The organism is Pseudomonas alcaligenes, assembly GCF_014490745.1.
Classification (GTDB): Bacteria; Pseudomonadota; Gammaproteobacteria; order Pseudomonadales; family Pseudomonadaceae; genus Aquipseudomonas; species Aquipseudomonas alcaligenes_C.
Window position 1 is genome coordinate 4778458 of record NZ_LZEU01000001.1, and the last position, 57218, is coordinate 4835675.

The window sequence follows — 57218 nt, forward strand, 5'->3', positions numbered from 1 at the left end:
CCAGGATCTCCTGGGACTGGAGCAATCATCCATGGCCAGCGCCGCACAAACCCCACCGAATCTTCCCGCCAGCATTTTCCGCGCCTACGACATCCGTGGCGTGGTCGGCGACACCCTGACCACCGAAGCCGCCTACTGGATCGGCCGCGCCATCGGCTCGGAGAGCCTGGCCAAGGGCGAACCGAATGTCGCCGTCGGCCGTGACGGCCGCCTGTCCGGCCCGCAGCTGGTACAACAGCTGATCCAGGGCCTGCTCGACTGCGGCTGCCATGTCACCGATGTCGGCATGGTACCGACTCCGGCGCTGTACTTCGCCACTCACGTGCTCAAGGGCAAGTCTGGCGTGATGCTCACCGGCAGCCACAACCCGCCGGACTACAACGGTTTCAAGATCGTCATCGCCGGCGACACCCAGGCCAATGAGCAGATCCAGGCGCTGAAGGCCCGCATCGACAACAACGATCTGGCCAGCGGAGTCGGCAGCGTCGAGCAGGTCGACATCCTCGAGCCCTACTTCAAGCAGATCGTCGGCGATATCGCTCTGGCCAAACCGCTCAAGGTGGTGGTCGACTGCGGTAACGGCGTGGCCGGGGTGATCGCCCCGCGCCTGATCGAGGCCCTGGGCTGCAGCGTGATCCCGCTGTACTGCGAAGTCGACGGCAACTTCCCCAACCACCACCCGGATCCGGGCAAGCCGGAGAACCTGGTCGACCTGATCGCCCGGGTCAAGGCCGAAGGCGCCGACCTGGGCCTGGCCTTCGACGGCGACGGCGACCGCGTCGGCGTGGTGACCAACGACGGCAACATGGTCTTCCCGGATCGCCTGATGATGCTGTTCTCCAAGGACGTGGTGTCGCGCAACCCGGGCGCGGACATCATCTACGACGTCAAATGCACCCGCCGCCTGGGCGCGCTGATCAGCGGCTATGGCGGTCGCCCGGTGATGTGGAAGACCGGCCACTCGCTGATCAAGAAGAAGATGAAGGAAACCGGCGCCCTGCTGGCCGGCGAGATGAGCGGGCACATCTTCTTCAAGGAGCGCTGGTTCGGCTTCGACGACGGCATCTACAGCGCCGCGCGCCTGCTGGAAATCCTCAGCCAGGACAAGCGCGATGCCGAACACGTGTTCTCGGCCTTCCCGGCGGACATTTCCACCCCGGAAATCAATATCACCGTCACCGACGAGAGCAAGTTCCGCCTGATCGATCGCCTGCAGCGCGATGGCGTATGGGGCGAGGCCAACCTGACCACCCTCGACGGCGTACGCGTCGACTACCCGAAAGGCTGGGGCCTGGTGCGCGCCTCCAACACCACACCGGTGCTGGTGCTGCGCTTCGAGGCGGAAAGCGAAGCGGAGCTGACGCGCATCCAGGAAGTGTTCCGCGCCCAGCTCTACAGCGTCGCCCCTGACCTCAACCTGCCGTTCTGATCTACCCCGGAGTCCGTTGTCCAATGACCCTCGATCGTGATGCCGCCACCAATGTCGCCAAGGTTCTGTCCGAGGCACTGCCCTATATCCGCCGCTTCGTCGGCAAGACCCTGGTGATCAAGTACGGCGGCAACGCCATGGAGAGCGACGAGCTCAAGGAAGGTTTCGCCCGCGACATCGTGCTGATGAAGGCAGTTGGCATCAACCCGGTGGTGGTACATGGCGGCGGCCCGCAGATCGGCGATCTGCTCAAGCGCCTGTCGATCGAGAGCCACTTCATCGATGGTATGCGCGTCACCGACGCGCAGACCATGGACGTGGTGGAGATGGTGCTCGGCGGCCAGGTCAACAAGGACATCGTCAACCTGATCAACCGCCATGGCGGCAGCGCCATCGGCCTGACCGGCAAGGATGCCGAGCTGATTCGCGCGAAGAAGCTCACCGTGACCCGCCAGACCCCGGAGATGACCCAGCCGGAAATCATCGATATCGGTCATGTCGGCGAAGTGGTCGGGGTCAACACCGACCTGCTGAACATGCTGGTGCAGGGCGACTTCATCCCGGTGATCGCGCCGATTGGCGTGGGCGCCGGTGGCGAGTCGTACAACATCAACGCCGACCTGGTGGCCGGCAAGGTGGCCGAAGCACTGAAGGCCGAGAAGCTGATGCTGCTGACCAACATCGCCGGGCTGATGAACAAGCAGGGTGAAGTGCTGACCGGGCTGACCACCGAACAGGTGGACGGCCTGATCGCCGACGGCACCATCTACGGCGGCATGCTGCCGAAGATCCGCTGCGCCCTGGAAGCCGTGCAGGGTGGGGTGACCAGCGCGCACATCATCGATGGTCGCGTGCCCAATGCCGTACTGCTGGAAATCTTCACCGACAGCGGTGTCGGCACCCTGATCAGCAACCGCAAACGCCACCACTGAGTGACGCCATGCTGGCCGGCCTTGCGCCGGCCAGAACTCAGTGCCCGACCAGCACCTCGAGACGTGCACGGTCGGCAGCGAAGCTGGCCTCGGCATCCTCGCGGTTTTTCTGGTAACGCAAGATGTCCTTGCTCAGCCCTTCCTGCTCGATGCGCAGGTTGTCGATCTGCACCAGCAGATGCTCCGGCACCGGCCGCCCGCTGCGCTCCACTTCAGCCGCCTTGGACTGCAGGTTGGCCTGCTGGGTACGCAGCGACCCCAGGTTGCTCTGCGCCACGCTGATCACCCCGTCCAGCTCGGCCAGCTTGCGATCACGGGCCCGATCCACATCAGCCACTTCGGTATAGATACGCAGCAGTTGCGCGTCGGACTTGGCCTGCGCCTTGTCCGCCAGAATGCGCTTACGCTCGGCCATGCTCGGCGCCGGAGGCACCACACGCAGCACACGACCCTGCTCGTTGACCACCTCGTAACCCTTCTCGATGAACTCCGGCGGTACGCCGAGGCGATCAATCACGGTCACGCCCTTGTCGTTGACATAGCGGTAGTATTCGGTCACCGGAGCCTCAACAACCTTGGGCTTCCCGGCCGCCGCGGCAAAGTCCAGTCCTGCCATCAGGATCAAACAGAATGCCACCGGTCTGAGCATGGAGCTTTCCTTGTTATGGTTAGATGCCGTACTGCGCGCGGTAGGCTTCCACCGCCGGCAGGTGCTTCTTCAGCTCGGCATCGCCAGCCAGATAATCCAGCACCTGCTCCAGGGACACAATACTGACCACCGGCATGCCGTAGTCGCGCTCCACTTCCTGGATCGCCGACAGCTCGCCCTGGCCACGCTCCTGGCGGTTCAGCGCGATCAGCACGCCAGCCGCCTGGGCGTTCTGCGCCTGGATGATCTGCATCACCTCGCGGATCGCGGTACCGGCGGTGATCACGTCGTCGACGATCATCACCCGCCCGGCCAGCGGGGCACCGACCAGGGTGCCGCCCTCGCCATGATCCTTGGCTTCCTTGCGGTTGAAGCACCAGGGCAGGTCGCGCTCGTGATGCTCAGCCAGGGACACTGCCGTAGCAGCCGCCAGGGGAATGCCCTTGTAGGCCGGGCCGAACAGCACATCGAAATCGATGCCGCTTTCCATCAGCGCGGCGGCGTAGAAACGCCCCAGCTTGGCCAGGGCCAGACCGCTGCTGAACAGACCGGCATTGAAGAAGTAAGGGCTGGTACGCCCCGACTTGAGAGTGAACTCACCGAAGCGCAGAACCCCGCGTTCGATGGCGAAACGAATGAATTCGCGTTGATACGCCTGCATGAAAAGCCCCGTACGGCACGGATTTAGCTATGAATTTAGCTAATGGGAATGAGCTCGGGTATCATACACCGAGGTGTTTTTGGGGGCCATTTATGCGGATCATCAGTGTGAACGTGAATGGTATTCAGGGCGCGGCCGAGCGTGGATTGCTCAGTTGGCTGCAAGCCCAGAATGCCGACGTGATCTGCCTGCAAGATACTCGCGCCTCTTCCTTCGAACTCGATGACCCGGCCTTCCAGCTGGATGGCTATTTCCTCTATGCCGTCGACGCCGAGGTGCCCGAACAGGGCGGCGTGGCTCTGTACTCCCGACTGCAACCCAAGGCGGTGATCCACGGCCTGGGCTTCGAGTCGGCCGATCGGTACGGGCGCTATCTACAGGCGGATTTCGATAAAGTCAGTATCGCCACCCTGCTGCTGCCATCCGGCCAGGGCGGGGACGAGAACCTGAATCAGAAATTCAAATTCATCGACGACTTCACCGGCTACCTGGACAAGCAACGGCGCAAGCGCCGCGAGTACATCTACTGCGGCTCGCTGTTCGTTGCCCACCAGAAGCTGGACGTGAAGAACTGGCGCGACTGCCAGCAGTTGCCCGGCTTCCTCGCGCCCGAGCGGGCCTGGCTGGATGAAGTGATCGGCACCATGGGCTATGTCGATGCCCTGCGCGAAGTCAGCCGCGAAGGCGAGCAGTACAGCTGGTGGCCGGACAGCGAGCAGGCCGAGATGCTCAACCTCGGCTGGCGCATGGACTACCAGCTGCTCACCCCCGGCATGCGCCGCTCGGTGCGCAACGCCAAGCTGCCGCGCCAGCCGCGCTTCTCCCAGCACGCGCCGCTGATCGTCGACTACGACTGGCTGCTCAGCGTCTGACCCGGCAAGCGGCCAACCTCAGTTGGCCGCATTCCCGCGCAATGCACCCCAGATTCGCCCCGCCACACTGACCGCAGCCAGCACCAGCGCGCCGGCGACAATGCCGAACAGCGCATCGAACAGCGTCGGCATCAGCAGGGCCAGCACCCCACCCAGTGCCGGCAGCGGCGCCACAGCCCCGACCAGGTGCTCGACCAGGCCATGGGCGAACGGTAGGCCGTGGGTCAGGATGCCGCCGCCGACCATGAACATGGCCGCCGTGCCCACCACCGACAAGGCCTTCATCAGCCAGGGCGCCGCGCGCAGGATGCCGCGACCCAGCGCCTGTGCCGCAGCACTGGCGCGGCGACTGAGGTACAGACCGAGATCATCCAGTTTGACGATGCCGGCCACCAGTCCGTAGACCCCGACCGTCATCACCAGGGCAATCCCCGCCAGCACGCCGAGCTGCTGCAGGAACGGCTGGCTGGCCACCACCCCCAGGGTGATGGCGATGATTTCCGCCGACAGCACGAAGTCGGTACGGATCGCCCCCTTGATCTTGTCCTGCTCGTAGGCCTGCATGTCCACCGCCGGATCGGCCAGCGCCTCAACATGCGCGGCATGCTGCGCCTCGTCCTCGGCGGCGCTATGGAGGAACTTGTGCGCCAGCTTCTCGAAGCCCTCGAAGCACAGGAAGGCGCCGCCGATCATCAGCAGCGGCGTCACCGCCCAGGGCGCGAAGGCGCTGATCAGCAACGCCGCCGGCACCAGGATCGCCTTGTTCAGCAGCGAGCCCTTGGCCACTGCCCAGACCACCGGCAGCTCGCGCTCGGCGCTGACCCCGGTGACCTGCTGGGCATTCAGCGCCAGGTCGTCGCCCAGCACGCCCGCGGTTTTCTTCGCCGCCACCTTGGTCATCACCGACATGTCGTCGAGCACGGTGGCAATGTCATCGATCAGGGCTAACAGGTTGGCTCCAGCCACTACACAAATCCTTATTGGCGCAGGTTGAAACGAAACGGCCCCGTAATCGGGGCCGGTGCATGCCGTGCAGCGCTTACTTGATCAGGCGCCAGCACAGCGGATAACGGTAATTCAGGCCCTCGTTGGCCTTGATCCCGCCGATGATGGTCAGCACCAGGGCGGCCAGACCCAGCAGCGGCAACAGCAACGCGCCGATCACCACCAGGGTCAGCAACAGACAGACCAGCGCGGCAATCGACACGGTGATCTGGAAGTTCAGCGCTTCCTTGCCCTGGTCGTCGACCAGCGGATCGAGCTCGCGCTTGATCTGCCAGACAATCAGCGGCCCGATCAGGTTGCCGAACGGAATCAGCAAACCGATGAAGGCCGCCAGGTGGCAGAACATCGCCCATTGACGGGCTTCCTGGCTCGGCGTCGGGGAGGGGTTCTGCTCATCCATGGTGGCGCTCCGTGCTTGTGGGGAAGGGAATCAGTCGGCCAGGGCCGCGCGCTGCAGCTCGAACAGCTCGCGCATGCCCTGCTGGGCCAGCGCCAGCATGGCATTCAGTTCTTCCGGCTGGAAGGGGGCGCCTTCGGCGGTGCCCTGCACTTCGATGAAGCCGCCGGCGTCGGTCATCACCACGTTGAGATCGGTCTCGGCGGCGGAGTCTTCCAGGTAGTCCAGATCCAGCACCGTCTCGCCCTGGTAGATGCCCACGGACACCGCGGCAACCATCTGCTTGAGCGGCTCGCCCTTCAGCGCGCCGCGCTTCTTCAGCACTTTCAGGGCATCGGCCAGGGCCACCATGGCGCCGGTGATGGAGGCGGTGCGGGTGCCGCCGTCGGCCTGGATCACATCGCAGTCGATGTAGATGGTGTTCTCGCCCAGCTTGCTCATGTCCAGCGCGGCGCGCAGCGAGCGACCGATCAGGCGCTGGATCTCCAGGGTGCGGCCGCCCTGCTTGCCACGGCTGGCCTCGCGGCCGTTACGCTCGCCGGTGGCGCGCGGCAGCATGCCGTACTCGGCGGTCAGCCAGCCCTGGCCCTGGCCCTTGAGGAAGCGCGGCACGCCGGCTTCGACGCTGGCGGTGCAGATGACCTTGGTGTCGCCGAACTCGACCAGCACCGAACCCTCGGCGTGCTTGGTGTAGTTGCGGGTAATGCGTACGGAGCGCAACTGGGTGGAGGCACGGCCGCTGGGACGTTTCATCTGCTAAATACCTGTAGAGAGCATGGAGTCTGCCGGCATTATAGGGCCGCCATCCCCGGTGCGACACGCCAGATTGGGCCGTCCGACGCACTGCGCTACAATCCGCCGCTTCAATCGTCCACTCCAGGAGAGTCACCCCATGGTGCACAGCATGACCGCCTTCGCCCGCGTCGAAGGAGCCGGCGCCCACGGCACCCTGAGCTGGGAGCTGCGCTCGGTCAATCACCGCTACCTGGAGCCGCACCTGCGCCTGCCGGACGCCTTCCGCGACCTCGAAGGCGCGGTGCGCGAAGCCCTGCGCCAGGGCCTGTCGCGCGGCAAGGTGGAGTGCACCCTGCGCTTCGCCGAGGAAAACGCCGGCAAGAGCCTGCAGGTCGACAGCCAGCGCGCCCGCCAGCTGATCGCCGCCGCCGAGGAAGTGGCCGCCCTGATCCAGCAGCCGGCGCCGCTCAATCCCCTGGAGGTACTGGCCTGGCCCGGCGTGCTGGTGGCCGACGCCGCCGACCCGCAGGCGCTCAACGCCGCCGCCCTGGCCCTGTTCGAGCAGGCCCTGAGTGAACTGAAGAACGGCCGCAGCCGCGAAGGCGCCGAACTGGCCAAGCTGCTCAATGAGCGCCTGGACGGCATCAGCGCGGAAGTCGCCGCCCTGCGCGAACTGGTGCCGCAGATGCTCGCCGGCCAGCGCCAGAAGATCGAAACGCGCTTCGCCGAGATGCAGGCCGAGCTCGACCCGCAACGCCTGGAGCAGGAGCTGGTGCTGCTGGCGCAGAAGAGCGACGTGGCCGAAGAACTCGACCGCCTGAACACCCACGTCGGCGAAGTACGCCGTGTGCTCAAGGCCGGCGGCGCCGCCGGGCGGCGCCTGGACTTCCTCATGCAGGAACTCAACCGCGAGGCCAACACCCTCGGCTCCAAGGCCTTCGACCCGCGCAGCACCCAGGCGGCGGTCAATCTCAAAGTGCTGATCGAGCAGATGCGCGAGCAGGTACAGAACATCGAATAAGCCGCTGCTAGGCTTCGAACAACGTTTCCAGGATGCATTCATGACCGTTACCACCGGCACCCTCTACATCGTTTCCGCGCCCTCCGGCGCCGGCAAGACCAGCCTGGTCAAGGCCCTGCTCGATAGCGAGACGCAGATCCGCGTCTCCGTCTCGCACACCACCCGAGCCATGCGCCCGGGCGAGGCCGACGGGGTCAACTACCACTTCGTCAGCCGCGAGCAGTTCACCAGCATGCTCGAGCACAACGACTTTCTCGAGCACGCCCAGGTCTTCGACAACCTCTACGGCACCTCGCAGAAGTGGGTCGAGCAGACCCTCGCCGACGGTTACGACCTGATCCTTGAGATCGACTGGCAGGGCGCCCAGCAGGTACGCCGGCTGATGCCCAAGGCCAAGTCGATCTTCATCCTGCCGCCGACCCAGGAGGCCCTGCGCCATCGCCTGACCAACCGCGGCCAGGACAGCGGCGAGATCATCGAGCGGCGCATGCGCGACGCGGTCAGCGAGATGAGCCACTATGTGGAGTACGACTACCTGGTGATCAACGACGATTTCGCCCACGCGCTGAGCGACCTCAAGGCGATCTTCCGGGCCAACCAGCTACTGCAGGAGCCTCAGCAACAGCGCCATGCCGGCCTGCTCGGCGAACTGCTGGTCTGATCGGGGCTTCCCTAAACGCTGGTGATTTTTTAGACTATTCAGTCCGCTCGCCCATCCGGGCCCTGCTTTTCTGCTATTTGCCACGAGGTACACCATGGCCCGCGTTACCGTTGAAGACTGCCTGGACAACGTCGATAACCGCTTCGAGCTGGTCATGCTGGCCACCAAGCGTTCCCGCCAACTGGCCACCGGCGGCAAAGAGCCCAAGGTAGCCTGGGAAAACGACAAGCCGACCGTGGTTGCCCTGCGTGAAATCGCTGCCGGCCTGGTCGACTACGACGTGATTGCCCAGGACGACCTGGTCGAAGAAGAACCGCTGTTCGCTGGTTTCGAGGACGAGGCCAACGAGCCTCTGTAAGCCCATGCCTGGTCGAAGTCACGCGGCACCGGGTCAACAGCCAGCACGGCAGGGGGTAATCCCGTGCCGAGCATAGACACCCTCGCCGACCGACTTTCGACCTACCTGGCCGCGGATCAGGTCAACCTGGTTCGCCGCGCCTACTTCTACGCCGAGCAGGCCCACGACGGCCAGCGCCGCCGCAGCGGCGAAGCCTACGTCACCCACCCGCTCGCCGTCGCCAACATCCTCGCCGACATGCACATGGATCATCAGAGCCTGATGGCCGCCATGCTGCACGACGTGATCGAGGACACCGGCATCGCCAAGGAAGCCCTGCACGCGCAGTTCGGCGAGACCGTGGCCGAGCTGGTCGACGGGGTCAGCAAGCTGACCCAGATGGATTTCCAGTCCAAGGCCGAGGCCCAGGCCGAGAACTTCCAGAAGATGGCCATGGCCATGGCCCGCGATATCCGCGTGATTCTGGTCAAGCTGGCCGACCGCCTGCACAACATGCGCACCCTGGAAGTGCTGTCCGGCGAGAAGCGCCGGCGCATCGCCAAGGAAACCCTGGAAATCTACGCGCCCATCGCCAACCGCCTGGGCATGCACAGCATGCGCGTGGAGTTCGAGGATCTCGGCTTCAAGGCCATGCACCCGATGCGTTCCGAGCGCATCCGCACCGCGGTCAAACGCGCGCGCGGCAACCGCAAGGAAATCGTCAACAAGATCGAGGAATCGATCACCGCCTGCCTGCAGCGCGAAGGCATGGAAGGCGCCGTGATCGGCCGCGAGAAGCACCTCTACAGCATCTACCAGAAGATGCGTGGCAAGCGCCGGGCGTTCAACGAGATCATGGACGTCTACGCCTTCCGCATCATCGTCGACAAGGTCGACACCTGCTACCGCGTGCTCGGCGCCGTGCACAACCTGTACAAACCCCTGCCCGGGCGCTTCAAGGACTACATCGCGATCCCCAAGGCCAACGGCTACCAGTCACTGCACACCACCCTGTTCGGCATGCACGGCGTCCCCATCGAGATCCAGATCCGCACCCGCGAGATGGAAGAGCTGGCCAACAACGGCATCGCCGCCCACTGGCTGTACAAGTCCAGCGAGGACGAGGCGCCCAAGGGCAGCCACGCCCGCGCGCGGCAATGGGTCAAGGGCATCCTCGAGCTGCAGCAACGCGCCGGCAACTCGCTGGAATTCATCGAGAGCGTGAAGATCGACCTGTTCCCCGACGAGGTCTACGTGTTCACGCCCAAGGGCCGCATCATGGAGCTGCCGAAAGGCTCCACCGCGGTCGACTTCGCCTATGCGGTGCACACCGACGTCGGCAACAGCTGCATCGCCTGCCGCATCAACCGCCGCCTGGCACCGCTGTCGCAGGCCCTGGAAAGCGGCTCGACGGTGGAAATCGTCACCGCCCCGGGCGCCCGCCCGAACCCGGCCTGGCTCAACTTCGTGGTCACCGGCAAGGCGCGCACGCACATCCGCCACGCGCTCAAGCTGCAGCGCCGCTCGGAGTCGATCAACCTCGGCGAGCGCCTGCTGAACAAGGTGCTCACCGGCTTCGACAGCCACCTGGAGAAACTCTCCGCCGAGCGCATCCGCGCCGTGCTCGACGAGTACCGCCTGGAAGTCATCGAGGATCTGCTGGAAGACATCGGCCTGGGCAACCGCATGGCCTACGTGGTGGCGCGCCGCCTGCTGGCCAGCGAAGGCGAGGAACTGCCGAGCGCCCAGGGCCCGCTGGCCATCCGCGGCACCGAAGGCCTGGTGCTGAGCTACGCCAAGTGCTGCACGCCGATCCCCGGCGACCCGATCGTCGGCCACCTGTCCGCCGGCAAGGGCATGGTCGTGCACCTGGACAGCTGCCGTAACATCAGCGAAATCCGCCACAACCCGGAAAAATGCATCCAGCTCAACTGGGCCAAGGATGTCACCGGCGAATTCAACGTCGAACTGCGCGTCGAGCTGGAGCACCAGCGCGGCCTGATCGCCCTGCTGGCCAGCAGCGTCAACGCCGCCGACGGTAACATCGAGAAGATCAGCATGGACGAACGCGATGGCCGCATCAGCGTGGTCCAGCTGGTGGTCAGCGTACACGACCGCGTGCACCTGGCCCGCGTGATCAAGAAACTGCGCGCCCTCGCCGGGGTGATCCGCATCACCCGCATGCGCGCCTGAAACCTTTGCGTCGCGGCCGCCCGGCCGCAGCCACCGATCAATAACAAGGAGCTCACCATGAGCAAGAGCGTCATCAGCAGCGACAAAGCCCCCGCCGCCATCGGCACCTACTCCCAGGCGATCAAGGCCGGCAACACCGTGTACCTGTCCGGGCAGATCCCCCTGGATCCCAAGACCATGGAACTGGTGCAGGGCTTCGAAGAGCAGACCGTGCAGGTGTTCGAGAACCTCAAGGCCGTGATCGAAGCAGCCGGCGGCACCTTCCAGGACGTGGTCAAGCTGAACATCTTCCTCACCGACCTCAGCCACTTCGCCAAGGTCAACGAAGTCATGGGCCGCTACTTCCAGCAGCCCTACCCGGCCCGCGCCGCCATTGGCGTAGCCGCTCTGCCGCGCGGCGCGCAGGTGGAAATGGACGGCATCCTGGTACTCGGCTGAGCCCCCGCGAGGAACCCGCCATGCGCCAGCTTGCCTGCCTCGCCCTCCTCGGCGCCCTGCTTAGCGGCTGCGCCGGCCAGCCGGCCAGCCCGGATGGCGTGTGGATCAACCAGCCGATCATCGAGGCCGCCCGCCAGGGCGGTTCGTTGCGCGAGGCGCTGCTGGCCTACGGCCCCAATCTGGAATGGCAGGTCGACAGCCAGCGCGGCCTGGCCACCTACAGCAACGGTTTCGAGCTTGGCGAAGGTCAGCTGGTGGCGCTCGAGCCGGGGCACTGGCGGGTCGACTACCACGGCGACTTCCACGAGCTGCTCAGCCTGAGCGGCGAGCAGTTGCACCAGCAGGCCAGCGACAACGGCCCCGAACAACACTTCAGCCACCCCGCGCAGCCAGCGGCGGCCGATGCCCCGCCCGGCAGCAGCTTCGAGTGGGCGCTGTACGACGCCTACCTGGGCGGCACCTGGAAGATCCGCGAAGGCGTCGGCCAGGGCGGCCTGGTGCTGTTCCACCCGGACGGCAGTCTGGAGGGTTTCCCCGGTGCCGAGCGCTACGCCCTGTGCCTGGCCGGCGACTGCGCGGCCATGAGCGGCGAGCACGACAGCCTGTGGCTGCAGCTCGGCCAGCAGGGCAACACCTGGATCTTCGAGCGCGACGGCGACCAGCTGCTTATCCGCGAAGCGCTCAACCGCGCGCAACCGGACGAAATGCCCGACTTCCAGCCCGGCCGGCAGGTGTGGTTGCTGGAGCGCGATTAAGCCCTGTTGACGCCTTCACAGGCTCTAACTCCAGAGCAGGCAGACGCCCAGCACCAGCAACAGCGCCCCGCAGAGCCGATCCAGCCGGCTGACGTGGCGACCTAGCCAGTCCCGCCAGCGCCCCCGGGCGAGCAGACGGATCAGCAGCAGATCCCAGATCAGCACCACCAGGCTCATCCAGGCCACGCACAGGGCCAGCGCCCAGCCCGGCATGGCCGCCTCCCGCAACAGACCGAACAGCCCGGCGTAGAAGATCGGCAGCTTGGGATTCAGGCTGCTGGCCAGTAGTCCCTGGCGCATTCCCGCCTGCCATTCCCCCGCCGTCGCCAATCCGCTCGCCTCGGGCAGTGCTAGCTGACGCCGCGCCAGCAACGCCGAAACACCCAGCCAGATGAAGTAACCGCCACCAAGCCATTGCAGCCCCTGCCAGACCCAGCCCTGCTGGCCGGCCAGTGCCTGCAGCGCGACCAGCACCAGCAACATGCTCAGCAGATTGGCCAGGGCGATACCGGCAGCGCAGCCATCGGCCTGGGCCCGCCCCTTGAGCAGGGCGTTGCGCAGCAACAGGAAGAAATCCGGCCCGGGCGACAGCAGGGCGGCGAAATGGGTACTGGCAACCAGCAGGAACAGGGCGAGCATCGAGACACCTCCAGCGAACTGGCCGGCAGTCTCGGCGTCAGGCGGGCGCTGCGTCTTGGAAGAAACTCAGGCGGGCAGGCCGCGCTGGAAACGCCCCGGGGTCACGCCGGTGAAACGGCGAAAGGTGCTGGAGAAATGCGCCTGGTCGTAGAAGCCCAGACCCAGCGCCACCTCAACCAATGGTTCGCCGCCCAGCAAGCGGCGCTTGGCCTCGCGTACCCGGCGCTGCAGCAGGTAGGTGTGCGGCGGCACCCCGTAGCAGCGACGGAAGGCCTCGATCAGGTGGCGCGGATGGCGCTGCAGCAGCACGCCGAGCTGCTCCAGGCTGAGCGCCTCGGCATAGTGCGCCTCCAGGTAGTCGCGCAGGCGTGCGGTCACCCCGCCATCGCGCGGCGCAGTGGCCAGGGCACGCATACCACCATGGCGCACGAATACCAGTTCGAGCAGGGCCAGCAGCTCGCTCTCCAATGCCAGGTAATCGTGCCGCTCGAACTCACCGGCCAGGCGCGCCAGAGCCGCCGCCACGGCTCCATCGTCGCGCGGATTGAGCTCGGCGAAACCGCGCGGCAGACGCTTGCGCCCGAGTAGCGCGGGCAGCCGCTCTTCCTCGATATAGAGCATGCGGTAGACCAGGCGCGCCGACTCGGCGTGGCCGGTGTGCGGCTCCTGCGGATTCATCAGCGACAGATGCCCGGCCGGGATGGCGTGGCGCGCCCCCCGGCACTGGTAGCCACCGACGCCGGAGAGGATCGCGCCAATGGCGAAGGCATCATGGCTGTGACGACCGAAGGGCTGGCCGGAAAAATCCGCATGGAACAGCTCGACGCCCGCCAGCCTGGGGCTGGCCAGCAGGCGATTGGCGTCCATGTTCAGCTGTCCGCCAGGATCGCCGCGTAGCCCTCGCGGTAGCTGGGGTAGTACGGCGCCCAGCCGAGGGCACGGGCGCGGGCGTTGCTGCAGCGCTTGCTGCCGGAACGGCGTACCGCGGACTCCTCGGCCCAGTGGCTGACCCCCAGCTGCTCACGCAACCAGCCGACCACCTCGTGCAAAGCCGCCGGCTCGTCGTCGACGCCGATGTAGCAGTCGTCCAGCGCCACCCCGCGGGCATCGGCCTGCAGCAGAAAAGCCAGCAGCGCCGCGGCATCGTCGGCATGGATGCGGTTGCCGTACAGCGGCGGCTCGCTGACCACGCGGTAGCCCTGGCGCACCTGCTTGAGCAGCCATTCGCGGCCCGGGCCGTAGATCCCGGTCAGGCGCACCACGGTCGCCGGCAGGCCGCTGGCCCAGGCCAGGCGCTCGGCCTCGCGCATGATGCGTCCGGAGTAGCCCTCGGCCTCGGCCGGCGACGTCTCGTCCACCCAGCCGCCATCGGCCTGGGCATACACGCTGCTGCTGGAGACGAACAGCAGCCGGCGCGGACGCTGGCCATGCTGCTGCAGCCAGGCCAGCACATGGCGCAGCCCTTCGACATAGGCCAGGCGGTAGCCAGCCTCGTCATGCTGGCTGGCCGCCACGCAGTACACCAGGTAGTCCAGCGGAGCACTCGGCCAGGCGGCCGGGCATTCGGCCTGCTGCAGGTCGCCGGCCACTGGCTGCACCCCGGCCGGCAGCGCCGCCGTGTTGCGGCGCAGGCCGTATAGCGTCCAGCCGTGCGCCTGCAAACGCTCGGCCAGACGACCACCGATATCGCCGCAACCGGCAAGCATGGCAACAGGCATCAGCTCTACTCCGCGATAAAAGGCGCAGGGTAGCGCCCCGCTCCGACCAGGAAAAGCACGCAAGCCAATCTATAATGCCAATGAGAAATACTTTCATTAGCAGACAATACTTGCGATAATCCACGGCATTCCATCAGCCGGCTCTCGCCGCCGTCGTTATTCCTTGTTCTTTTCAGGTCAGGCCCGCATGAACTCCATCGCCTTCCGCGCCCAGTGCGCCGCAGCCCTGCTCAGCAGCCTGCTGCTGACTTCCAGCGTCCATGCCGACGAAGCCACCGCTCCGGCGCCGGCCAGCCAGGCCGCCGCCAGCGATAACGGCGCAGCCCCTGTCGCCCCCTCGGCTATCGACCCAGGCGCCGCGGCGGACGCCGCCCTGGCCGAAGGCGCCGCAGCGCAGCCGGACGAAGCCGAGGAAGTGGTCAGCGACCTGTCGCCCTGGGGCATGTACCAGCACGCCGACATCGTGGTCAAAGGCGTGATGATCGGCCTGCTGCTGGCTTCGGTACTGACCTGGACGATCTGGATCGCCAAGAGCTTCGAGCTGATCGGCGCCCGCCGTCGCCTGAGCCGCGAGCTGCTCGACCTGAAAGCGGCGCGCAACCTCAACCAGGCCGCCGAGCAGGCCCGCGCCAAGCACAGCTTCAGCGCCCTGCTGATCGACGACGCCCGCGAAGAGCTCAAGCTGTCCGCCGCCAGCAAGGAAAAAGACGGCATCAAGGAACGCGTCAGCTTCCGCCTCGAGCGCCTGGTCGCCGCCTGCGGCCGCAACATGAGCCAGGGCACCGGCGTGCTCGCCACCATCGGCTCCACCGCGCCCTTCGTCGGCCTGTTCGGCACCGTGTGGGGCATCATGAACAGCTTCATCGGCATCGCCAAATCGCAGACCACCAACCTCGCCGTGGTCGCCCCGGGCATCGCCGAAGCCCTGCTGGCCACTGCCCTGGGCCTGGTCGCGGCAATCCCGGCCGTGGTCATCTACAACGTCTTCGCCCGCTCCATCGCCGGCTACAAGGCCCAGGTCGCCGATGCCTCGGCCCAGGTGCTGCTGCTGGTCAGCCGCGACCTCGACCTGCCGCCCGCCAGCACTGGCGAGCGCAGCGCCCAGCCGCACATGGTCAAGGCGGTCTGAGGCATGGGTCTGCACCTCAACGAAGGCGGTGACGATCTCCAGGAAAACCACGAGATCAACGTCACCCCGTTCATCGACGTGATGCTGGTGCTGCTGATCATCTTCATGGTCGCCGCGCCGCTGGCCACGGTGGACGTCAAGATCGACCTGCCGGCCTCCAGCGCCAAGCCGGCGCCGCGCCCGGACAAGCCGATCTACCTGAGCATCAAGGAAGACACCAGCCTGTTCCTCAACGACCAGCCGGTCGATGCCGCCCAGCTCGGCGAGGCGCTGGACAAGCTGACCGCCGCCGACAAGGAAAAGACCATCTTCGTCCGTGGCGACAAGAGCGTCGACTACGCCGACCTGATGGGCGTGATGGACAACCTGCGCGGCGCCGGCTACCTGAAGATCGGCCTGGTCGGCCTGGAAACGGTCGGTACCCCATGACCGCTTCCGCCCGCCTGCCATCCTGGGGCGTCAGCCTGCTGGTGGTCGTCGGCCTGCACGCCGCCGTGCTGTTCTGGGCGCTGTTCTGGCACCCGGTGGCCACCCCGGTGGAGCTGACCCCGGCGGCCATGCTGATCGAGCTGGAACCGCTGGCCCCGCCGCCACCGACGCCGCCGCAGGTACAACCGCCGGAGCCACAGCCGCAGCCCAAGCTGATCGAGGTGGCCAAGCCGAAGATCGTCCTGCAGCAGCCCAAGCCCAAGCCGAAACCCAAGCCGCAGCCGCCCAAGCCCGAGGTCAAGCCGCAGCCGCCGGCGCCCGCCGTTGCCCAGCAGGAGAAATCCGCCGCCCCGGTACAGGCCCCGCCGCAGCAACAGCGCGACACCGGCGAGATCGACCGCGAGCGCGCGCTGTGGCTGAACAAGGTGCACCAGTACCTCAGCCGCCACCTGCACTACCCAGAGCGTGAGCGGCGCTTCGCCAAGGTTGGCAGCACCCAGGCCGTACTGCTCAACTTCACCATCGACACCCGCGGGCGCATCGTCGCCAGCGAGATCAAGCAGTCCGGCGCGCGCGACTCGTTCAACCGTGACATCCAGCGCCAGCTACGCAAGGCCAGCCCGGTTCCGGCACCGCCGAGCAAGGTGCTGAGCAGCGGCACCATGCCCATCAACTACCCGATCAACTTCACCATCACCCGCTGAGTGGCGCGCGCCAACCGGGGCTGCAGTTTTCCGGCAGCCTCGGTTGGTTCCATTGAATGCAACCGCTATGCTTGGGCGCACTTCAATGGAATTTGCCTATGACCCTCACCGAACTGCGCTACATCGTCACCCTCGCCCAGGAGCAGCATTTCGGCCGGGCCGCCGAGCGCTGCCATGTCAGCCAGCCGACCCTGTCGGTGGGGGTCAAGAAGCTCGAGGATGAGCTCGGTGTGCTGATCTTCGAGCGCAGCAAGAGTGCGGTACGCCTGACCCCGGTCGGCGAGGGCATCGTCACCCAGGCGCAGAAGGTGCTGGAGCAGGCCCAGGGCATCCGCGAGCTGGCCCAGGCCGGCAAGAACCAGCTCACCGCGCCGCTGAAGATCGGCGCCATCTACACCGTCGGCCCCTACCTGTTCCCCCACCTGATTCCGCAGCTGCACCGGGTCGCCCCGCAGATGCCGCTGTACATCGAGGAAAACTTCACCCACGTGCTGCGCGACAAGCTGCGCACCGGCGAGCTGGACGCGATCATCATTGCCCTGCCGTTCCAGGAAGCCGACGTGCTGACCAAGCCGCTGTACGACGAGCCGTTCTACGTGCTGATGCCGGCCAACCACCCCTGGACGGCCAAGGAACACATCGACCCGGCCCTGCTCAACGACAAGAGCCTGCTCCTGCTCGGCGAGGGTCACTGCTTCCGCGACCAGGTGCTGGAAGCCTGCCCGGCCACGCGCAAGAGCGAGGAAAACAAGCACACCACGGTGGAATCCAGCTCGCTGGAGACCATCCGCCACATGGTCGCCTCCGGTCTCGGCGTGTCGATCCTGCCGTTCACCGCGGTGGACAGCCACCACTACGCCCCCGGTGTCATTGCCATCCGCCCGCTGACCCCGCCGGCGCCCTACCGCACGGTGGCCATCGCCTGGCGCGCCAGCTTCCCGCGGCCGAAAGCCATCGAGGTGCTGGCCGACTCGATCCGCCTGTGCTCGGTGGCTGCCCGCCCGCAGGATGAAGCCCTGCCGGCATGACCGAACTGGCCCAGGTGCCAGTGACCGCGCTCAAGGGAGTCGGCGCGGCACTGGCGGAAAAGCTCGCCAAGGTCGGCCTGGAAACCCTGCAGGACGTGCTGTTCCACCTGCCCCTGCGTTACCAGGATCGCACCCGCGTGGTACCGATCGGCGCCCTGCGCCCCGGCCAGGACGCGGTGATCGAAGGGGTGGTGGCCGGTGCCGATATCGTCATGGGCAAGCGCCGCAGCCTGCTGGTACGCCTGCAGGACGGCAGCGGCACCCTCAGCCTGCGCTTCTACCACTTCAGCCAGGCCCAGCGTGACGGTCTCAAGCGCGGCACCCAGGTGCGCTGCTACGGTGAGGCGCGCCCCGGCGCCTCCGGCCTGGAGATCTACCACCCGGAATACCGCACCCTCGGCGCCGACGAAGTGGCGCCGGTGGAGCAGACCCTGACGCCGATCTACCCGACCACCGAAGGCCTCACCCAGCAGCGCCTGCGCAGCCTCAGCCAGCTGGCCCTGGCCCGCCTCGGCCCGCACAGCCTGCCGGACTGGCTGCCGGAAGAACTGGCCCGCGATTACCGCCTCGGCGCGCTGGACGAAGCGATCCGCTACCTGCACCGGCCACCGCCGGATGCCGACCTGGAAGAACTGGCCGAAGGCCGCCACTGGGCCCAGCATCGCCTGGCCTTCGAGGAACTGCTGACCCACCAGCTGTCGCTGCAGCGCCTGCGCGAGCAGGTTCGTGCCCAGCAGGCACCGCGCCTGCCGCTGGCCAAGCGCCTGCCGCAGCTGTTCCTGCACAACCTCGGCTTCCAGCCCACCGGCGCGCAGCAGCGGGTCGGCGCCGAGATCGCCTACGACCTCAGCCAGGACGAGCCGATGCTGCGTCTGGTGCAGGGTGACGTCGGCGCCGGCAAGACCGTGGTCGCCGCCCTGGCCGCCCTGCAGGCACTGGAAGCCGGCTACCAGGTGGCGCTGATGGCGCCCACCGAGATCCTCGCCGAGCAGCACTTCCTCAACTTCACTCGCTGGCTGGCGCCGCTCGGCATCGAAGTTGCCTGGCTGGCCGGCAAGCTCAAGGGCAAGGCGCGCGCCGCTGCCCTGGAGCAGATCGCCGGCGGCTGCCCGATGGTGGTCGGCACCCATGCGCTGTTCCAGGACGAAGTGCAATTCCAGCGCCTGGCCCTGGCGATCATCGACGAGCAGCACCGCTTCGGCGTGCAGCAGCGCCTGGCCCTACGGCAGAAAGGCATCAACGGCCGCCTCTGCCCGCACCAGTTGATCATGACCGCCACGCCCATCCCGCGCACCCTGGCGATGAGCGCCTACGCCGACCTCGACACCTCGATCCTCGACGAACTGCCGCCCGGGCGCACCCCGGTGAACACCCTGGTGATCGCCGACAGCCGCCGCCTCGAAGTGGTCGAGCGGGTGCGCGCCGCCTGCCGCGAAGGGCGCCAGGCCTACTGGGTGTGCACCCTGATCGAGGAATCCGAGGAGCTCACTTGCCAGGCTGCCGAGACCAGCTTCGAGGAGCTTTCCGCAGCGCTGGGCGAGCTGCGTGTGGGCCTGATTCACGGGCGCATGAAGCCGGCCGAGAAGGCCGCGGTGATGGACGAGTTCAAGCGCGGCGAGCTGCAGCTGCTGGTCGCCACCACCGTGATCGAGGTCGGTGTCGACGTACCCAACGCCAGCCTGATGATCATCGAGAACCCCGAGCGCCTGGGCCTGGCCCAGCTGCACCAGCTGCGCGGTCGGGTCGGCCGCGGCAGCGCCGCCAGCCACTGCGTGCTGCTCTACCACGCGCCGCTGTCGCAGCTGGGCCGCGAGCGCCTGGCGATCATGCGCGAGACCTGCGACGGCTTTGTCATCGCGGAAAAGGATCTGGAACTGCGCGGCCCCGGCGAAATGCTCGGCACCCGCCAGACCGGTCTGCTGCAGTTCAAGGTCGCCGACCTGATGCGCGACGCCGACCTGCTGCCGGCCGTGCGCGACGCCGCCCAGGCCCTGCTGGAACACTGGCCGCAGCACGTCAGCCCGCTGCTCGAACGCTGGTTGCGCCATGGCCAGCAATATGGCCAAGTGTGAGCCAGCACACAGCGCTCCGCTGGTCACCTGTCCGGCGGTCGCGCCGACTGGGCGGAGCGCTGGTTATACTCCTCGCAGTCGTTTCCTAGCCGGATGCCGTCCATGACTGAAGTCGCCCTCGCCCCCGATTCTGCGCCGCGTCCGCCGGCGGTGATCCTGCAACTGCTGGAAAAGCTCGGCGTGGCCTGCCATATCCGCCACGACCATCCGGCCCTGCCCGCCGCCCGCCGCGTCCAGGTCGCCCTGCTCGACGATGCCGTCGGTGCCCTGCTGGTGCTGTTTCCGCAGAGCCTGCTGCTGGATCTCAACCGTCTGGCCGAGCTGACCGGGCGCAAGCTCGCCGCGGTCAAGCCGGAGCGCATGGAGCGCATGCTCGGCAAGCACAACCTCAGCGTGCTGCCAGGCCTGCCGCCGCTGACCAGCTCGCCCTGCCTGTATGACGAACGCATGCTGCAGGAACCCAGCCTGCTGGTGGAGTCCGGGCAACCCGGCGTGCTGCTGGAAATCGCCAGCGACGCGTTCAAGACCATCCTGCTGAGCAAGGCCAGTGCCGCGCGCTTCGGCGAGCCGGTGCTGGCGATCAAGCCCAACCTCGATCGCCCCGACGACGACCGTGCGGAAATCACCCAGGCGGTGCAGGCCTTCACCGCCCGCCGGATCCAGCAGCGCCTGGAAGAGACCATCGAGATTCCGCCGCTGCCGGAAACCGCGCAGAAGATCATCAAGCTGCGTGTCGACCCGGACGCCACCGTCGATGACATCACCGGTGTGGTCGAGACCGACCCGGCGCTGGCCGCCCAGGTGGTCAGCTGGGCCGCCTCGCCCTACTACGCCGCCCCCGGCAAAATCCGCTCGGTGGAAGACGCCATCGTCCGCGTGCTGGGCTTCGACCTGGTGATCAACCTGGCCCTCGGCCTGGCCCTGGGCAAGACCCTGAGCCTGCCCAAGGATCACCCGCAACAGACCACCCCCTACTGGCAGCAGGCGATCTACAGCGCCGCCGTGATCGAGGGCCTGACCCGCGCCATGCCGCGTGCGCAGCGCCCGGAAGCCGGCCTGACCTACCTCGCCGGGCTGCTGCACAACTTTGGCTATCTGGTGCTGGCGCATGTGTTCCCGCCGCACTTCTCGCTGATCTGCCGGCATCTGGAGGTCAACCCGCACCTGCCGCCGAGCTATATCGAACAGCACCTGCTGGGCATCAGCCGCGAGCAGATCGGCGCCTGGCTGATGCGTTTCTGGGACATGCCGGAAGAGCTGGCCAGCGCCCTGCGCTTCCAGCACGACCCGGACTACGACGGCCCGCACAGCGCCTACTCGAACCTGGTGTGCCTGGCGGTCAGCCTGCTGCGCAACCGCGGCATCGGCAGCGGCCCGCAGGGCGAGATTCCGGACAGCCTGTTCGAACGCCTGGGCATCAGCCGCGACAAGGCCGACGATGCGCTGAACAAGGTGTTGCAGGCGGAAGTGGCGCTGCGCGAACTGGCCTCGCAGTTCAACCACCCGCACTGAGAACCTGTCTCGGATCTCTTGATCGTCGGCCATGCAGCGTTACAACGCAGTAACAGCCGCAGGCTGGTCAATCGAGCTCGGAAAGCCGCTTGCGGCTAACGCGCTTTAGCGTGACCCGAAGGGCGAGTGAAACGAGTACTGCTCATTTACACCTCGTAAACTCCGCGTCCTCGCCCGATTTCGCCTTGCCTGGCTCTAGCTCAAAAGACCCGAAACAGCTTCTGAGAAAAACCGCCCGAGCAACTCGGGCGGGCTTGCCGGCCTACTGGGCCTGCAGCGCTTCGCGGACGAAGTCCAGACGATCCTGACCGAAGAACAGCTCGTTGCCGACGAACATGCTCGGCGCGCCGAACACTCCGCGGCGTACCGCTTCCTCGGTAGTGGCCTTGAGTACGTCCTTCACTTCCTGCTCAGCCGTCAGCGCCAGCAACGCCTGCGGCTCGAAGCCAGCCTCGGCCAGCACCTTGCCCAGCACCGCCAGATCCCCCAGGTTCTGCCCGTCCACCCAGAGGGCACGGAAAATGGTGGTGATGAAGGCCTCGAAACGCTCCGGCATGCGCAGCTGCACGGCCACCGCGCCACGCATCAGGCCCAGGGTGTTGATCGGGAAGTGCGGGTTGAACTGCATCGGCACCCCGTAGCGACGGGCGAAGCGCTGCAGATCCTGGATCATGAAGCGGCCCTTGCTGGGGATGGTGATAGGCGAGGCATTGCCGGTGGCCTGGAACACGCCACCGAGCAGCATCGGCTTGTAGATCAGCGCGGCCCCCTGCTCGGCGCACAGCGCCGGTAGCTGAGTCCAGGCCAGGTAGGTGGCCGGGCTGCCGAAGTCGAAGTAGAACTCGACGGATTTGCTCATAAGGGTTTCTCGCTTTTTGTTGTTTGGGACACTCAGACGCTGCACGACTGAGCGAGCGGCGGGTCAGGCAAGGCGGCCGGCTGGGGAAAAAGCGCAGTTGGCTGTAGCCAATGAGCATTTTTCACCAGCCGGCCAACGCCGCATCACCCCCGCGCAGCCAGTCGTTACCACTTTTCCATCCAGGGGCGCAGATCCAGCTCAAATGTCCAGGCATCACGCGGCTGGGCATGCAGGAACCAGTAACTGTCGGCGATATGCTCGGGGTTGAGGATGCCGTCCTGCTCCTTGCGCGCATACATGTCCGGGAAGGTATCGCGGATAAAGGCGGTGTCGATGGCGCCATCCACCACCACGTGGCCGACATGGATGTTCCGCGGCCCCAGCTCGCGCGCCATGCTCTGCGCCAGGGCGCGGATGCCGTGCTTGGCGCCGGCGAAGGCGGCGAAGTGCGAGGCGCCGCGCAGGCCGGCGGTGGCGCCGGTGAACAGGATGGTGCCGCGTCCGCGGGTGACCATGCGCCGCGCCACCGCCTGAGCGGTGAGGAAGCCGGCGAAGCAGGCCATCTCCCAGATCTTGAAGTACTTGCGCGCGGTCTCCTCGAGGATGCTGCACGGCACGTTGGCGCCGATATTGAAGACGAACGCCTCGATCGGCCCGATGCTGCTCTCGATCTGCTCGACCAGGGCCGCCACCTCCTCTTCCTTGCGCGCGTCGGAGGCGAAACCGTAGGCCTCGCCACCCGCGGCGCGGATCTCGTCGACCAGCGGCTGCAGCTTGTCGGCGCTGCGCCGGGTCACACAGGCGATGTAACCCTCGCGGGCGAAACGCTTGGCGATGGCGCCACCGGTGGCATCGCCGGCGCCGATCACCAGCACCACTTTCTTGTCGTTGCTTTGCGTGCTCATGCTGCTTGCCTCTCTTTACTAAACGGTCGTTAGCTAAACGAACGTTATGCTACGCTCTGCTCATCGTCAAGCGCTGCCATTGCGGAGACCCTATGCGCTACTCGAGCAACCACAAGGCCGAAACCCGCGAACGCCTGCTGCAGAGCAGCGGCGCCATCGCCAAGCATGGCGGTTTCGCCAGCACCGGAGTGGACGGCCTGATGAAGGCCATCGGCCTCAGCGGCGGCGCCTTCTACAGCCACTTCCCGTCCAAGGATGCGCTGTTCGCCGCCATCGTCGAGCGCGAGCTGAGCCACAGCCTGCAACTGCTCGGCGACAACGCGGAGAACAGCCGCGCCAAGCTGCAGCACTGCCTGGACATCTACCTGAGCATGGCCCATGTGCAGCAGCCGGACAGCGGCTGCGCGATTCCCAGCCTGGGCGCCGAGATCGCCCGCGCCGACCTCGCCGTGCGCGAGCAGGCCGAACACTGGCTGGTGCGCCTGCAGCAGGCCTGGAGCGGCGTACTGGGCAGCGCCGACCTGGCCTGGGCGATCCTCGCCCAGTGCGTGGGCGCCCTAGTGGTGGCGCGCATGCTGGCCACGCCGCAGCGCCAGGAAGAAGTACTGGGCGCCAGCAAGGCGCTGCTGGCGGAGTCTCTCGCACGCTGCGATGAAACGCCGAAAGTAGCGAAATAGAGCCTTCCCTATCGCCAACCCTAGCGCCCGCGGGCTAACCTGACGAAGTGCCAGGCCCTTCGTCGGGCCGGCCTGGCCAGACGTCCGGCAATCCGTAGACTGTGCGCCGCCATTTACCCAGCGCCACTATTTCGCCATCACCCAGAGGTTTCCATGTCCGCCCCGGCTGCCGCACCCCAAGTCCTCATAGCCGAGGCCAACCCCTGGATTGCCGATCTGCTGGCCCAGTTGGTGCTCGATGCCCGCAGCGACGCACAGGTGCTCAAGGTCGACGACGGCAGCGCCGCCCTGGCGCGCTGCCGCCGCCAGCTGCCGGATCTGGTGATCGCCGACGGCGAACTGGGCGGGCTCGACGGCATCGAGCTGCTGCGCCAGCTGCGCCGCCATCCGCGCACCCCGGCTCTGCCCTATATCCTGATCAGCAACCGCGTCGACGCCAGCAGTGTGCGTGCGGCATTGCCGCTGGCCCCCACCGCCTACCTGGCCAAGCCGTTCAATGCCGAACACCTGCGCCAACGCCTGCAGACCCTGCTGGGCAACGCCACGGCAGCGCCGGCGTGCCCGCCGCCCCTGCTGGTCGACAGCCTCGAGCATTATCTCGACAGCGTGCGCGAGGAAGGCCAGGGCGCACCGCTGCTGGCCGATGTGCGCAGCGCCGTGAGCCGTAGTCTGCAGGCCAGCGAAACCGACCTGGGCGAGCTGGCCAGCGAGTTCGCCCGCGACCCGCAGATCACCGCGCGCCTGATCGCCGTGGCCAACAGCGCCGGCGAACAGCGCAGCGGCGCCTGCCAGACCCTGTCCCAGGCCCTGCAGCGTCTGGGCGTGGCGCGCAGCCTGAACCTGGTGCTGGGCCTGGCCATCCAGCGCAATGCTCTGCTGCAGGATCCGCGCTTGGCCGAGCTGGCCAGCCACACCGGCGAGCAGGCCCAGCGCAGCGCCGAGCTGGCTCACTGGCTGGCCGCCCAGCTGCGCCTGGACAACGAGCTGTGCTACACCGCCGGCCTGTTGCATAACATCGGCGAGCTGGCCCTGCTACGCAGCCTGCAGGACTGGCAGAACGCCGGTGGTGAGCTGAGCAACGAACAGATCGACAGCACCCTGCGCCGCCGCGCCGCCGGTTTCGGCTCGGCCCTGCGCATCCGCTGGCGCCTGCCGTTCGGCCTGCGCGAACTGATCGCCGCCTACTACGCCTTGGGCAGCGGGGTGTTCTCCCGCGAGGCGCTGGTGCTCAACCTGTGCGCCGAGCTGCTCGCCCTGCCAGCCAATCAAGCCCCGCAGAGCCTGCAGGACTGCCGCAGCGCGCGCCTGCTGCGCCTGCCGCCGAACCTCCTTGAACACCTGCCAGCGCGCCTGCTGCAGCCGGCCTGATCAGTCGAGCATGCCGGCGGCCTGGCGCAACAGCTGCAGGTCTAGGATCTCGATCTCGCCATAGGTCAGGCGCAGGGCGCCACGCGCCTGCAACTCCTTGAGGATCTGGTTGGTGGTCTGCCGCGACAGCGCCAGCATCAGCGCCAGCTGCTCCTGGGCCAGGTGCAGGCTGCGCCGCTCGCCGGTCTCGCCGTAGCCTTCGGCCATCAGCAGCAGGCGCCGGGCCAGGCGCGGCGCGGCCGGCAGCAGGCTCATGTCCTCCAGGGCGATAAACGCCAGGCGCAGCTTCTGGCTCATCAGCAAGGCAAACTCGCGCCAGTAGCGCGGCTCGCGCTCGAGCAGGGCCAGCAGGCTGGTCTGGGGAATCTGCAGCAGCCGGGTGGCGCCCTCGGCATAGGCGTCATGGGTGCGCGGCTGGCCGTCGAACAGGGAAATCTCGCCAAACCAGTACGGCGCCTCGACCAGGGTCAGCAGCGCCTCCTTGCCGTCACGGCTCACCGCGCCCACGCGAATCGCCCCCTCCAGCACCGCATACAGGCCGCAGGGCGGATCGCCGCGGCAGAACAGGCGCTGGCCGGGTTCCAGCTGGCGCTGGCAAGCGCTTTCCAGCAGGGCGTCCTGCAGTGCCGGCGGCAGGTTGCTGAACCAGTGGCCGGTCAGCAGCAGCGCACGCGGGGTCTCGGGGTCGGTCATCGGATCTCCGGGGTTTGTCGCCTAGCTGACAGAGCCTGGCGGATAACTGCAGCCATTATCGACCACATCACCAGAGCCATGAGGAGTAGGCCCGTGAAAACCCTCGTCGATCAACTCAGCCAGTATGCGGAGTACCACCGCGACCGGCGCAATATCTTCAGCCACTTCATCGGTATCCCGCTGATCGTGGTGGCCGTCGCCGTGCTGCTGTCGCGCCCGGGCCTGGAAGTCGCCGGCCTGTGGCTGTCGCCGGCCTTGCTCACCGCGCTGGCTGCCGGGATCTACTACCTGCGCCTGGATCTGCGCTTCGGCCTGCTGATGGCCGCGCTGCTGGCCCTGAGCCTGTGGGCTGGCGCACTGCTGGCGGTCGAGAGCACCCTGGTCTGGTTGAGCAGCGGGCTGGGCCTGTTCGTGGTCGGCTGGATCATCCAGTTCATCGGCCACTACTACGAGGGGCGCAAGCCGGCCTTCGTCGACGACCTGATGGGCCTGGTGATCGGCCCGCTGTTCGTGGTCGCCGAACTGGCCTTCCTCCTTGGCCTGCGCGACGAAGTGCGCGAAGCCGTGGAAAAACGCGCCGGCCCCACCTGTATCCGCGAGAAAAAGGCCCTGGCCTGACCGTTCAGGCAGATTTCGGCTGCGTACACGCAGCCGAAATCCCCCTTGCCCCTCGGCAATCCCGCGGCGCAGAGCGCTGCGCCCCTTCAGTAGTACGTTTCCCGCACTACTACATAACTCCCGTTTATAGCCGCCCATTGCCCTGCGGCTGAGCAAAAACCTCCCGTTCACGCGCCATGGGCGCCCGCCAAACCTCAGCGCAATCGACGAATGGTCATTCAGCAAAGCTATGACTGGCGCGGCCCCGAGCGCCTTTTTCACGGGTCTGGCCCAGCAAATCCGGCGCTTTGCGGCGAAAAACAAAAATCATCGGTCTTGTTGTGACTTGTAGTTATTAATCAGTCTGACTCCAGAACTTCTTGATGGGCTCGTCGTTCGCCTGCAAAATGCCGCGCCCCGCCACTTTTCGTGCGGGATTGTGCTGATCCGCCCTCGCCAGTGCGCCATCCGTAGTGCGCTGGTTCATTAAAAAGATCACGCAGGAGAATTGAAGTGCACATCGGTGTTCCTCTCGAGACCCATGCCGGCGAGACGCGGGTTGCCGCTACTCCCGAAACCATCAAGAAGCTGATCGGCCAAGGCCATCAGGTGACCGTCCAGGCCGGTGCCGGCGTCAGCGCCAGCATCCCGGACAGCGCCTATGTCGCCGTCGGTGCAGCGATTGGCAACGAGGCCGCCGCCTTCGGCGCCGACCTGGTGCTGAAAGTGGTCGCCCCGACCGACGCCGAACTGGCCCACATGAAATCCGGCGCCGTGCTGGTTGGCATGCTCAACCCGTTCAGCAACGAGACCATCGCGCGCATGAACGCTCGCGGCATCACTGCCTTCGCCCTGGAGGCCGCCCCGCGCACCTCCCGCGCGCAGAGCCTGGACGTGCTGTCGTCGCAAGCCAACATCGCCGGCTACAAGGCCGTGATGCTCGCCGCCAACCACTATCCGCGCTTCATGCCCATGCTGATGACCGCTGCCGGTACCGTGAAGGCCGCACGCGTGCTGATCCTCGGTGCTGGCGTTGCCGGCCTGCAGGCCATCGCCACGGCCAAGCGCCTGGGTGCGGTGATCGAGGCCTCGGACGTGCGTCCGGCGGTGAAGGAACAGATCGAGTCGCTCGGCGCCAAGTTCGTCGACGTACCGTTCGAGACCGATGAAGAGCGCGAGTGCGCCCAGGGCGTTGGCGGCTATGCCCGTCCGATGCCGGCCTCGTGGATGGAGCGTCAGGCCAAGGCCGTGCACGAGAAGGCCAAGCAGGCCGATATCGTCATCACCACCGCACTGATCCCGGGCCGCAAGGCGCCGACCCTGCTGCACGAGGCCACCGTTGCCGAGATGAAGCCGGGCTCCGTGGTCATCGACCTGGCTGCAGCGCAAGGCGGCAACTGCCCGCTGACCGAAGCCGACCAGGTGGTAGTCAAGCATGGCGTGACCATCGTCGGCCACAGCAACCTGGCGGCCCTGGTGCCGGCAGACGCTTCGGCCCTGTATGCGCGCAACCTGCTGGACTTCCTCAAGCTGGTGATCGACGCCGAAGGCAAGTTCCACCTCAACCTCGAAGACGACATCGTCGCCGCGTGCCTGATGTGCCGCGACGGTGAAGTCGTGCGCAAGAACGGATAAGGAGCCAGACAATGGAAGACATGCTGATCTCCCACGGCATCTACAACCTGATCATCTTCGTGCTGGCCATCTACGTTGGCTACCACGTGGTGTGGAACGTGACTCCGGCCCTGCACACCCCGCTGATGGCGGTGACCAACGCGATTTCCGCGATCGTCATCGTCGGCGCCATGCTGGCCGCCGCCCTGACCGTGACCCCGCTGGGCAAGTTCATGGGCACCGCGGCCGTGGCCCTGGCCGCGGTCAACGTGTTCGGTGGCTTCCTGGTCACCCGGCGCATGCTGGAAATGTTCAAGAAAAAGGCGCCTAAAGCGCAGGCGGAGAAACACTGATGAGCATGAACCTGATCACTGTTCTCTACCTGGTTGCCTCGATCTGCTTCATCCAGGCACTCAAGGGTCTGTCGCACCCGACCTCGTCGCGCCAGGGCAACGCCTTCGGCATGATCGGCATGGCCATCGCCGTGGTCACCACCGTGTTCCTGGTGTTCAAGCTGGGCGCGGAAATGGCCGAAGGCGGCGCTGCCAAGGGCCTGGGCTTCGTCCTGGTCGGCCTGCTGCTGGGCGGTACCGCTGGCTCGATCATGGCCAAGCGCGTGGAAATGACCAAGATGCCGGAGCTAGTGGCCTTCATGCACAGCATGATCGGTCTGGCCGCGGTCTTTATCGCCATCGCGGCGGTCGTTGAGCCGCAATCGCTGGGTATCGTCGCCAACCTGGGTGACGCCATCCCTGCCGGTAACCGCCTGGAACTGTTCCTCGGCGCAGCCATCGGTGCCATCACCTTCTCCGGTTCGGTGATCGCCTTCGGCAAGCTGTCGGGCAAGTACAAGTTCCGCCTGTTCCAGGGCGCACCTGTGCAGTTCAAGGGCCAGCACCTGTTCAACCTGCTGGTCGGCCTGACCATCGTCGGCCTGGGCCTGGTGTTCGTCTTCACCGGCAACCTGCAAGCCTTCGCCATCATGCTGGCCCTGGCCTTCGTCATCGGCGTGCTGATCATCATCCCGATCGGCGGTGCCGACATGCCGGTCGTGGTGTCGATGCTCAACAGCTACTCGGGCTGGGCGGCGGCCGGTATCGGCTTCTCGCTGAACAACTCGATGCTGATCATCGCAGGCTCCCTGGTGGGCTCGTCCGGCGCCATCCTCTCGTACATCATGTGCAAGGCGATGAACCGCTCGTTCTTCAACGTGATCCTCGGTGGCTTCGGTGGTGCGGCTGAAGAAGCCGGCCCGGCTGGCGCCAAAGAGGCCCGCCCGGTGAAGTCCGGCTCGTCCGACGACGCCGCCTTCCTGCTGACCAACGCCGACACCGTGATCATCGTTCCGGGCTACGGCCTGGCAGTGGCCCGTGCCCAGCACGCGCTGATGGAGCTGGCCGAGAAGCTGACCCATCGCGGCGTCACCGTGAAGTACGCGATCCACCCGGTTGCCGGTCGTATGCCTGGCCACATGAACGTCCTGCTGGCCGAGGCCGAAGTGCCTTACGAGCAGGTGTTCGAGATGGAAGACATCAACTCCGAGTTCGGCCAGGCCGACGTGGTACTGGTGCTAGGCGCCAACGACGTGGTCAACCCGGCCGCGAAGAACGATCCGAAGTCGCCGATCGCCGGCATGCCGATCCTCGAGGCCTACAAAGCCAAGACCGTGATCGTCAACAAGCGCTCGATGGCCAGCGGCTACGCCGGCCTGGACAACGAACTGTTCTACCTGGACAAAACCATGATGGTCTTCGGCGACGCCAAGAAAGTCATCGAAGATATGGTCAAGGCCGTCGACTAAGACGCCTTGCTCCAGTCACAAAAAACCCGGCCTTGAGCCGGGTTTTTTGTAAGTGCCTCCCGGACCGGAAAGCTGGATTGACTTGGCACCTCATCAGCCTGACCATCGCGAGCGAACTTCAGCGAGAGACGCCAATGGCTACCTGCATCATCCATATTGGCATGCACAAAACCGGCAGCACCTCCATTCAGCACTCGCTGGACGGATTTCAGGATGAACGCTTCAGCTTTGCCAGCCTGGGCAACAGCCCAAACCACAGCTATGCGGTGTATGACCTGTTTACCCGAGACGGTGAGCGAGGATTCTTCGACGCCGCACCACAAGCGCAGGTGATCGAGGCACACGAGCGGCAACTGCGGCAGGCCATCGCAGACACTGGGCAACGCGACCTGATCATCTCCGGCGAGCAGATCAGCTCCATGCATCCGAACGCCATCAAGCGTTTGCACGACTTCCTGGCTACGCACTTCGAGACCCTGCGTGTCGTCAGCTACGTACGCCCTCCCGCATCCTATCTTGCCAGCGCCTTCCAGCAGCGCCTAAAGAAACGCAATCCGACCTTTGAGCCACTGCGCCTGTACAGATCCTACAGAGACACCTTTGGCAAGTTCGACGAGATATTTGGCGCAGAACAGGTCACGCTCTGGAAGTTCGAACCGAGTATCCTGCATAACCGCTGCGCGGTCTCCGACTTCTGCCAGCGCCTGGCAATAGCACTGCCCAGCGCGCGCATCCGAACGGAAAACGAATCACTGTCGAGGCAGCTCGTAGGCCTCCTCTACGTCTACCGAAAATATGCCCCGCAATTGGCCGAGTCACTGCAGATAGAAGAAGTGGAGGCGCTCAATCGCAGACTCTTGACGACCTGGAGCGACAGATTCGCACTGTCACCGGAACTGACCCAAGCCATACACCAGCACTTCGCCGAGGACATTGGCTGGATGGAAGACCGTCTGGGCCAGTCGCTGCAAGAGCAGCCGAGAAGCACCCCCTATGCCGTCAACAGTGAAGCCGACCTAATTCACACCGCAGGAGAGACCCTCGAAGAGCTCTGCGACCTGATCGGCCAACCTCGCCCACAAGCCCCGCACCAGCTCGCGCCGGAAGCCGCGGCCCAGCTGTTTCACCAGCTACGCAGTCCCGGGGGCGAGCCACAGACGCCGCCCCCACGCAGCAGTCGAAATCGCCTAACGAACGCGGCCCAGCGCCTGCTCAAGCGGCTCTCATAAGCACCTCAGCCCCCCGGGCAGAGTGCAGTTCGCAGGTCGTCCGCATCGTACCCAGGCCGAGCGGGTAGCAGGTACTTGCCCATCACCCGGGGCCGGGGAATGTCCCCCGCAAAGGGCTTGCTGCCATCGGCCGCAGCACCTATGGCCGTGGCATTTGTCAGAACCTTCTCGTCTTGCGGGCGACTCAAGAGCTGCGCACTGTCGAGCACCAGGTCACCGTTCAGCATTACGCTGGTTCTGCTGGACGCCTCTTTGCGAAATGGCATCGTCACCGCCGGTCGAATATTGATACTGACAATCAGGCTGTTGCATGAGCGATCGAGACGCAACGCAGGACTGACAATCTCCGTCCCCGCATAACGCAGCAACAGCCGGCCGGCCGCATCCAGGCGCAGACTCCAGACTTCCGGCTGATCCAGCAGGACCTCCTCGCGTGCCGAGGCAGACCACACCGGCAAAGCCAGGCCGATCGCATAACCCGCGAAAATAGGCGCTCTCTGCAGATCTCGGCCCTCGAGCCTGGCAGGCCGACCATCGGCCGAAGGCGTCCAGCTCAGCGGCACCGCTCGGGCAGCGGCCTCCCAAGCGACCAGACGACGCTCTAGCTCCGCCGCAGGCAGGTAATCGTGCCCCTGCTGCATGCGTGGCCCGGCGTGGCCAATAGGAGGGGACATGGGCTCGGCCACGACCTGCGTTTTGCCAGCCTGAAAGTAGGTCTGTCGTGACAGCATATCGTGCAGCCCATAGGCCATGTCGGCAGCCCCTGCCTCGGATGCCCACAGTAGTTGCGCGGGATCATTCGGCGCCCGACCATCAAGCATCGGCTTGAGACTGCGACCATCCAGATCGCCCGGGGCCGCGCCGCCGACCAACGCCATCAGCGTGGGATACAGATCCTTGAGGCTGGACACTGCCAGCAGGTCAGCATTCTCGTATCGCTTCGGCCATGACAGCAGCAGGGGAGCACGTACGCCCCCTTCGCGGTAAGTGAGCTTGTTGCCAGCAAAGGGGAAATTGTTATCCCTGACCCGATTCACACCACCGTTGTCGCTCGCGAACACCACAATCGTGTTGTCCTCCAACCCCCGCTCACGCAACACAGCCAATAGCCTCTCGACGTTATGGTCGAGCTGCTTGAGCACTGCGAGATAGCGTCCCTCGGGTGTATCTGGAAACTGCCGGCGGAACTCCGGAGTCGGCTGGTACGGCGTGTGAGGTGCGAATAGCCAGAGGTTGATGAACCAGGGCTCGGAGCCGGCGCCGCGAATCAGCTCGATCGCCTTGTCGGTCAGCAGATCATCGACATTGCCCTCATACTGCCTAGGAGGCCTCCCATCTTCCTGCAGCCAGGGATTGGTATGGGTGGGCCTCTGTCTGACGAGCCGCCCATCGGCAGCCGGGCCGCGCAACATGAATTGATTGAGGAAGCCCAACCAGTAATCGAAGCCCTGCGCCCCCGGCTGGATTTTCCGGTATTCAAGAGCCTCGCCGACATGCCACTTACCCAGGTGACTGGTCCGGTAACCCAGCCCCTGAAGCGCCTCAGGCAGGGTCAGCAGATCGCTCGGCAGACCCGCACCGGCTGGCTGGAAGCCCACCGCAACGGGGTCGCGCCCCGAGAGTAGCGCCGCGCGACTGGCCGAGCAGGTGCTGTCGGTATAGTGCTGCCGAAAGCGCACCGAGCGCCGGCTGAGGCTGTCCAGCGTCGGCGTGGGGGCCTGCCCGTCGCCCCAGCTGGCGATGTCATTGTTACCGAGGTCGTCCGCCAGGATGAGGAGAATGTTGGGGCGCTGATCCACGGCATTTGCCGATCCGGCGTCACAACCGGCAAGCAACATGAGCGCGTTCAACAGCAACAGGCCGTAAGCTTTTTTCAACAGGAGGGGCAAGGGATCATCCTGAACATTTGAGGAGTCGGCAGCCTTACTGGCGCAATGAAGTTGACGCATATCATTGCCGTCTGACCACACCCTGCGCACAATGCAACCAGCGGGCAGAATCGCACTATACAGCGCAGCAAGGTGACGCCCCAAACGACTCCCAACCCAAGGCACTGAACAAACACTGGATCTCGACCCCTTGAAAAATCTCATTGACACACTGCTCGGTGACAGCCCACAAGCACTACATGGCGTCGACTATTCCACCCTGGTGGACTTCCCCAGAATTACCGAGCTGTTCATTTCTAAACGTGGGGAATACACGAGCAGCCAGCCGTTTCCGCATGCTGTCATTGACGACTTCCTGCCTGAGTCGACCCTCCAGCTCCTGCTCGATCAGTACCCTCTGGATCAGGATCGCAAGGAGTGGATTCATAGCGCGCCCAACCTTCGCGAAGTTCAAACCGAGAAGCGGCATTTACGCGACGTGCTGGCAATGCCAAAAGTCTATCGCGAGCTGATCTGGGAGCTTGGCTCCAGTCACTTTCTGGACGCGCTCACCATGCTCAGTGGCATTCGCCGCCTGATTTCCGACCCTGAACTGCAGGGTGCAGGCATCCATCAGATCTCCCGTGGCGGATTCCTCAAGATTCACGCCGACTTCAGCACCCACCGCAAGTTCGACCTCGCCCGGCGCATCAACTTCCTACTTTACCTCAATCCCGATTGGCAGGAGAGTTGGGGCGGCCACCTCGAACTATGGGATCAGGACATGCAGGGGCCGCCAGTGCGCATCCTGCCGAAACTAAACCGCTGTGTGATCTTCAGCACCACGGCAAACTCCTTTCATGGCCACCCCTACCCACTACAGTGCCCCGACGGCGTTCACCGCAAATCGATCGCCCTGTACTATTACACCAACGGACGCCCCGACGGTGAGGCGGAACCTACCTTTGCCACGACCTGGCGAGAAGTCCCTAGCTCTTATCAGCAGTCGAGCTGATTACTATCAGAACAGCTCTGCCAGCCCTCTAACAACAAGTAAATAATCCATGCCACAGAAGCGACTTGTCGTACTTGATGACTTCAGAGCTATTGCTATCACCTTGGTGGTTGCCATGCACGGCTTTACGACGTTCTTTCCGCGCATCGAAACCAGCAACAATCCACTATTTATCCCGCTGCTCTCTGGCGCTACCGGCGTCACCTTATTCTTCATCCTCAGCGGTTTCTTGGTAACACGCCCCTTTATCGAGGCAGAGCTGCGTGGTGAGACCGTGAGCCTGAAAGGCTACGCACTTCAACGCGCCCTTAGAATATTGCCGCTCTACTATCTCGCAGTATTGATTGCCTCACTCGCCACAGGCAACACCAGCAAGATCATCCCTGCACTGTTGTTCAACGCCAAAGGTTATGACTTCGCACAATACAGCACTGTCTGGTGGAGCCTGATCGTCGAAGTTCACTTCTACCTCCTAGTTCCGCTGCTTTATTTGGCCTGCAAGCAAACCAATCGGAACCTGCTGCTTTCCGTACTCATGCTGGGCTGGGGCACATTCTACGGTGCGTATGCACTCAACTTGCTGCCTTTTAGTCTGCAAACCAGAATGCAGCTAGGAATAAGTCTACTTTGCCAGCTACATGCGTTCTTGGTCGGCTTCTTGCTGTCGATCTTGTATTCCAAGAAGGTTTTCTTCGAAAAACGTACTCTTGCCCTAGCCTCGACGCTGGTATCAAGCACCGTGCTTGTGGTCGTTCTGATGCCGCGCATGGGAAACGCAATAGGATTTCATGCCAAATTCCCGCTACATGCCCTGGCCGAGTCGATTCTCTGGGGGGTGACGCTGTATAGCTGCATTGTTCTCGGGAGAAGCCTCTTAGGGGCTGCCGGCCGTTTTCTGGCAAGAGTTTCGTACTCGCTCTACTTGGTGCACATGCCAGTGTTCTACGCCTTTTTCATCTGGCATAAGGCACAGCCACCAGAAACAACAATAGCTCCCGCACTGGCGCTGCTGCTCGCCACTGCCGGTGCCACGCTCCTATCGGCCGCGACCTATCAACTGGTGGAGAAACCCCTCCTCGCGCTGAAGGATCGTCTTAAACGACAGCAACCGGGTCGATCAGAAGAGCAATGGGGCAACAGCTGAACTCACGATGGCTACACCGGCAGAGCTCGTTGTTGATCGGAGTAGGTGGATAGCTTCGACTTCAATCGCAGCATGGGCACCTCGAACCACCGATAGAGAACAAAAGACAGTGTCCAGATCAACACAAAACTGCACGTTACTATCAGAACATTACTCAGAGCCCCTACTGGCAGGGGAAGACTTTCCTGATGCACCTTGAACCAACTAACCAGATAGAACTGGACCGGAACATGCACCAGATAAATCGAATAGGACAACATGCCGAAATGACTCAAGAGACGATTGTGCAGAATCACCTTGAGCGAAGAGTTCCAAGCCACACAGCAAAGCAATAACCCACTCCAGAGCATCGCTTCGATGTTGTAGTAAAGCGGCAGACTCCTCTGAGCCTCCACTATGCCCAGTTGTGAATGCAGGCTGAGCTGGTGGAACAACACCCACAACAACAGCAGCAGCAGCCCCACCAACCATTGCCGACTCACCAGTTGACGATACAGCGCAGAGGCATGGAGTCCTGCACAGCAGGCACCTAGCACGAATGCCAGGCCACGCCCAAAGACCGACGCCTGAAGGATCCAGTTCTGTGGATTGGCCAACCAGCGCGGCTGCTGGAAAAAGTAGACATGCACGGCGAACCAGGTCAGCAACCCCAGCCCAATCACCCACCGCCCTACACGGTAGCGCAGAAGCAACATCAGCCAGGGTAGCAGCAGGTAGAACTGCATTTCCGTACACAGCGACCACCACGGCACACTGAACGGAAACAGCGAAAACCCAACGTGGATAAAGGAAAACGCCTTCATCGCCCCCTGAGTGTTACCAGTCACCCACCAGCCCAGCACCACGAACAGGTAATAGAGGGGGAGCACCCGCAGCACCCTGGCGATGTAGAACCGCTTGATGTCGACGGCAGCGCCTCCGCGCACTGACGCAATGAAGGGCTGGCTGAGCAGGAACCCGCTGAGGACAAAAAACAAGGTCACCCCGGTATGCCCCGAGGCCACGACCTGCAACCACACTGGCGCATCACTCAGCAACGGCTCGGTGCCGCCGGTAATGATGCCGAAATAGTGGAAGGCGACCACCAGAAGAATCGCCCAGCCACGCAACGACTCCAGCTCTGGGATGTACTGGCCGGGTTGTCGCAACCCGGCCATGCCAGGGGTATGGCTCACTGGCGCCCCTTAACTCAGGAAGCCGCTACAGCAGGCTTGCCCTGGCCCAGGCGCTTGATCTTACGGTTGTTCTCCAGATGCTTGCTGGCATGCACATAGAATGCGCGCAGAGCCGACGCCGATACTTCGGACTCACCGGAGAACAGCAGCTTCAACAGCTCGGGGTCGTTGCTACGGTCGCCGCCGGCCTTACGCAGCACACCCAGGCCAAAGCCATGGTTGAAGGTGAAGGTCTCGTACTGACCACGGATTTCATCCCAGAATTTCCAGGCACCGAAATCCTGCACACGCGCTTGCACGTCATGGAACAGGATGATGCCGCCCGGCTTCACCTTGGGATACCAGGTGGCGAAGTCCTCGCTGACCGCTTCGTAAGTGTGGAAGCCGTCGATGTGCAGCAGGTCGATGGTGTCTTCGCTGAAATGCCGCAGGGCGTCTTGGAAGAACATCCGCATCAAGTAGGAAAAACCGTGGTAGTGCTGACGGTTGTGATCGTTGACCATATTGAACACCGACTCGTCGTACTTGTCGGTGTGCTCATCACCCTCGAAGGTGTCCACCGCGTAGCACAGGGCATCGATCTCGCTCTCCTTGATCGCCTGGCAGAAGGTGAAGTAGGACAGCCCCTTGTGTGTCCCCAGCTCGACCAGCAGCTTGGGGCGAATCGCCGTGACCAGATCGTAGGCGAACGGAAGGTGGTCGACCCAGGTACTGAATACCATGTGCAGCGGTTCGAAGTGGCGAATCGACGGGGGCATATATACGCTGGTCATACACTCTTCCTCTTGGATCTTGTTGCTTTAGAAATAGGGGTTACAGCGCCTCGAAAGCTCAAGGCCGCCGCTTTTCGAAATCATCCACGAACATTTCGGCGACCTGGCCTTTGAAGCGCCGATGGCGCTTCATGCCCATTTCCGCTGAAGTTATCAGATAAGGGAGCGCCGGACCGCGCACCTTGCCCAGCAAGATCGGCTCAACCGCTGGAGAGCGAAAGTCATAGCCCAGCAGACGGCACAGTTGCGCATTCTGCTCCTTGAGCATCTCCTCGCGCCCCTCGACCTCCGAGGTGGTCACGCCGCCATGGAGCTGATGGAAGGAGCCTTCCCCCACCAGCATGAAGCTCTGCGTCCTTGGAGCGGTGGCCGCCTTGCGATAGATGAACAGGTTGAGACTGCCACCACCGGAAAGATTGAAGCGCTCATCGGCCTGGCCGATGTCACGGAAGATCTCTGCCGAGATGAACAGGCAGTTGCACTCCATGAAGGGATTGAAGAAGCCGCGCGGGTTGGCGCCACTCCAGCAGGCGATCTCGAACAGCCGGTAGCCGTCATTGAGCCAGTCGATGCTCTGCAGCAGCAGCTGTTCCTTTTCCTCGGTGTAACCCTTGCTGAGATGAAACTGCTGTTCATCCTCGCCCAGGTGATAACCAGGCACCACCACCATGGCATCACGCGTGATACGAAACGCCATCAGCGCATGCTGCACGACACCCGGTGATACCAGGCGCGCACCATCGATCATCAGACCGATGAACTGCCCCCGCGCCTGCGCATAACCGAAGTTGATGGCCGCAGCAGGGGAAACCCCGGACTCGTCGCGCAGAAAGTAGCGAAAATTCCCCGGCAAACGCTCCACGGCGGCCGCATCCATGTTTCTCCGGGAGCGATTCTCCACCACTATCACTTCGTACTCATCGCCCGTGACACCCTGCTGATACTCCGGGCTCAGGCTGAGCAGCGTATTCAACGCCTGTCGCGGCATGTCGTATGCGATAACGATGATTGACAGCAGGGGCTGACTCACTGCGGATCTACCTTGTCGAGGGAATAGCGAATGAAGCGAAAAACGCTGGGGTGCGGCGTCCCGAATAGCACCGGCGTCACATTCGGCGGATCCCGACGCTCACCACGAATAAGCTGGTCCTGCGCCTTGATCTGTTCGAACACTCTGTCGCGTTCTTCTTTAAGGGTGCCGGTGGTGACCCCACCATGGAACTGGTGGAAAGAGCCCTCACCAAACAACAGGTAGAACGGCGTATCCGGGCACTCGAGCACACGCTTGTACAGATCCAAGTTGGCCATGCCACCGCCAAAATCGTCGTAGCGCACGTCCATGCCGCCGATTGCCTTCCACTTGCGCACCGACATGGCGATGAAGTTGCTTTCGTAGTTCGAGCGGAAGAAACCGCCTTGGCAGGAGCCACTGAGCACCGCAATGTCGAACAACTTGTAGCCATCGTGGGGCCACTCGATGCTGCGCAACAACTTGGCTTCGGCCTTTTCGTCATAGCCTTCGTTAACCGCCACCTGCTGCAGCTTGTGACCGATGTGGTAGCCCGGTGCAGAAACCGCTGCTTGAGTCGACATGCGAAACGCATCAAGCGCCAACCTGACCACTCCGGGGGTCACCATTCGCGCCCCATCGATCATGATCGCCAGATGGCTGCCCGTGACCTGCTCAGCACCGAAATTGATGGCATTGACCGGTGAGCGCGTCGTCTCGTGGCGCAGGTGATAGCGCACATTGCCGGCGTACTGGATCGCACGACGCTCCCCCAGCAGGCGATCCGAGTGGTTTTCCACCACTATCACTTCGTAGTCGCTTTCGCTCACCCCTTGCTGATAGGCAGGGCTCAGCGAATAAAGCGTCTTCTCCGCCTGATCGGGCATCTTGTACACAATTAGCACGATCGAAAGCCTGGGGATACGATGGAAGATCGACATAGGTTCTCCCCTTAGCGAGCGCAGCGGCGCAATTCGCGATAGAGCCGATCCAGCTCCCTGGGAATGCGCTTGCGCTCATAGCCGTGATGCTTGAGCTCGGCGCTAAAGAAACGCTCAGTGCTTGGCGCCTGCAACCCCAGCTCGTCGAGCACGACATCCAGCTTGCGGTGCAATTGCGCCTCGGACTCGTCGAAGCACAGGATCGGGAAGGCTGACTGACGATAGAGCTTGAGCAGCCGCTGGTTGTAGGCGAGCCAGAGCGCAAAGCCTTGCTCTTCCGGCATGCCACCGCGCGCAGCCAGCGACTGGGCAACCGCTGTGGGGTGACGGAAGATGCCGACGAACTGCAGCTCCGGCAACAGCCGCTGCCAGCCCTCGACCAGCAGCAGGCTACGCGGATCCTTGAAGCCCCAGTGTGAAACGCCGGCATACCCCGCAATCAATTCGCGGGCCCGAGAGACCTCATCGGCCGTCCACTCGATCGCCTCGACCGGAGGCTTGTCCCAGGCATAACCGCAGCGCCCCAGGATCTCGTCGCTGAACTGAACAATATCGAGGTTTTCCCTGTTGCCCTTAAGGTTGTGCGGGTTCCAGGCGCTGATATTGCCAAGCTCGAGGCCGGCCTGCTGCAAAGAACCTGTCAGAAAACTGGTGCCACTGCGGTGCATCCCCACCACCATGACGGTCGCTCGCTCGGGGCGGGGCTTGGAGGCCTGAGGGCGAGCGAATAAAGATCGGATGAACCGCATGACACTCCCGTTGTTCTTATAAGGACTTGCACGACCATCTGGCAGCAAGTCACGACGCCACGCTGCAAACGTGATGAAAAAGGGCTGCATTGTGGTTAAATGGGCGCCCCTTTTCAATCGGCCTCTGTCGGGATGAACTACAAGGAAATTCTGCTGTACGGGGTATACAGCGACCTGCGCACCGAAGTTGCCAGGCGCTTCCTGGGCTTCCTCTGGTGGATCATCGATCCGGTTCTCTACATGGCCGCGTTCTACGTCGTGTTCGCCCTGGCCCTGCGCCAGGGTGGAACCGACTATGCGCCGTTCCTGCTGATTGGCATGGTGGTCTGGAAGTGGTTTGACAGCACGGTGCGCCAAGCCAGCGTGGCCATCGTCGGCAATGCGGCTCTGATTCAGCAGATCTACATCCCCAAAAGTCTACTTGTGCTCATTCAGATCTTTAGCAATGCATTCCGCTTCGCCATTGTTCTCGGGCTGCTGCTGGTTTTCCTGCTGGCGATAGGCAAACGTCCATCGCTGCACTGGCTCGCCCTGGTACCGGTGATCCTGACACAGCTATACCTGGTCACCGCCGTGGGGCTGCTGCTGTCCGGCATCATTCCACTAGCCCAGGACTTCAAGCAGGTGGTGGATAACCTCCTGATGGTGATGATGTTCCTGTCAGGCATCTTCTTCACATCCGAGCGCATGCCGGAGGCACTTCGCTTCGCCTTCGAGCTCAACCCCATGGTGGTGCTGATCCAGGCCTTCCGCAGCGTGCTTCTGCACAATCAGTGGCCGGACTTCGCACATCTTCTTTACGTGATCATGGTGGCTACGCCACTGCTAGTACTCGCCGTGCTGTTCATTCGCAAGAATGAACGGCGTTATCCCAAGCTGATGCTCTGAAGACCACCATGAGCGGAAAGAAAATTCTCGAAGCCAAGAACATTGGTATCTGTTACCGCCAGCGCGCTGGCTTCCTTCGCTATGACCACTACTGGGCCTTGAAGGACGTGAGCTTTACCCTGAATGCCGGCGAAACGCTGGGCGTGATAGGTGCCAATGGTGCCGGCAAAAGCACCCTGCTGCGCATGATTGCCGGTATCGTCGACCCTGATCACGGTGAGCTCTGGCGCGCACCGAACACCACAGCCAGTCTGCTGGCACTGAACGTTGGCTTGAAGAATGAACTTTCGGGCCGGGAGAACGCCATCATCAGCGGCCTCTTGCTGGGCATGAGCCTTGCCCACATCAAGTCCCTGCTGAATGACATCCACAAGTTCAGCGGCCTGGGCGAGTTCTTCGAGCGCCCGGTGGCCAGCTACTCCACGGGGATGCGTGCCCGGCTCGGTTTCGCGGTCGCCATTCACGCGGATCCTGACGTGCTGCTGATCGATGAGGTTCTGGGTGTCGGCGACCAGGCCTTCAAGGACAAGTCGCACCGCGCGATGAAGGAAAAGATCAACTCGAACAAGACCGTCGTCCTCGTTTCGCACAGCATGGATGCCATCCAGGCCCTATGTGACCGGGTTCTCTGGATCCACGAGGGCAAGAGCATCGTCTGCGACGAAGTGAACTACGTCACCAACGGCTACCTGGAAGCAGCGGGTATTGCCTACCGGGAAGAGCAGGAGCGACGGCAGGCAGCGCTCGAGCACAGCGAACCCTGAAACGTCGACCACTAAAATAATAATGGGCAGACAAGCCCAATGAGATACATATGAGCATTGAGTGCAAAAGGGTTCTGGTGGTTCTGGGCATGCATCGCAGCGGCACCAGTGCACTCACCCGCGGCCTGGAAGTTCTCGGCGCCGAGCTGGGCCAAAGCCTGATGCCGGCAGCCAAGGACAACAACGACAAGGGCTTCTTCGAAGATATCGACTTCCACGCCCTCAACTCCAGGCTGCTGGCCCATCTGGGCTCCGCCTGGGACAGGTTGGGCGCGCTTCCGGCGGAGTACCTGCAGCAGCCAGAGTTCGCGGCTCTGCTCGACGAGGCCGAACGCATCCTGGCGGAAAAGCTCGCCCAGGTTCAGTGCCTGGCGGTCAAGGACCCCCAGGCCTCGCTGCTGCTGCCATTCTGGCAACAGGTGTTCTCCCGCCTGGGCGTCAGGCCCCAGTACTTGATCTGCTTCCGCAACCCCCTCAGTGTGGCGGCCTCCCTGCGCAAGCGGGATGGCATTTACCCGGTGCGGGCCCAGCTGCTGTGGGCCAAGTACTCCCTGGCCGCGCTTCAGCATACCCTGGCTCTGGACTCCCTGGTCGTCGACTACGACAACCTCATGGAGAACCCTCAGGAGCAACTGCGCCGCATCGCCAGGAACCTCGATCTGCCCTCGCCGGATGCAGCCCCCGAAGCCCTGGCGGCCTTCAGCCAGGAGTTCCTCACCCAGGATCTACGCCATTCCCAGTTCAACGATGAACATCTGGCCGCACCGGGGGAGGTGCTGCAGATCGTTCGCGATCTCAATGCACTGCTGAAGGCCTCCGCGCGCCTGGACAGCGCTTCCGGCCAGGCATCCCTCGCAGCCGAATGCACGCGACTGGCTGCTGACGTGGCGACTCTCGAACCTGTTGCCCATGAACTGGATTTCCTGAGCAACCTAGAGACTCCGGAAGGCTTGCTTCGCGAGCGCGAGGAGCTACTCGCGCAGACAACGCGCCTTCTGGATGAATGCCAGGGTGCCTGGACAGAACATTCCAAGGTACTTGAGCAGCACTCCATAGCTCTTGAACAGTTGAATCGACTGCGCAGCCACCCGCTCTTGCGGGCGCTACGGATGCTCAAAAACTATCGAACCATCCCCAAGTTAATGGGCCGTGGTATTTCGCATACCTCCCGTATAGTTTGGCAGCGTTTACCAGGCTCGATCGCTCATAAGAACCGGGCCAAGGACGTGCTGTTCCGCCATACCGGGAGCCTGTTCCAGCAGACTCGGGCCTATCAGAACTGGTTGCATACCAATGGCCAGCAAAGCCCCCAGATAGATAGCGTGAAGATCGACTGGCTGAACGAGCCCATCCAGCAGGTGAAACGACTGCACACCGAACTGCCCGCCCGGCAGGCGGCGCGACTGATTGCCTTCTACCTGCCGCAGTTTCACGCAATTGCCGAAAACGACGAATGGTGGGGCGAGGGCTTTACCGAATGGACCAACGTCAAGCCCGCCCAGCCCCACTACAGAGGCCACTATCAGCCCCATGTCCCCGGGGAACTCGGCTACTACAACCTGGACGACCCCGAGACGCAGAGACGCCAGGTTGAGCTGGCCAAGCTCTACGGCATTGCAGGGTTCTGCTTCTACTTCTACTGGTTCGGCGGCAAGCGCTTACTTGAGAAGCCGATCGAGAACTACCTGGCCAACCGCGACCTCGACCTGCCCTTCTGCCTGTGCTGGGCCAACGAGAACTGGAGCAGGCGCTGGGATGGGCTGGACGACCAGATCCTGATCGGCCAGAAGCATTCGACCGAAGACGACCTGGCCTTCATCTCCCACATCTCCGCCTATCTGCGCGACGATCGCTATATCCGCATCGATGGCAAGCCGCTGCTACTGGTCTACCGCCCGGGCGAACTGCCCGACGCCAAAGCCACAGCGGCGCGCTGGCGCAGCTGGTGTCGCGAGCATGGCGTGGGCGAAATCTATCTGGCCTACACCCAGTCCTTCGACAAAGCTCCGCCTTCACGCTATGGGTTCGACGCCGCCGTCGAGTTCCCGCCCAATGGCACCCAGCCCCAGGACGCAACCAACAGCATCCAGCCACTGCACGACAACTTCCTGGGCAAGGTCTACGACTGGCGTACCTACCTGAAACGTAGCGCCAAGCTGAGTCAGCCCAAGTACCCGCTGTTCCGGGGGGTATGCCCCTCGTGGGACAACACCGCGCGGCGCAAGGAGCGTGGCACGTCCTTCATCAACAGCTCGCCACGCGGCTATCAGGAGTGGCTGTTCAATGCCATCCGCGACACTGTGCGCAGGTTCCCCGCAGAGGACCAGCGACTGGTGTTCATCAACGCGTGGAATGAGTGGGCCGAGGGTGCCCATCTGGAACCCGACCAGCGCTATGGCTATGGCTTCCTAGAGGCGTCCCGGATGGCCGGCCTGCGCGCCGCGCTGCAAGTGCCACAAGGGCTCTCCAGCCAGCACCCGGGCATCGCAGTCGTCATCCATGCCTATTACCTGGACGTCTTCGAGGAAATCCTCGAGCACCTCCGGCAAGTCCGCCATATCCCACTCAAACTCTATATCTCGACGCCTGCTGGCCAGGGCGAAGACATCCATGCCCGTCTGGCGGACAGCAAGATCGACTACCACCTGCAGGAATTCCCCAACCATGGCCGCGACGTCCTGCCGTTCCTCAAGCTGCTGCCTCGGATCGTTGAAGATGGGTTCACAACTCTGGTCAAGATCCATACGAAAAAGTCGACCCACCGCCAGGATGGTGAAACCTGGCGCCGCGACTTGTATACCAAACTCCTGAATCCTCAGGCTCTCGCCGATGCCCTGGACGCTTTCGCTGGCGATCCCGGCCTGGGCATACTGGGACCGGCCGGCCATGTGGTGCCCATGAGCTTCTACTGGGGGTCCAATGCACTCGCGGTGGAGAAACTGGCCTGCAGGCTGGGTATCAGCCCGAGCGAGCTGAACCGGCACAGTTTCGTGGCAGGAACCATGTTCTTCGCCAGAACCAATGCACTACTGCCATTGTTGAACCTGGCTCTGTGCGATGACCACTTCGAGCCCGAAGCGGGCCAGGTCGATGGTACTTTTGCCCATGCGCTTGAGCGCGCCATCGCCATCAGCGCTCATGCTGCAGGACTCAAGCTGCGCAGTTGCGACGGCACCCCCAGCAACAAGCGTTATGCCTATGCAGATGCTTCGCTCTGAGGCTATCGAGATGACCTACGAGGGAGAGCCCACCATGGACGATGAGCTCCAGCAAGCACTAACCCCGGTCGCCCGACCGAATGCCAAAGCCTCGGCAGGCAGAGCGACCGTGGCGATTCTGCTCTCGACCTTCAACGGCGAAAAATTCCTGGCAGAACAACTAGAATCAATCGCCGCACAAACCTACCAAGACTGGATCATCATTGCATCCGACGATGGCTCACAGGACAGTACCCTGACCATCCTGGAGCACTATCGCCGCCGCTTCGGAGCTGATCGACTGTGCATCGTCAAAGGACCGGGAAAGGGCTTCGCCGCCAACTTCCTGTCGATGGCGACAGACACCTCGATCTCCACTGGTTTCTTCGCCTTCTGCGACCAAGACGATCTCTGGCATCCGGATAAGCTGGAGCGAGCACTTGCCTGGCTGGAGCAACAGCCCCCCGGAGCGGCCGCGCTCTATTGCACACGGACGCGCCTGGTCGATGAGAGGGGCAGCCCGCGGGGACTCTCGCCCCTCTTCGACAAGCAACCATCCTTCCGCAATGCCTTGGTACAGAGCCTCGCGGGAGGCAACACCATGGTCTTCAACCGTTGTACCCGCGATCTGCTGGCCAAGGCCGGCAACATCCCAGTGATCTCACACGACTGGTGGCTCTACATCCTGATCAGTGGCAATGATGGGCAGATCCGCTATGACCCCAAGCCGAGCATCGATTACCGCCAACACGGCAGCAACCTGATAGGTGCCAACTCGGGCATATCGGATCGACTCATCCGTATCCAGCGCATGTTGGCCGGCGATTTCCACCACTGGAACAGCGTCAACCTGAGCGCCCTGAAAACCCAGGTAGAAATGCTGACGGAAACCAATAGAATCGCCCTCCAGCGATTCGTCAAGGCGCGAACCGCCAGCCTGCCCATCAGGGTGCAGGCCATGATGCGCGCTGGAGTTTATCGGCAGACGCTGCTGGGCAACCTGGGCCTAGTCGTGGCGACGCTCCTTCGCAAGATCTGATCCACGCGCAGGATCACGCACAATCAGCATATCCGCAGGCTAGGCTCAGCCTGTGAGATGTCTCGCGGCTGTGCAGCCCTAGGCTTGAACTGCACCGGGTGATTCTCGTCCAATAGGACAATTCACGATCCCCTTGGAGCTAACATGCGCAAACTGCCCTACCTCCTGCTCACCACCACCCTCTGCCTGGGCGCCGCCAGTGTCCAGGCGCAGACCCTGGTGGCCACCAGCAACATCATCGTCCGCGCGCTGGATCGCAGCTTCGACTTCACCTCCGACACCACCACCTCGATCCGTGACATGAAGATCGTCCGCGCCGCCCGTGACGACGCCGCCAGTTTCGTCGCCAGCCAGGGCGAGATCCGTGGCGTGCAGCTGGAAGCCGCCTTCAGCACCCTGCGTGCGCGCCTGCCGGAAGCCCGCCAGGCCGATGACCAGGCCCTCGCCGAAGCCATCCTCGCCCTGTGATCCGCGCCACGCGCTGGCTGGCAGCCCTGGCGCTGCTGGCCAGTGCCAGCGCCCAGGCCGGCTTGCGCCTGAGCCTCGACGCCACGTCCCTCAGCCCCGCCGAACGCCGCGCCAGCCAGGCCCTGCTCGATCAGGCCAGCGCCGCCCTGCCGCCCAGCTTCATCCAGCGCCTCGACCGCGAGGTACAGGTCGACTGGTCGGACGACCTGCCCGGCAACGCCTACGGGCGCATCACCCGTCCCGACGGCCTGAGCCTCAATCGCAACCTGCTGCCCCGCCTGGTCGACCCCGTCCTGGCCGACGCCCCTTCCGGGCGCGCCCACGGCAGCCTGCGCCGTGAGCTGCTGGCCACCGTGCTGCATGAGCTGACCCACCTGTATGACCGCGCCCGCCTGTGGCCACACAGCGAACGCCTGCGGCTCGCGCGCTGCCAGGCCCAGGCCGCCAGCAGCGGCCCGGTCGGCCAGGCCGACGGCTGCCGCGGACAGAGCGCGCGACGCTTCACCCTGAGCGACGACCCGCAGCTGCTCGACCTGGCCGGCTGGCCGCAGGCGGTGGGCAAGCGCGGCCAGCGCGAAGCGGCCAACGGCCAGAATGGCCGCAGCCCCGACCTGTACGAGCTGAGCAACCCGCGCGAATTCGTCGCGGTGAATATGGAGTACTTCCTCCTCGACCCGGCCTACGCCTGCCGCCGCCCGGCCCTGCAGCGCTACCTGCGCCAGCACTTCGCCTGGCAGCCGGCTGCCCAGGCCGACTGCGCGGCCAGTTACGCCTACCTCAACGCCGGCCGCGACTTCGCCCGCCAGCCGCTCGGCCAGCTCGACCCCAAGCGCGTCTACGCGGTCGACTACTTGCTCGCCGAACCCAACCAGCAGTGGGCCAGCCGCTGGGGCCACAGCATGCTGCGCCTGGTCATCTGCGCCCCGGGGCGGCCGCTGGGGCCGGATTGCCGGCTGGATCTCGACCAGCACCTGGTGCTCTCCTACCGCGCCTTCGTCGGCGACGTGCAGCTGTCGAGCTGGGATGGCCTGACCGGCGCCTACCCGTCGCGCCTGTTCATCCTGCCGCTGGAGCAGGTGATCGAGGAGTACACCAAGGTCGAGCTGCGCGGCCTGGCCTCGGTGCCGCTGAAGCTGTCGCGCAGCGAGCTGGAACAGCTGGTCGAGCACGCCACCGAGCTGCACTGGAGCTACGACGGCGACTACTGGTTCCTGTCCAACAACTGCGCCGTGGAAACCCTCAAGCTGCTGCGCAGTGGTAGCGGCCGCAGCGAGCTGCAGAGCCTCGACAGCATCATGCCCAATGGCCTGCTGGCGATCCTCGCCGGGCGCGGCCTGGCCGACCTGAGCGTGCTCGCCGACCCGCGCGAGGCGCTGCGCCTGGGCTACCGCTTCGACTCCTACCGCGAGCGCTACCAGGCCATGTTCGGCGTACTGCGCCAGCGCCTGCCGGTGGCGCAGACGGATGTCGAAGACTGGCTGGCCCTGCCTGCCAGCCAGCGCCAGCCGTGGATCGCACGCGCCGACCTGCGCGCCAGCGCCGCCCTGCTACTGCTGGAACAGGCCGCCTTGCGCCGCCAGTTGCTGCTGGCCCAGGACGAGCTCAAGCGCCGCTACCTGGGCGCCCGCGCCAACCCACAGGACGGCCGTTTCGCCGCCGCCGACGACACCCTGCGACAGATCCTCGCCAACAGCGGCTTCCTCAGCCGCCCGGCGGAGCTGCTCGACACCGGCTATGGCCTGCCGCAAGCCGGCGAGTGGCAACGCCTGCAAGCCCAGAGCAGCGAGCGGCAAAAGGCCCTGCGCCGCCTCAGCGACGACCTCGACCAGGAAGTACGCCGCCTGCTCAGCGCCGAGCGCCTGGCCGAAGTGGATGCCGGCGAGGCCAACCTCAAGCAGATCGGCGAACACCTGCGCGTCCTGCACAAGGCCAGCGGCGGCCTGGTACTGCCCTGAAGCGGCTGATGATCCGGCCACTTAGCCTGCAGGGCGGGTGCAACCCGCGCCGGGGCAACGCGGGTTTCACCCGCCCTAGACACGGCTTTACGCAGGGAGCGCACAGCGCACCCTACAAGTTCTCCTCGTCTTCCTCGGGCAGCTGCGGATCCAGATGCAGCCAGGGCAATCGACTCTTCACCCAGATATGCCGATCGGCCGGCGCCTGCGCTACCTCGTCGAGGGTTGCCACCGTCACGTCCAGGCTGCCCGGACTGAGCGTGGTGAACAGCGCCAGCTGGCAGCCGCAGCCTGGGCAGAAATAGCGCGTGCAGGACGCCGACGAGGCGTACGCGCCCGGCTCGCCCGCCGTCCACTGGAAGCCCGCCCGCGCCACGGTGACCCAGGTGGTGACGATGCCGCCGCTGGTGCGCCGGCAGATCGAACAGTGACAGTGGGCGATATCCTGCAGCGCCCCGCCGAAGGCATAGCGCAGCTGCCCGCAATGGCAGCCGCCGGTGTGTAGATCGCTCATTCGCCCCACCTCGCAGTTCAGCTCCCACCCTAGTCGCCGCCATCCGCCTGGGCAATCGCCGTACCGCCGGTTGCCCCAGACCCAGCGAAAGCTGGCTGAAAGCTTCGCCTCTTAGCATCCACCCACTGCCGACTCCAGATCGGCCGGCCGGGCCTGCCCGGCCAACCCCCGACAACAACAAGATGGGTGATTGCCATGCCTCGTTCCGCCTGCCGCAGCGGCCTCGCCGCGCCTGTTCTCCGCTCGTCGCACCCGCTGCGCTGACCCGACCGGAGAAACCGCCATGCTGACTTTCCTCGGCTTCGCCATGGTCATGACCTTCATGTACCTGATCATGAGCAAGCGCCTGTCCGCCCTGATCGCCCTGATCATCGTGCCCATCAGTTTCGCCCTGCTCGGCGGTTTCGCCGCCGGCATCGGCCCGATGATGCTCGAAGGTATCGGCAAACTCGCCCCCACCGGAGTGATGCTGATGTTCGCCATCCTCTATTTCGCCCTGATGATCGACTCCGGCCTGTTCGACCCGGCCGTGCGCGCCATCCTGCGCCTGGTCAAGGGCGACCCGCTCAAGGTGTCCATGGGCACCGCCGCCCTGGCCCTGATCGTCTCCCTCGACGGCGACGGCGCCACCACCTACATGATCTGCGTGGCCGCCATGCTGCCGCTGTACAGCCGGCTGGGCATGAGCCCGCTGATCATGGCCGGGCTGATCATCCTCGCCGGCGGGATCATGAACATGACGCCCTGGGGCGGCCCCACCGCCCGCGCCGCCAGCGCCCTGCACGTCGACCCCTCGCACATCTTCGTGCCGATGATCCCGGCCATGATCGTCGGTTGCATCGCCCTGTTCGGCGTCGCCTGGGTCTACGGCAAGCGCGAGCGCGCACGTCTCGGCGTGCTGCACCTGCCAGACGACCATGAGCAGCACGCCGAGATCAGCGTCTCGCAATACCCGGAAGCGCGCCGGCCCAAGCTGCTGTGGATCAACGGCGCGCTGACCGCCGTCCTGATGGCCACCCTGATCGCCGGCCTGCTACCGCTGCCGGTGCTGTTCATGATCGCCTTCAGCATCGCCATGATCATCAACTACCCCTGCCTGCAGCAGCAGAAGGAACGCATCGCCGCCCACGCCGGCAACGTCCTGGCGGTGGTCGGGCTGATCTTCGCCGCCGGCATCTTCACCGGCATCCTGTCCGGCACCGGCATGGTCGAGGCCATGTCCAAGAGCCTGCTGGCGGTGATTCCCGAAGCGCTCGGCCCGCACCTGGCGGTGATCACCGCGCTGGTGAGCATGCCGTTCACCTTCTTCATGTCCAACGACGCCTTCTATTACGGCGTGCTGCCGGTGCTGGCCGAGGCCGCCAGCCACTACGGCATCAGCCCGGTGGAAATGGCCCGCGCCTCGATCGTCGGCCAGCCGGTGCACCTGCTCAGCCCGCTGGTGCCCTCCACCTACCTGCTGGTCGGCCTGGCCAAGATCGAGTTCGGCGACCACCAGCGCTTCACCTTGAAGTGGGCGGTTCTCATCTGTCTGTGTATCCTGCTTGCCGCATTGTTGCTGGGCGTGTTCCCGCTGTTCGGTTCCCACTGAAGCGAACCCGCCCCGTAGAGCGTGCCGCCGAGGGCTCAAGCCCCGGCGGCATGTTCGTGCTGTAACCCTTTACGCTGAAATTCCACGAGGAAATCGCACATGGAATGGCTGACCAGCCCGGAAATCTGGGTCGCCTTCTTCACCCTGACGGTTCTGGAAATCGTCCTGGGTATCGACAACATCATCATGATCGCCATCCTGGTCGGGCGCATGCCCAAGGCCATGCAACCGAAGACCCGCTTCTTCGGCCTGGCCCTGGCCATGGTCACGCGCATCCTGCTGCTGCTCTCCATCACCTGGGTGATGCGCCTCACCGGCGACCTGTTCCATATCCTGGAGCAGGGCATTTCCGGGCGTGACCTGATCCTGTTCTTTGGCGGCCTGTTCCTCCTGTGGAAGAGCAGCACCGAGATCTACCAGGGCCTGGAAGGCGAAGACGAAACCACCGACGAGCCGAAGAGCATGATGGGCGGCTTTATCGGCACCATCATCCAGATCGCCATCATCGACATCGTGTTCAGCCTGGACTCGGTAATCACCGCCGTCGGCATGGTCTCCAACGTACCGGTGATGGTCGCCGCCATCGTCGTCGCCGTACTGGTGATGATGCTGGCCGCCGGCACCATCAGCGACTTCATCGACAAGCACCCGTCGCTGAAGATGCTGGCCCTGTCGTTCCTTATCGTGGTCGGCACCGTGCTGATCGCCGAAGCCTTCGAAGTCCACGTGCCGAAAGGCTACGTCTACTTCGCCATGGCCTTCTCCCTCGGCGTGGAAGCCCTGAACATCCGCATGCGTACCGCCCGCGGGCGCAGGGAGCAGGATCCGGTGAAACTGCGCAAGGATATTCCGGGCGAATAAGCCTGATCCGCACAAATAAAACGGGGCCATAAGGCCCCGTTTCTGTTTCTTCACCCATCAAAACAGACTGAGCTGATCCTGTGCACCCACCGCAGGGGAGGTCGGTGACGACTCTGGCGAAGTGACACCCAGCCGCTCCGCCAACCCCGCCGCCCGTTCGGCCCTGGTATTCACCGCATCGCTCAGGCGTGCTGGCAGGCCCCAGATTTCCACCTTGTGCTTGGCGCGGGTGATGCCGGTGTAGAACAGCGCGCGGGTCAGCAGCGGGCTGGAGAGCTCGGGCAGCGCCAGCAGCACTTCGCTGAACTCCGAGCCCTGGCTCTTGTGCACGGTCATGGCGAAGGCGCTGTCGTGGCTGGGCAGGCGCGCCGGGGCGAAGGCGCGGTAGCCGTCCTCACCTTCGAAATACACCCTGAGACCGTGCTCGCCGTGCAGGCACAGGCCGATGTCACCGTTGAATAGGCCCAGCGCATAGTCGTTCTGTCGCACCATCACCGCGCGGCCGGGATACCAGCGTTCGCGTTCGGCCAGGCTGTAACGGCGCTTGATCCGCGCCTCCAGCGCCTCGTTGAGGCCGCTGACGCCCCACGGCCCTTCGCGTTGGGCGGTAAGGGCGCGGAAGGCGTTGAAGGCGGCGAAGGCCTGGGCCGGATCGCCCGCGCGGGCGGCCTGCAGGTAGGGGCGATAGCCCTGGTCGAGGCGCTCGAGCAGGGCGGCCGGAGTCGGCTGCGCCTGCCAGTGCAGGTCGGCGCGGTTTTCCTTGAGCAGGTTCAGCGTGCCGGGGGCATCGCCGCCATTGATGCGGCGTGCCAGCTCGCCGATGCCGCTGTCGCCGGCAAAGCGGTGGCTGTGGGTGAGCAGCACCACGGCGTCACCCAGCCGCGAGCGTGGCGGCTCGACCGGCACGCTTTGCCCGGTGATGCGCTGCAGCTCGGCCACAGCAACGGCGTCGAAGCCGCGCCCTTCGCACAGCTCGGCGAATACCGCGCCAGCCTCCACGGCGGCCAGCTGATCCTTGTCGCCGAGCAGGATCAGCCGCGCGTGCGGCGGCAGGGCATCGACCAGCTTGGCCATCAGCGCCAGGTCGACCATCGAGGCTTCGTCGACCACCAGCACATCCAGCGCCAGCGGCCGCGCCGCATCGTGGCGCACCCTGGGCGTGTCACCCCGGCTGCCGAGCAGGCGGTGCAGGGTGCGCGCCTCTTCCGGCAGGGCGGCCTTGATCGCCTCGCTGACTGGCAGCTCCGCCTTGGCATTGCGGATCGCCTCGGCCATGCGCGCCGCCGCCTTGCCGGTGGGCGCGGCCAGGCCGATGGCCAACTGGGCGCCACCCGGCTGTTCGAGCAGGGCCGCAAGCAGGCGCACCACGGTGGTGGTCTTACCGGTGCCGGGGCCGCCGGAGATCACTGCCAGACGTCGGCGCACGGCCTGGGCAGCGGCCAGGCGTTGCCAGTCCGGTTGCTGCTGATTGAAAGCAAACAGGCGCGCCAGGCTTTCCGTCAGCACGGCTTCGTCGACCTGCGGCAGATCGTCGGCGCGGGCCAGCAACTGGCTGGCAAGCTGGCTTTCGTAGGCCTGGTAGCGGGCCAGATAGAGGCGCGAACCATCGAGGATCAGCGGGGCGAACTGACCGGGCCCAGCAACCAGCGGCGAGGCGACGAGCTGCTGACGCCACTCGGTGAGGGCAGGCAGGACGAAGGCGAACTCCGGCCACGGCCGTTGCCCGGCCAGGCGCGCCAGCGGCAGGCACACATCGCCCTTGTCCAGCGCCTCGCAGCACAGCGCGGCGCTGGCCAGCACGCTGTCCGGCGCCGTCGGGTCGAGGCGACGCAGGCTATCGACCAGGGCGCGCTCCAGCGGGCCGAGAGGCAGATCCAGCAGGCTCATCGCAGCCACTCCAGATCAGCCGTAGCCCGGATGCAATCCGGGAGCGGAATTCCCCGGATTGCATCCGGGCTACAGGTACGGCGCATCAGTGGCCCTCCGCAAACAGTCGATCGAGGGCATCCAGCAACGCATCGCTGGGCCGGGCGAAGTACACGCCGGCCTGGGGCATGCCGCGCAGGAACAGGTAGTAGGCGCCGCCGAGCTGTTCGTCCTGGAAGTCGGCCAGGCGCTGGCGCAGGAAACGCCGCAGCGCCACCAGGTAGATCAGGTACTGCAGGTAGTAGTGCTCGCCGGCCAGGGCCTGCAGCAGGCGCTCGCCGCCGTAGTGGCTGGCGTCCGGGCCGAGCCAGTTGGACTTGTAGTCGAGGATGAACCAGCGTCCCTGGTGTTCGAAAGTCAGGTCGATAAAGCCCTTGAGGAAGCCCTTGAGGCTGTCGAACTCCAGGCGCTCGGCGGCCTGGCGCAGCGGTTCGGCCAGGCCCATGGCCGGGTCGACCAGGATCGTGCGCAGGCGCTGCACATCCAGATCGGCCACAGGAAAAGTGAAACCCAGCTCGGGCAAGCGCCGCGCCGCCTGTAGGCTGGCCAGGGTCAGGCCATGGCCGTCCAGGTCGCTGTCGAGCACCTGCTGCAGATGGGCGCAGGCGATAGCCGTCCACAGTTCGGCGTTGATGCCATGGGCGGTCAGTGCCGGTTCGACCAGTTCGGCCAACGGCGCCTTGCCGCGCGCCCAGTCTTCGAGGATGGCGTGCAGGCAGGTACCGGCGCGGGCGCCACGGGGGAAGGCGAAGAAGCCGCTGCCCGGCTCGCTGGCGTCGGGCATGACCAGGCCGTCGCGATCCGGCGCTTCCATATGCATGCCCGCAGCCAGACCGGAGAAACTGCCGATACGCCAGGCGCTGTGCAGGCTGCGCTGGAACTGCTGCAACTGGGCCGGCGGCGTGGCGCGCTGCTCGCCGGCGGCATTGGCCTCACGGGCCAGCAGCGGCAGGCGGGCGATCATCCCGGCGCTGCTTTCGGCCAGGCGATCCAGCTCGGCAGCCAGGGCCACGCCGGATTTCTCGTTGAGATGCCCGGCCAGTTCAGCGAGGGCATCGTCGCCACCCAGCTCACGGCCGTGCAGCAGCCAGGCCAGGGCGCTGCTGTGCAGGCCTTCGTCAGGCAGGCCGCCGTCCTTCTTCGGCTTGGGCACGGCGACCGGGCCCCAGTGCAGCCACAGGCGATGCTCGGCGCGGGTCAGGGCCACATAAGTCAGGCGCAGCTTCTCGGCGAACACCTCGCGCCGCGCCGTTTCCAGGCGCTCGTCGAGGCGTGCGCTGCCGAGGTCGAGCAGCGGCTGGCCATGTTCGTCGTGGCAGCGAGCGCTGTCGGTATGCTGGCCAAGCAGGCGGCCGTCCCACAGGAAGGGGCAGAACACCAGCGGGTACTCCAGGCCCTTGGAGGTGTGGATGGTAACGATCTGCACCCGTTCGGCATCGCTTTCCAGGCGCAGCAGGGCATCCTCACCGGCGCCCTCGCTGCCGCGCTGGCCGTTGAACCAGGCGAGCAGGGCTTCCAGGCCGGGGCGCTGCAGGCTCTCGGTCTGCAGCAGTTCGGCCAGGTGCAGCAGGTTGGTCAGCCGGCGTTCGCCGTCGATGCCGGCCAGCAGGCGCTCGGCCACCTGTTCCTGATCCAGCCAGGCTCTGAACACCCGCATAAAGCCGTGCTGCTGCCACAGCTGGTGGTATTGCTCGGCGTCGGCGCGCTCCTTGTCCCAGGCGCGCTCGTCGTCCTGGCAGCGCGCCAGCTGCGCGGCATCACGGCCGAGCAGGCGGCTGGCCAGGGCATAGCGCAGCACGCCCTCGCGGCCCGGCTCGGCGTAGGCGGCCAGCACCGCGGCCAGCTCGCCGGCTTCCTCGCTGTGCCACACACTGTCGCGGCCACGGCGCACGCTGGGCACCCCGCGGGCCGCCAGCTCATCGGCGATGCTGGCCGCCTCGCGGTGGCTGGCCACCAGCACGGCGATATCGCCACCCCGCAGCGGCGTGCGCGCGCCCTTGTCGTCGAAATAGGCTCTGCCCTCGCCACTGGCAGCCAGCAGCCCGGCGATACGCTGGGCGGTGTCGAGGGCGGCGATCTCGCCGGCGCGGCCCTTGCTCAGGCCGTCGTCACCCAGCCAGACCAGGGCCAGCGGCGCAGCGCTGTCTTCGTCCGGCAGCACCAGCTGCGCCCGTGATTTGGCCCCGGCGCTGACCGGCGGGTAGTCCAGGCCGCGCTCGGCAAACGGCTGCGGGCGGGCGAACAGGCGGTTCAGCGCGTCGATCAGCTGCGGTGTGGAGCGGAAGTTGAACGGCAGGTCGTAGCGCCGCGCCGCGGCATCGCGGGCGGTGAGGTAGGTGGCCAGGTCGGCGCCACGGAAGGCATAGATCGCCTGCTTGGGATCGCCAACGAAGCACAGGTCGCCGCCCTCGCGGTAGATGCGATCGAAGATCTGGTACTGCACCGGATCGGTGTCCTGGAATTCGTCGATCAGCGCCAGCGGGTATTGCGTGCGCAGGGTCGTGGCCAGGTCGGCACCGGCCGGGCCTTGCAGCGCCTCGTTGAGGCGGTTGAGCAGGTCGTCGAAGGCCAGCAGGCGCTGCGCCGCCTTGCGCGCCGGCAGCTCGGCGTTGAGCTGGTCGAGCAGCTGTACCTGCAGGGCGATCAGCTTCTGCCGCCCGGCCGGCACGGCGGCGCCGAGCGCTTCGGCCAGCTGGTCGAAAGCCTCGGCAAGGGCGCCCTGCGGTGCGTCGAAACCTTTCTTGGTGGCCTTGTACAGCGCCGCCGCGCCGAACTTGGCCAGGCCATCCGGTTGCTCGAACAGCGCCGCCGGGTCGGCGAAGTAGGCGTCCAGGCCGGCGGCCCACAGCTGGAACTTGCCGGCCTTGTGGGTGCTCTGACTGAGCCCGGTATGCTCGCGCAGCTGCGCGACAAAGGCCGCGCCCTGCTCGCGCCACAGCTGCTCGGCGCGTTCCCAGGCGTTGCTGGCGGCGTTCAGTTCATCGCCACTCAAGGTCTCGCGCGGCTCGATGCGCAGGTAGGGCTTGCCCAGGTGGCTGCGCAGGGCCTGGCGCAGGCTGCCCGGGGTGATTTTCTGCTTGGCCAGGAAGCGCGCCCAGGCCGGGTCGGCCGCCGCCAGCACATGGCGCCAGGCATCGGCGAGCAGGGCGTCGAGCACCTCGCGGTCGTCCTGGGTCAGTTCGGCGTCGAAGTCGCCGCCGGCCTCGAACGCCGCGTCCTGCAGGGCGCGCTGACAGAAGCCGTGGATGGTGAAGATGGCCGCCTCGTCGAAACCATGCACGGCCAGCAGCAGACGCCGGCGCGCCTCCTCGCCAGGATGGCGGCTATGCAGTTCGCGGAGGAAGGGATCGCTACTCGGCGTGCCTTCGTAGACCGCCAGCAGCTCGGCCAAGCGTGCGCGAATGCGCTCGCGCAGCTCGGCGGTGGCGGCGGTGGTGTAGGTGACCACCAGAATCTGGCTGACGCTGAGCTGCTGCTCCAGCAGCAGACGCGCGTACAGCGCGGTCAGCGTCCAGGTCTTGCCGGTACCGGCGCTGGCCTCGATCAGCGAGCGGCCGGTGAAGGAGGAAGTCTGCAGGTCGAGGCTCATGCGTCCTCCTCGTCGGCGGCCAGGGCCAGCAAGGCCGGGCCGAGCAGCTGTTCGGCCAGTTGCTCGAAGCGCTCGCCGAGCGGTTCGCGCTCACGGAAGGCCAGGGCATTCCAGGGGTCGAGGGCTTCGCCGGGAATCGGGCTGAAGTCGGCGCCGAGCCAGGCGCTCTGGGCATTGGCCCGCGCCGCGTCGAGCGGTTCCTTCTTGCTGCGTGCGCTGGGGGTGAGCAGGGCCTTGGCGAATTCGTAGCTGCTGCGTGACAGGAACGGCAGCGGCGCGCTGAGCGCCTCGCGGTAGGCGGCCAGCCAGCCCTCCAGCAGCTCGCGGGCATTGGCTTGCGGGCCGAGCTGCCAGTCGCCGGCCGGCGACACCAGCAGGCTGTCGCGGGCGATGCCTTCGCCGGCGGCGACATTGAGCAGCAGGTGGCGCAGCCAGAAGCCGGGTAGATCCCAGGCGCTCGGCGCATTCAGGCGCCAGTCGAACAAGCCGGCACTGGTCACGCCGTCCAGCCAGCCATGCAGGCGCACGCCAGCCAAGCTGATATCCACTAGCAGTGGTTGCGGCGCTTCCGCCGGGCGAGCCTCGAACAGCCGCGGGGCAAAGGCGCGCACCGGGCCGCGCAGCTTGCCCCACAGGGCGTGGCCCAGCTCGCCGGTAGGCAGCCAGCCAGCGGCGCGGGCAATGCGGCGTTCC

General features: G+C 64.9%; 53 protein-coding genes (1 of these 53 running past the window's edge). 32 read left to right on the forward strand and 21 right to left on the reverse strand.

Translation table 11 applies throughout. The annotated features are described in order from the left end of the window. Positions 1–31: 31 nt before the first annotated feature. Together algC and argB are read left to right on the forward strand one after the other, a co-directional pair. Positions 32–1429: a phosphomannomutase/phosphoglucomutase gene (gene algC, locus A9179_RS22890; protein WP_223123467.1), complete on the forward strand. Its 1398-nt coding sequence runs from the start codon at positions 32–34 to the stop codon at positions 1427–1429. Between the two features lie 23 nt (positions 1430–1452). Then, positions 1453–2361 (forward strand): acetylglutamate kinase, encoded by a 909-nt coding sequence (argB, locus tag A9179_RS21955; RefSeq protein ID WP_187808304.1) that lies wholly within the window; start codon positions 1453–1455, stop codon positions 2359–2361. Between the two features lie 37 nt (positions 2362–2398). Here argB and A9179_RS21960 read toward each other — a convergent pair whose 3' ends face one another. After that, on the reverse strand, positions 2399–3010 hold the full coding sequence (locus A9179_RS21960) for a DUF4124 domain-containing protein (protein WP_187808305.1): 612 nt from the start codon (positions 3008–3010) through the stop codon (positions 2399–2401). A gap of 19 nt (positions 3011–3029) precedes the next feature. Beyond that, positions 3030–3671: an orotate phosphoribosyltransferase gene (pyrE, locus tag A9179_RS21965; protein ID WP_187808306.1), complete on the reverse strand. Its 642-nt coding sequence runs from the start codon at positions 3669–3671 to the stop codon at positions 3030–3032. A 92-nt stretch (positions 3672–3763) separates the two neighbouring features. Between pyrE and A9179_RS21970 the strand changes: the two genes are divergently transcribed. Next, positions 3764–4543, forward strand: coding sequence for an exodeoxyribonuclease III (locus A9179_RS21970; RefSeq protein ID WP_187808307.1), 780 nt, complete (start codon positions 3764–3766; stop codon positions 4541–4543). Positions 4544–4561: 18 nt separating this feature from the next. On the opposite strand, the gene A9179_RS21975 is transcribed toward A9179_RS21970, so the two are convergent. From A9179_RS21975 to rph, 3 genes are all read right to left on the reverse strand, one after another. Further along, on the reverse strand, positions 4562–5509 hold the full coding sequence (locus A9179_RS21975; protein WP_187808308.1) for a DUF808 domain-containing protein: 948 nt from the start codon (positions 5507–5509) through the stop codon (positions 4562–4564). Positions 5510–5582: 73 nt separating this feature from the next. Continuing rightward, on the reverse strand, positions 5583–5948 hold the full coding sequence (locus tag A9179_RS21980) for a DUF4870 domain-containing protein (RefSeq protein ID WP_187808309.1): 366 nt from the start codon (positions 5946–5948) through the stop codon (positions 5583–5585). Positions 5949–5978: 30 nt separating this feature from the next. Continuing rightward, positions 5979–6698, reverse strand: a complete 720-nt coding sequence (gene rph / locus A9179_RS21985) for a ribonuclease PH (protein WP_187808310.1) — start codon at positions 6696–6698, stop codon at positions 5979–5981. Between the two features lie 139 nt (positions 6699–6837). Between rph and A9179_RS21990 the strand changes: the two genes are divergently transcribed. The 6 genes from A9179_RS21990 (at position 6838) to A9179_RS22015 (ending at position 12085) form a co-directional block, all read left to right on the forward strand. Next, a complete protein-coding gene (locus tag A9179_RS21990; protein ID WP_187808311.1) occupies positions 6838–7701 on the forward strand; it encodes a YicC/YloC family endoribonuclease in 864 nt (287 codons plus the stop codon). 40 nt (positions 7702–7741) lie between these two features. Continuing rightward, positions 7742–8362 carry a guanylate kinase gene (gene gmk / locus A9179_RS21995; RefSeq protein ID WP_187808312.1) on the forward strand — a complete coding sequence of 207 codons (621 nt, stop codon included), beginning with the start codon at positions 7742–7744 and terminating at the stop codon, positions 8360–8362. Positions 8363–8456: 94 nt separating this feature from the next. Beyond that, on the forward strand, positions 8457–8720 hold the full coding sequence (rpoZ, locus tag A9179_RS22000; protein ID WP_187808313.1) for a DNA-directed RNA polymerase subunit omega: 264 nt from the start codon (positions 8457–8459) through the stop codon (positions 8718–8720). A gap of 63 nt (positions 8721–8783) precedes the next feature. Further along, positions 8784–10892 (forward strand): bifunctional GTP diphosphokinase/guanosine-3',5'-bis pyrophosphate 3'-pyrophosphohydrolase, encoded by a 2109-nt coding sequence (gene spoT / locus A9179_RS22005; protein ID WP_187808314.1) that lies wholly within the window; start codon positions 8784–8786, stop codon positions 10890–10892. 57 nt (positions 10893–10949) lie between these two features. Further along, positions 10950–11330: a RidA family protein gene (locus A9179_RS22010; protein ID WP_187808315.1), complete on the forward strand. Its 381-nt coding sequence runs from the start codon at positions 10950–10952 to the stop codon at positions 11328–11330. Between the two features lie 20 nt (positions 11331–11350). Continuing rightward, positions 11351–12085, forward strand: a complete 735-nt coding sequence (locus A9179_RS22015) for a hypothetical protein (RefSeq protein WP_187808316.1) — start codon at positions 11351–11353, stop codon at positions 12083–12085. Between the two features lie 24 nt (positions 12086–12109). Here the strand turns inward: A9179_RS22015 and A9179_RS22020 are convergent, their stop codons facing one another. The 3 genes from A9179_RS22020 to A9179_RS22030 all read right to left on the reverse strand — a co-directional run bounded on the left by A9179_RS22020 (position 12110) and on the right by A9179_RS22030 (position 14442). Beyond that, positions 12110–12724 carry a LysE family translocator gene (locus tag A9179_RS22020; RefSeq protein ID WP_187808317.1) on the reverse strand — a complete coding sequence of 205 codons (615 nt, stop codon included), beginning with the start codon at positions 12722–12724 and terminating at the stop codon, positions 12110–12112. A 66-nt stretch (positions 12725–12790) separates the two neighbouring features. Further along, a complete protein-coding gene (locus tag A9179_RS22025; RefSeq protein ID WP_187808318.1) occupies positions 12791–13591 on the reverse strand; it encodes an AraC family transcriptional regulator in 801 nt (266 codons plus the stop codon). Between the two features lie 2 nt (positions 13592–13593). Further along, positions 13594–14442 carry an NAD-dependent epimerase/dehydratase family protein gene (locus A9179_RS22030; RefSeq protein ID WP_187808319.1) on the reverse strand — a complete coding sequence of 283 codons (849 nt, stop codon included), beginning with the start codon at positions 14440–14442 and terminating at the stop codon, positions 13594–13596. 187 nt (positions 14443–14629) lie between these two features. Between A9179_RS22030 and exbB the strand changes: the two genes are divergently transcribed. The 6 genes from exbB (at position 14630) to A9179_RS22060 (ending at position 21316) form a co-directional block, all read left to right on the forward strand. After that, positions 14630–15571 carry a tonB-system energizer ExbB gene (exbB, locus tag A9179_RS22035; RefSeq protein WP_187808320.1) on the forward strand — a complete coding sequence of 314 codons (942 nt, stop codon included), beginning with the start codon at positions 14630–14632 and terminating at the stop codon, positions 15569–15571. A gap of 3 nt (positions 15572–15574) precedes the next feature. After that, entirely contained in the window at positions 15575–16000 is a 426-nt protein-coding gene (exbD, locus tag A9179_RS22040; protein ID WP_187808321.1) for a TonB system transport protein ExbD, read from the forward strand. Beyond that, positions 15997–16704, forward strand: a complete 708-nt coding sequence (locus tag A9179_RS22045; protein WP_187808322.1) for an energy transducer TonB family protein — start codon at positions 15997–15999, stop codon at positions 16702–16704. The genes exbD and A9179_RS22045 overlap by 4 nt, the downstream gene beginning before the upstream one ends. 98 nt (positions 16705–16802) lie before the next feature. Continuing rightward, the gene (locus A9179_RS22050; protein WP_187808323.1) at positions 16803–17732 is read left to right on the forward strand and encodes a hydrogen peroxide-inducible genes activator; all 930 of its coding nucleotides are present in this window, start codon (positions 16803–16805) and stop codon (positions 17730–17732) included. After that, entirely contained in the window at positions 17729–19804 is a 2076-nt protein-coding gene (gene recG / locus A9179_RS22055; RefSeq protein ID WP_187808324.1) for an ATP-dependent DNA helicase RecG, read from the forward strand. Before A9179_RS22050 ends, recG begins: the two co-directional genes overlap by 4 nt. A gap of 102 nt (positions 19805–19906) precedes the next feature. Continuing rightward, positions 19907–21316, forward strand: coding sequence for an aminoacyl-tRNA deacylase and HDOD domain-containing protein (locus tag A9179_RS22060; protein WP_187808325.1), 1410 nt, complete (start codon positions 19907–19909; stop codon positions 21314–21316). Between the two features lie 262 nt (positions 21317–21578). Here A9179_RS22060 and A9179_RS22065 read toward each other — a convergent pair whose 3' ends face one another. Both A9179_RS22065 and A9179_RS22070 read right to left on the reverse strand, forming a co-directional pair. Further along, positions 21579–22175 (reverse strand): 2-hydroxychromene-2-carboxylate isomerase, encoded by a 597-nt coding sequence (locus A9179_RS22065; protein ID WP_187808326.1) that lies wholly within the window; start codon positions 22173–22175, stop codon positions 21579–21581. A 164-nt stretch (positions 22176–22339) separates the two neighbouring features. Next, positions 22340–23080: an SDR family oxidoreductase gene (locus A9179_RS22070; protein WP_187808327.1), complete on the reverse strand. Its 741-nt coding sequence runs from the start codon at positions 23078–23080 to the stop codon at positions 22340–22342. Positions 23081–23172: 92 nt separating this feature from the next. Between A9179_RS22070 and A9179_RS22075 the strand changes: the two genes are divergently transcribed. Together A9179_RS22075 and A9179_RS22080 are read left to right on the forward strand one after the other, a co-directional pair. Beyond that, the gene (locus A9179_RS22075; protein ID WP_187808328.1) at positions 23173–23757 is read left to right on the forward strand and encodes a TetR/AcrR family transcriptional regulator; all 585 of its coding nucleotides are present in this window, start codon (positions 23173–23175) and stop codon (positions 23755–23757) included. A gap of 153 nt (positions 23758–23910) precedes the next feature. Beyond that, positions 23911–25125, forward strand: coding sequence for an HDOD domain-containing protein (locus A9179_RS22080; protein ID WP_187808329.1), 1215 nt, complete (start codon positions 23911–23913; stop codon positions 25123–25125). Here the strand turns inward: A9179_RS22080 and A9179_RS22085 are convergent, their stop codons facing one another. Then, a complete protein-coding gene (locus A9179_RS22085) occupies positions 25126–25818 on the reverse strand; it encodes a Crp/Fnr family transcriptional regulator (RefSeq protein WP_187808330.1) in 693 nt (230 codons plus the stop codon). It abuts the gene before it with no gap. Between the two features lie 93 nt (positions 25819–25911). Between A9179_RS22085 and A9179_RS22090 the strand changes: the two genes are divergently transcribed. The 5 genes from A9179_RS22090 (at position 25912) to A9179_RS22110 (ending at position 31059) form a co-directional block, all read left to right on the forward strand. Continuing rightward, positions 25912–26436, forward strand: a complete 525-nt coding sequence (locus tag A9179_RS22090; protein ID WP_187808331.1) for an Mpo1 family 2-hydroxy fatty acid dioxygenase — start codon at positions 25912–25914, stop codon at positions 26434–26436. A gap of 492 nt (positions 26437–26928) precedes the next feature. Then, a complete protein-coding gene (locus A9179_RS22095; protein WP_187808332.1) occupies positions 26929–28050 on the forward strand; it encodes a Re/Si-specific NAD(P)(+) transhydrogenase subunit alpha in 1122 nt (373 codons plus the stop codon). An 11-nt stretch (positions 28051–28061) separates the two neighbouring features. Then, on the forward strand, positions 28062–28382 hold the full coding sequence (locus A9179_RS22100) for an NAD(P) transhydrogenase subunit alpha part 2 (RefSeq protein WP_183087946.1): 321 nt from the start codon (positions 28062–28064) through the stop codon (positions 28380–28382). Next, entirely contained in the window at positions 28382–29830 is a 1449-nt protein-coding gene (locus tag A9179_RS22105; RefSeq protein WP_187808333.1) for an NAD(P)(+) transhydrogenase (Re/Si-specific) subunit beta, read from the forward strand. Before A9179_RS22100 ends, A9179_RS22105 begins: the two co-directional genes overlap by 1 nt. 77 nt (positions 29831–29907) lie before the next feature. Then, positions 29908–31059 (forward strand): hypothetical protein, encoded by a 1152-nt coding sequence (locus tag A9179_RS22110; protein WP_187808334.1) that lies wholly within the window; start codon positions 29908–29910, stop codon positions 31057–31059. A 5-nt stretch (positions 31060–31064) separates the two neighbouring features. Here A9179_RS22110 and A9179_RS22115 read toward each other — a convergent pair whose 3' ends face one another. Further along, positions 31065–32948: a sulfatase-like hydrolase/transferase gene (locus tag A9179_RS22115; protein WP_262410640.1), complete on the reverse strand. Its 1884-nt coding sequence runs from the start codon at positions 32946–32948 to the stop codon at positions 31065–31067. 190 nt (positions 32949–33138) lie between these two features. Between A9179_RS22115 and A9179_RS22120 the strand changes: the two genes are divergently transcribed. Next, a complete protein-coding gene (locus A9179_RS22120) occupies positions 33139–33942 on the forward strand; it encodes a 2OG-Fe(II) oxygenase (protein WP_262410641.1) in 804 nt (267 codons plus the stop codon). 49 nt (positions 33943–33991) lie between these two features. Beyond that, complete coding sequence (locus A9179_RS22125; protein WP_187808336.1) at positions 33992–35086, forward strand: acyltransferase family protein; 1095 nt, start codon at positions 33992–33994, stop codon at positions 35084–35086. 11 nt (positions 35087–35097) lie between these two features. On the opposite strand, the gene A9179_RS22130 is transcribed toward A9179_RS22125, so the two are convergent. From A9179_RS22130 to A9179_RS22150, 5 genes are read right to left on the reverse strand one after another with little or no spacing between them, the layout of a single operon-like run. Beyond that, entirely contained in the window at positions 35098–36261 is a 1164-nt protein-coding gene (locus tag A9179_RS22130; RefSeq protein ID WP_316851849.1) for an acyltransferase family protein, read from the reverse strand. Positions 36262–36275: 14 nt separating this feature from the next. Continuing rightward, positions 36276–37034 carry a class I SAM-dependent methyltransferase gene (locus A9179_RS22135; protein WP_187808337.1) on the reverse strand — a complete coding sequence of 253 codons (759 nt, stop codon included), beginning with the start codon at positions 37032–37034 and terminating at the stop codon, positions 36276–36278. A gap of 58 nt (positions 37035–37092) precedes the next feature. After that, on the reverse strand, positions 37093–38064 hold the full coding sequence (locus A9179_RS22140; protein WP_187808338.1) for a glycosyltransferase family 2 protein: 972 nt from the start codon (positions 38062–38064) through the stop codon (positions 37093–37095). Then, positions 38061–38984: a glycosyltransferase family 2 protein gene (locus tag A9179_RS22145; RefSeq protein WP_187808339.1), complete on the reverse strand. Its 924-nt coding sequence runs from the start codon at positions 38982–38984 to the stop codon at positions 38061–38063. Before A9179_RS22145 ends, A9179_RS22140 begins: the two co-directional genes overlap by 4 nt. Before the next feature lie 11 nt (positions 38985–38995). After that, positions 38996–39664: a sulfotransferase family protein gene (locus tag A9179_RS22150; RefSeq protein WP_262410642.1), complete on the reverse strand. Its 669-nt coding sequence runs from the start codon at positions 39662–39664 to the stop codon at positions 38996–38998. A 201-nt stretch (positions 39665–39865) separates the two neighbouring features. Here A9179_RS22150 and A9179_RS22155 point away from each other — a divergent pair, with 201 nt between their 5' ends. From A9179_RS22155 to A9179_RS22180, 6 genes are all read left to right on the forward strand, one after another. Continuing rightward, entirely contained in the window at positions 39866–40621 is a 756-nt protein-coding gene (locus A9179_RS22155) for an ABC transporter permease (RefSeq protein WP_187808341.1), read from the forward strand. Between the two features lie 8 nt (positions 40622–40629). Beyond that, entirely contained in the window at positions 40630–41385 is a 756-nt protein-coding gene (locus tag A9179_RS22160; RefSeq protein WP_187808342.1) for an ABC transporter ATP-binding protein, read from the forward strand. A 50-nt stretch (positions 41386–41435) separates the two neighbouring features. Then, entirely contained in the window at positions 41436–44603 is a 3168-nt protein-coding gene (locus tag A9179_RS22165; RefSeq protein WP_187808343.1) for a glycoside hydrolase family 99-like domain-containing protein, read from the forward strand. A 34-nt stretch (positions 44604–44637) separates the two neighbouring features. After that, on the forward strand, positions 44638–45621 hold the full coding sequence (locus tag A9179_RS22170; protein ID WP_187808344.1) for a glycosyltransferase family 2 protein: 984 nt from the start codon (positions 44638–44640) through the stop codon (positions 45619–45621). Positions 45622–45765: 144 nt separating this feature from the next. Beyond that, complete coding sequence (locus A9179_RS22175; protein ID WP_187808345.1) at positions 45766–46089, forward strand: DUF2388 domain-containing protein; 324 nt, start codon at positions 45766–45768, stop codon at positions 46087–46089. Continuing rightward, complete coding sequence (locus A9179_RS22180; protein ID WP_187808346.1) at positions 46086–48044, forward strand: DUF7844 domain-containing protein; 1959 nt, start codon at positions 46086–46088, stop codon at positions 48042–48044. The genes A9179_RS22175 and A9179_RS22180 overlap by 4 nt, the downstream gene beginning before the upstream one ends. Positions 48045–48156: 112 nt before the next feature. On the opposite strand, the gene A9179_RS22185 is transcribed toward A9179_RS22180, so the two are convergent. Beyond that, positions 48157–48558 carry a GFA family protein gene (locus A9179_RS22185; protein WP_187808347.1) on the reverse strand — a complete coding sequence of 134 codons (402 nt, stop codon included), beginning with the start codon at positions 48556–48558 and terminating at the stop codon, positions 48157–48159. 283 nt (positions 48559–48841) lie between these two features. Between A9179_RS22185 and A9179_RS22190 the strand changes: the two genes are divergently transcribed. Beyond that, positions 48842–50149, forward strand: coding sequence for a CitMHS family transporter (locus A9179_RS22190; RefSeq protein WP_187808348.1), 1308 nt, complete (start codon positions 48842–48844; stop codon positions 50147–50149). Positions 50150–50248: 99 nt separating this feature from the next. Next, the gene (locus tag A9179_RS22195; RefSeq protein ID WP_187808349.1) at positions 50249–51010 is read left to right on the forward strand and encodes a TerC family protein; all 762 of its coding nucleotides are present in this window, start codon (positions 50249–50251) and stop codon (positions 51008–51010) included. 57 nt (positions 51011–51067) lie between these two features. Here A9179_RS22195 and recD read toward each other — a convergent pair whose 3' ends face one another. From recD to recC, 3 genes are all read right to left on the reverse strand, one after another. Then, the gene (gene recD / locus A9179_RS22200) at positions 51068–52897 is read right to left on the reverse strand and encodes an exodeoxyribonuclease V subunit alpha (RefSeq protein WP_187808350.1); all 1830 of its coding nucleotides are present in this window, start codon (positions 52895–52897) and stop codon (positions 51068–51070) included. 85 nt (positions 52898–52982) lie between these two features. Continuing rightward, entirely contained in the window at positions 52983–56525 is a 3543-nt protein-coding gene (gene recB, locus A9179_RS22205) for an exodeoxyribonuclease V subunit beta (RefSeq protein WP_187808351.1), read from the reverse strand. After that, positions 56522–57218 carry the 3' end of an exodeoxyribonuclease V subunit gamma gene (gene recC / locus A9179_RS22210; protein ID WP_187808352.1) on the reverse strand. The gene runs 2576 nt beyond the window's last position, so 697 of the gene's 3273 nt are visible here — the last part of the coding sequence; the start codon falls outside the window, past its right edge — the gene reads right to left on this strand; the stop codon is at positions 56522–56524. The genes recB and recC overlap by 4 nt, the downstream gene beginning before the upstream one ends.

Bases quoted from the DNA above. Each gene is read 5' to 3' on its own strand.
- algC (WP_223123467.1), top strand. From the start codon at position 32: ATGGCCAGCGCCGCACAAACCCCACCGAATCTTCCCGCCAGCATTTTC.
- argB (WP_187808304.1), top strand. From the start codon at position 1,453: ATGACCCTCGATCGTGATGCCGCCACCAATGTCGCCAAGGTTCTGTCC.
- A9179_RS21960 (WP_187808305.1), bottom strand. From the start codon at position 3,010: ATGCTCAGACCGGTGGCATTCTGTTTGATCCTGATGGCAGGACTGGAC.
- pyrE (WP_187808306.1), bottom strand. From the start codon at position 3,671: ATGCAGGCGTATCAACGCGAATTCATTCGTTTCGCCATCGAACGCGGG.
- A9179_RS21970 (WP_187808307.1), top strand. From the start codon at position 3,764: ATGCGGATCATCAGTGTGAACGTGAATGGTATTCAGGGCGCGGCCGAG.
- A9179_RS21980 (WP_187808309.1), bottom strand. From the start codon at position 5,948: ATGGATGAGCAGAACCCCTCCCCGACGCCGAGCCAGGAAGCCCGTCAA.
- rph (WP_187808310.1), bottom strand. From the start codon at position 6,698: ATGAAACGTCCCAGCGGCCGTGCCTCCACCCAGTTGCGCTCCGTACGC.
- A9179_RS21990 (WP_187808311.1), top strand. From the start codon at position 6,838: ATGGTGCACAGCATGACCGCCTTCGCCCGCGTCGAAGGAGCCGGCGCC.
- gmk (WP_187808312.1), top strand. From the start codon at position 7,742: ATGACCGTTACCACCGGCACCCTCTACATCGTTTCCGCGCCCTCCGGC.
- rpoZ (WP_187808313.1), top strand. From the start codon at position 8,457: ATGGCCCGCGTTACCGTTGAAGACTGCCTGGACAACGTCGATAACCGC.
- A9179_RS22010 (WP_187808315.1), top strand. From the start codon at position 10,950: ATGAGCAAGAGCGTCATCAGCAGCGACAAAGCCCCCGCCGCCATCGGC.
- A9179_RS22015 (WP_187808316.1), top strand. From the start codon at position 11,351: ATGCGCCAGCTTGCCTGCCTCGCCCTCCTCGGCGCCCTGCTTAGCGGC.
- A9179_RS22020 (WP_187808317.1), bottom strand. From the start codon at position 12,724: ATGCTCGCCCTGTTCCTGCTGGTTGCCAGTACCCATTTCGCCGCCCTG.
- A9179_RS22025 (WP_187808318.1), bottom strand. From the start codon at position 13,591: ATGGACGCCAATCGCCTGCTGGCCAGCCCCAGGCTGGCGGGCGTCGAG.
- A9179_RS22030 (WP_187808319.1), bottom strand. From the start codon at position 14,442: ATGCCTGTTGCCATGCTTGCCGGTTGCGGCGATATCGGTGGTCGTCTG.
- exbB (WP_187808320.1), top strand. From the start codon at position 14,630: ATGAACTCCATCGCCTTCCGCGCCCAGTGCGCCGCAGCCCTGCTCAGC.
- exbD (WP_187808321.1), top strand. From the start codon at position 15,575: ATGGGTCTGCACCTCAACGAAGGCGGTGACGATCTCCAGGAAAACCAC.
- A9179_RS22045 (WP_187808322.1), top strand. From the start codon at position 15,997: ATGACCGCTTCCGCCCGCCTGCCATCCTGGGGCGTCAGCCTGCTGGTG.
- A9179_RS22050 (WP_187808323.1), top strand. From the start codon at position 16,803: ATGACCCTCACCGAACTGCGCTACATCGTCACCCTCGCCCAGGAGCAG.
- recG (WP_187808324.1), top strand. From the start codon at position 17,729: ATGACCGAACTGGCCCAGGTGCCAGTGACCGCGCTCAAGGGAGTCGGC.
- A9179_RS22060 (WP_187808325.1), top strand. From the start codon at position 19,907: ATGACTGAAGTCGCCCTCGCCCCCGATTCTGCGCCGCGTCCGCCGGCG.
- A9179_RS22065 (WP_187808326.1), bottom strand. From the start codon at position 22,175: ATGAGCAAATCCGTCGAGTTCTACTTCGACTTCGGCAGCCCGGCCACC.
- A9179_RS22070 (WP_187808327.1), bottom strand. From the start codon at position 23,080: ATGAGCACGCAAAGCAACGACAAGAAAGTGGTGCTGGTGATCGGCGCC.
- A9179_RS22075 (WP_187808328.1), top strand. From the start codon at position 23,173: ATGCGCTACTCGAGCAACCACAAGGCCGAAACCCGCGAACGCCTGCTG.
- A9179_RS22080 (WP_187808329.1), top strand. From the start codon at position 23,911: ATGTCCGCCCCGGCTGCCGCACCCCAAGTCCTCATAGCCGAGGCCAAC.
- A9179_RS22085 (WP_187808330.1), bottom strand. From the start codon at position 25,818: ATGACCGACCCCGAGACCCCGCGTGCGCTGCTGCTGACCGGCCACTGG.
- A9179_RS22100 (WP_183087946.1), top strand. From the start codon at position 28,062: ATGGAAGACATGCTGATCTCCCACGGCATCTACAACCTGATCATCTTC.
- A9179_RS22105 (WP_187808333.1), top strand. From the start codon at position 28,382: ATGAGCATGAACCTGATCACTGTTCTCTACCTGGTTGCCTCGATCTGC.
- A9179_RS22125 (WP_187808336.1), top strand. From the start codon at position 33,992: ATGCCACAGAAGCGACTTGTCGTACTTGATGACTTCAGAGCTATTGCT.
- A9179_RS22135 (WP_187808337.1), bottom strand. From the start codon at position 37,034: ATGACCAGCGTATATATGCCCCCGTCGATTCGCCACTTCGAACCGCTG.
- A9179_RS22145 (WP_187808339.1), bottom strand. From the start codon at position 38,984: ATGTCGATCTTCCATCGTATCCCCAGGCTTTCGATCGTGCTAATTGTG.
- A9179_RS22150 (WP_262410642.1), bottom strand. From the start codon at position 39,664: ATGGTGGTGGGGATGCACCGCAGTGGCACCAGTTTTCTGACAGGTTCT.
- A9179_RS22155 (WP_187808341.1), top strand. From the start codon at position 39,866: ATGAACTACAAGGAAATTCTGCTGTACGGGGTATACAGCGACCTGCGC.
- A9179_RS22160 (WP_187808342.1), top strand. From the start codon at position 40,630: ATGAGCGGAAAGAAAATTCTCGAAGCCAAGAACATTGGTATCTGTTAC.
- A9179_RS22165 (WP_187808343.1), top strand. From the start codon at position 41,436: ATGAGCATTGAGTGCAAAAGGGTTCTGGTGGTTCTGGGCATGCATCGC.
- A9179_RS22170 (WP_187808344.1), top strand. From the start codon at position 44,638: ATGGACGATGAGCTCCAGCAAGCACTAACCCCGGTCGCCCGACCGAAT.
- A9179_RS22175 (WP_187808345.1), top strand. From the start codon at position 45,766: ATGCGCAAACTGCCCTACCTCCTGCTCACCACCACCCTCTGCCTGGGC.
- A9179_RS22185 (WP_187808347.1), bottom strand. From the start codon at position 48,558: ATGAGCGATCTACACACCGGCGGCTGCCATTGCGGGCAGCTGCGCTAT.
- A9179_RS22190 (WP_187808348.1), top strand. From the start codon at position 48,842: ATGCTGACTTTCCTCGGCTTCGCCATGGTCATGACCTTCATGTACCTG.
- A9179_RS22195 (WP_187808349.1), top strand. From the start codon at position 50,249: ATGGAATGGCTGACCAGCCCGGAAATCTGGGTCGCCTTCTTCACCCTG.
- recD (WP_187808350.1), bottom strand. From the start codon at position 52,897: ATGAGCCTGCTGGATCTGCCTCTCGGCCCGCTGGAGCGCGCCCTGGTC.
- recB (WP_187808351.1), bottom strand. From the start codon at position 56,525: ATGAGCCTCGACCTGCAGACTTCCTCCTTCACCGGCCGCTCGCTGATC.